Source organism: Fervidicoccus sp., from assembly GCF_049967375.1.
In the GTDB taxonomy this organism is placed as follows: Archaea; Thermoproteota; Thermoprotei_A; order Sulfolobales; family Fervidicoccaceae; genus Fervidicoccus; species Fervidicoccus fontis.
The window spans coordinates 1-43,639 of the sequence record NZ_JBMFSV010000010.1; the positions used below are offsets into that span (position 1 = coordinate 1).

Here is a 43,639-nt window from a genome sequence, read left to right on the forward strand (position 1 = left end):
ATGCTGTTCATAGAAGGAGTGAAAAACGCGAAAAGTGTAACTATATTATTAAGAGGAGCCAATGATATAATTCTTGATGAAGCTGAAAGAAGCATCAATGATGCGTTGCATGTTTTAAGAAACGTTATGAAGGATCCAAAAATTGTTGGCGGAGGAGGAGCTCCTGAGATCGAGCTAGCATTACAACTAAGGAAGTTTGCGACAACGGTAGGAGGAAAGAAGCAGCTAGCAATTGAAGCCTTTGCCGATGCTATGGAAACAGTCCCCATGATCCTAGCTGAGACTAGTGGTATTGATGCGCTTGAAGCCTTAATGAAGCTAAGGCAGCTTCACACAGAAAACAAAATATTTGCAGGAGTTAATGCGCTGACTGAAAAAATCATCGAGAACACTTTTGAAGAAAATATTATAGAACCTATAATTGTTAAGAAGCAGGCAGTTAAGAGTGCATCTGAAGCAACAATCACTATACTAAAAATCGATGACCTTATTGCTGCACAGGCTCCAAAGAAGAAAGAGGAGAAAGGCGAAGGTTCTGAAGGAGGAAGAATGCCTCAAGGAGCAGGAATGCCTGAGTTCTAATTTTTTAATAAAAAAGTTTTAAAATCCTCATTTAACTAGTTTTTTCTTATAAATTTATGTTATCAAGTAGAGTTTTTGAGGTCAATACTTATGTCTATATCACTGCCTAAATCACCAGAAGAGATAATCCCTCCTAAAAAACTGACGAGGTTTGAAAGAGCTAGGATAATTGGAGCTAGAGCTCTTCAACTTTCAATGGGCGCCCCCCCTTTTATTGATGTTTCTAATTTACCAAAAGATCCAATTATTATAGCTGAAAAAGAACTAGAAATGGGGGTTCTTCCATTAACCGTTGTTAGATGGCTTAGAGGAGAGGTTAAGCAACTTATACCGGTAAAGTGGCTAATAGAAGAAGAGAAAAAAGAATACTATCTTATAAAGCAATGAAAACTTTAACATTGTTTTAAATGTTAAATTTATTAAGGTAAACCTAAGTTGAGCCTTTGTAAAGAGGTTATTGAAAAAGGGAATTATACGTTAATAATATCGGAAAAACCTAAAGCTGCAAAAGCTATAGCTGAGGCACTTAGCTATAAGCCCATATCCTGTAAAGATAATAACATAACTTATTATGTAATAAACAATAATGAAAAGACCACTGTTATCGCCAGTACTGCTGGGCATCTTTTTACTCTTTCTACTAATAGCAAAGACTACCCTGTTTTTGACTACGAATGGGTTCCTAGATGGTTGGTAGAAAAAGGCGCCTTTCATTTGAAAAAATATTATTATCTGCTCTCCAAGCTTTCAAAAAGAGCAAGCGAATATGTTAATGCATGTGATTATGATATAGAAGGATCAGTTATAGGATACATGATAATAAAATTGCTAGGCAACGAAACAAAAGGGAAAAGAATGAAGTTTTCAACTTTGACGAAAGAAGAATTGCTTAATTCTTTTAAAAAAATTGGACCGTTTGATTACGACATGATAGAAGCAGGAATATGCAGACATGAATTGGACTGGATATGGGGAATTAATACGAGCAGAGCGTTAATGCATATATACAAACAAGCCAGCGGAAAGAATATTGTCCTTAGTTCTGGAAGGGTTCAAAGTCCAGCTCTTATTGAAGTTTTTGACAGATATATTGAGGAGAGAAGTTTTTTCTCTCCGCCAAAGTTTCAATTGACTGCTGTTTTCTCTAAAGATAGTTACAAATTCAGCAGTTCACATATAAGTTCTCCATTTGAATATAAAAAAGATGCTGAAGAAGCAAAAAAGAGAGCATTAAATGTTAAGAGAGGAAATGTATCCGATATTAAAGAAGAAAAAGAAAGGATTCCTCCTCCGCCTCCTTTTAATTTAAGCGATTTACAATATGAAGCTTCTAGGATATATGGTTTCTCTCCAAGTTACACGCAAAAAATCGCTGAAGACCTATACTTAGATGTATTAATTAGCTATCCAAGAACTAACAGTCAAAAGTTGCCTCCATCCATACCGCATAAAAATATTCTAGAAAATCTTTCTGTGCTTAAAGAATATGAAAAACAGATAGAAGAAGTGAAAAAAAGGAATCCTTCATACATACCTCGACAAGGAAGAAAGGAAGACCCAGCGCATCCAGCCATATATCCCACAGGAAAGATACCTAAGGACTTAAAAGGTGATAAATTAAAGCTTTATGACCTTATAGTTAGAAGATATATTTCTACTTTCATGGATGATTTAGTATTAATAAAAAGAAAGGTTAAAATTAATGTTGGAGAAAGAGATGTCTTTGAAACCAATGGAACTATTATCGAATCTAAAGGATGGCTCAAAGCATACAAGTTCTACACTATAGAAAAAGCGATTCCATCCCTAAAATTAAACGATATTGTTAGTATTGAAAGTATAAAAATTGCTTCTTATTATCCTTCTAAACCCAAACTTCATACTAAAACTTCTTTGCTTAAGTGGATGGAATCGCAAAATATTGGTACTGAGGCGACTAGAGCACAAATTATAGAAACTTTATTCAAAAGAGGATATTTGAAGTCGACTTCAAAAGGTATTATACCGACAAAATTAGGAATTGCGGTTTCCCTGGCTCTTAAAAAATACGTGTCAGAACTTACAGATGTTTCACTTACGAGAAGCTTTGAAGTAAGATTGCAGGAAATAAGGGAAAATAAAAAAAGCAGAAGCGATGTAGTAAAAGAAGCGAGAGAAGTAATGAGTAAAATAATATCTCAAATGAAGGCTCAAAATGAGAAGATCGGTAAAGAGCTAATGCTTTACTCGAATACTCCAAAAGATAAAAGATGCATTCTGTGCGAATTGCCAGGAGAAGTAAATGGGTTATGTATAATTCATTATAGTGCCTTAAAAAAGCTTTCAGAAGGGTTGGAAGAATGGATGAAGAAAACAGGTGAAGATAAAGAAACTAGCATTTCTAAGATAGAAAAAAACAAGAGCCTTGGTCAAGCTGTAAGAGAAGTTGCAAGCGCAATAAAAAATAAAACCATTATATTAATATAAACTTTTATGATCATTTGGTGAAAATTATGGATATCATATTGTGTGGAACTAAGTCGGATTGGTTCTGCGACAACTTATCCAAATCATTAAATATAAAGTCATTGAAAGTTTTCCATAAAGTGTTTCCTGACGGAGAAACATATATAAGAGTACCAGAAGAAGTTAGTGGGAAAAAAGTTATTCTTGCACATTCTCTGTCACCTCCCCAGAATGATTCGATTTGGGAGCTTATTCTTATCCTTGAAGCGCTTAGAGAATTGGATATAAAAGAGATTAATGGATATATACCATATGTTGCGTATTCGAGACAGGATAAAATATTCTTAAATGGAGAACCTATAAGCATTAAAGCGTTGTTACAAATTTTGTCGCAAATGGGAATGAGCTCAATATACACTATAGATATACACAAGCCGAACACGCTTTCATATTTTAATGGGACTTCATATAATATTATACCTTTCAAATCTATGGCAAACATGATAAGGAATATGGCAAAACATCCATTTGTGATATCACCAGATATAGGTGCGCTTGAAAGGGCTAGAAGGTTAGCTAACGAACTTTCGACTGACTTTGACTACATGGAAAAGAAAAGAGATGTGTACACAGGAAAAATTGAGATAAGCTTCCATGAAGTTAATTTAAAAGATAGAGATGTTGTAATTGTCGATGATATTATAAGTACTGGAGGTACTGTAGCTGAAGCTGCTAAAAAAATTTACTCGCTTGGAGCAAAGAAAGTTTTTGTAGCTGTTTCTCACGCATTACTAGCGGGTGATGCAATTAACAAATTGAAAGAAGCAAATGTTTATTCTGTACTTTCAGCCAATACACTTCCACCGAAAAGTGGCGTAATATATTACGATGTAATTCCTGAATTAGCTGAAATACTAAAACAGTGAAGTGTTTTGCCCCTGTTTTATGCTTTATTAAGCGGAAAATACCCCTGCCTTAGTAGATCTGAATTTATTTCTCTTTTAGAATTTTATGAAGGAAATATTGTATTAGAGCTGACAAATACAACAATCTTTGAGGTAGAAGATGAGACCGATGCCATAAACATTCAAGTCAGGTCTTCTACTATCAAAGAAGTTGGGAGAGTTATAGGAATTATTCCCTCAAAAGGAGAACCCTTATTTTTCAAGTATTGCCCCAACGGGAAAATCTACATAAAACCTCATAGAATACAGGGGTTTTTGAAGAGTTTAGATGGAAATGCTTTAGTATCAATTGCCCTTTCGTTTATTAAAAAGAACTGCATAGAAAGCAGAAAAGAAGATAAAAAAACCGTAAGAGTGATAGCAGCTGACGGAGTTTTAATAATTGGTGAGCTTCTATCGGATAGAGGAAAGGGGGATATAATTTCTCAAAATCCTCATAACTTGCCTTTTTATAAGCCTGGGGCTCTCAATTTTTGGTTCGCTAGACTTTTAGTCAATCTTTCTATAAGCAAAGAGGGAAGAGTCTTTTACGATCCTTTTTGTGGGACTGGTAGCCTACCTTTATCTGCATTAAACGATTGGGAGTTTATTTCTATCTGTAGCGATATCAGAAAGGATATGTGCTATGGAGCTAAAAGAAATTTAAAAACGCTTTCGAAAGTTAACGAATTTGAAATAATTAGAGCTGATGCAAGGCATCTTCCAATAAGAGAGAGAAGCATTGGCTTTGTTGCAACAGATCCTCCATATGGAAGATCCGTTAAATCTCTTTTTTCGGACAGTACAAACTTATCACAAGATTCTCTTAAAGAGTTAGCGAACATATTGGATTTTGGAGGAAAAATTGTTTTTTCTCTAGATAGAAACATAGCTGAAAAACTGATAATACCTGAAGGCTTAAAAATAAAGAGTAGATGCCCTATGTATGTTCATAATAGATTAACGAGAATTATTATGGTGATGCAGAAAGTTGAGTGAAGCTTGGATTCTTTTTCTCGGAACAGCAGCTGGAACACCGAGTAAGAAAAGGGGTTTACCGAGCATTTTGCTTCAGTATAGAGGAAAATATATTTTGCTTGATATTGGAGAAGGATCCCAAAGATCATTAATAAAAAACGGAATAGGAGTAAACAGGATAGATCACATTTTAATTTCTCACCTGCACGGCGATCATATATTTGGCTTGCCGGGGATTATCCAGACTATGAGTATGGAAGGGAGGGAAAGAAAGCTAAGTATTATCTCTCCTGAAGGTATAGAAAAAATACTAAATGCTGCTTCTCAAATAACTTCATATCAGCTTGAATTCCCTATAGAAATAATTAAGCCGGAAGGAGAAATTTCGCTTGAACAGTACATCTCTGTTTATCCATTTAAGACTTGTCATACTAATATTGAATCTTTTGGGTATATAATAAAAGCTTTCGGTACTGGCAAAGAAAAAAAGGAAAGATTCTCTTTAGCATATACAGGAGACACCGCTCCATGTGAAGAGCTTATTGAGAAAATTAAGGGCGCAGATGTGCTTATTCATGATTCAACATTTGATTCCTCTATGGTTGAAAAAGCAATTGCTTTTGGACACTCAACAAGCTCTATTGCAGCTAAGGTTGCTAAAATGGCTGGTGTAAAATCTTTAATTCTTTTCCATATAAGCAATAGATATAACGATAAAAGCGAGATGATCCTAGATAATGCTTTAAAAATTTTTAAAAATACCTTTCTAGCCGAAGACGGAATGAAATTCTACATTTGAATAGCATTAAAATATTTGAAAGTTGATAATTTATTTGGTGTCGAAAATTGGGTAACCGAAGATTTAGGTTTGGACCTGCTGGAAAGCCTATAGATTTAAAGGGAGATCTGTTAGAAGCCCCAGTATTTCTAAAGAAGATTGGACTTGATGCTATGGAGTATGAAGCAGTACGAGGGGTTAATATCAGCGAATCTAAGGCTAAAGAGTTTGGAAAAATAGCGGAAGAGAATGATGTGCTTCTCAGCATGCATGCACCCTATTACATAAATCTTTCTGCACAACAGAAAGATACTATTGAAAAAAGCAAGGAAAGGTTACTTGATGCTATAAGGGCTAGTGAATGGATGAAAAGCTATGTAGTTGTGTTTCATCCTGGATACTATCTTGACTGGGGCGTAAAGAAGGCTGTAGAATTAGTAATTGAAGCACTGAAGGATGTGAGGGAGGAAGCTAATAGCAAAGGATGGAAATATGCATGGCTAGGACCGGAAACGACTGGAAAAAAGAAACAGGTAGGTTCTATAGATGATACCATAGAAATCTGCAGAAATGTGGAAAAATGCCGTCCGGTGGTTGATTGGGCACATTTGTATGCTAGAAGCTTAGGAATGTCTATAAAGAGTAAAGATGAAGTTGTAAAAATAATTGATACTATTGAAAAAGAGCTTGGAAATGAAAGTGTTCATCCCCTCCACACGCACTTTTCTAAAATTGAGTATAACAGTGGAGGAGAAAAAGAACATCATACGCTTGATGAAAATGAATTCGGTCCGGAATTTGGAATTGTCTGTGAAGCTTACAAAGAAACCGGTATAGAAGCTGTAATCATAAGTGAAAGCCCTATATTAGAAAGGGATGCTATCAAAATGAAAAATATTTGTAAAGAATGAATTTTAAGATAAGTTATTAAAAAAGAGTACCCACTCTAAAGAACATTTTGTTTTGCCTTTCTTTCTTCCTCAGCCCTGACCTTCACTATACCAAGATGTATAGCACAAGAAACACAGTAGCACTTCTTTACAGGATACCTTGTTATGATTGCGCCCTTCTTTTCAAGTTCTTTAGCAAGTTGTGGTTCTATAGGACTATAGTATCTCTCAACACATATAGCTTTATCCTCAGGTATTAATCTACCACAATTATCACATTGTATTCTTTCTACGTACCCTTTTCCTCCTTTATGTCTACCTCTGCTTTCTCTTTTTTTAGGCATCTATTTTCCCCACACAAATTTCATTTAATCTTTAATACTTAACATAAATATGCATTATGTGCGATGTACAGATGTATTTTTATAAGTTTTTAGAGATTTTAACTTTATCGTTCAAAAAACATAAGAAACAATGTAAAGAAAGGCAGTAGCACTTAGACCGATTAAAGAAAATCTTGCAGCTTCTTTTATCACGCTTTCTTTGCTGATCTTCCCTAAATAAGCTCCTATGAATGCAATCTGAATATTCGACATAACTACTGAAGATATTAAAGAGTGATCTAATAAAATTACTCCTTTTAGACTTAGAATTAGAGGTAGTATCGAAATAAGAGAGAAAAGAGCCCCCATCATACTCCATGTTGCTATATATATTGGTACCAATTTAATGAATACTTCGTAGTATGTGTTTTTTAGTTCAGTGAGGAGATGCTTTTCTATTTCTTTTACCTCATTTATTCTCTCAGCTCTCTCTGTCATATATACACCGATAAAATTACTAAATATGCCAACTGTTATTATCCCTCCAACAATTGCCCATATATAAACAATCGGATCCTTGCTTCCACTTATATGTGTCCCAATTATAACGCCTATTGAAGTTAGAAGACCATCAAAGCTATTCATCACAAAAAGCCTTCTTGCTATGCTCTTAACATCAACATTCTCCATCATTCTAAGCATTTTTTTGGTTTTTTCAATTGACTTTAACAAACCCATACTAAATTCACACTTAAGCACAAAAGTTGAACTAAGTAATTTTTATTTATACTAGTTAAAATAAATATTTAGTTTAGAAGTTTGGTGCAAAGAATGAATAGTGAGTTTGAATTAATTGTTGTACAGCATAAAAGGGAAGATGATTTAGAAAAGAATTTAATGCGTCTAATAAAAAATCTTAGGGCCATAAAAATAGAAAAAAACTCAATAATTGTCCTCCCGGAAGTATGGCTGACAAAAGAAATTTTAGAATATAGCACACTTAAATCATTTCTAACGCAACTTGAAATTTTATCCAATGAACTTGGAGTTTGGATGGTACCAGGAGCGTTTTATGTTAGAGAAAATGGAAAGGCATTAAGCAAGAGTTATATCATTTCACCAAAGGGAGAATCTAAAGCAATTTCTGAAAAGATATTTCCGAGTTATCCAATGAAGGAAAGAAATGAAATATCGCCGGGATCATTTCTCAAGGTTGAAGATTTAGGATTTACTAAAATCGGAGTTATAATTTGCGTTGATGCTATGTATCCTGAGCTATCAAGGCTATTGGCTATAAGAGGTGCCGAACTTATTCTTAATCCTTCCAGCATTCCTGAAAATAGGGTTCAACTTTGGGAAAGCATTTCTGTTACAAGAGCTTCTGAAAACACAGTGTATTGGGCTTCAGTAATATTAACTGGAACAAGCTATCCTGATGGAAGGAAAGTACTTGGAGGGAGTATAGTTGTTGATCCGGGAGGAAGGATTATACTCAAATCAGGAGCTTCTGAGGAGATTGTCAGAGTAACACTAGATAAGAACGTTTTAGAAAACCAAAGAAAACGATGGGTTTATCTTGAAGATGTGAAAAAATCAGCACTTTGGGAAGTATATAAAAGGCTCGATTCTTTTATTGGCTATTGATCTTCTCAATTTTTAGCACTATAACATACTCTTCTATTTCAAATCTTTTTCCTTCACTTATGCTTTCTTTACTTATCTCCACCGCACGAGTTTCGTTCTTAATGTAGTCGATATGTTTTATAATCGCACTTTCCAGCTCTTCAGAATCTGTATAATACTTCACATTAACCTTATCGCTATACTCCAAGTTGTTTTCCTTCCTCATTATCTGTATCCTTCTAATGACCTCTTTTGCAAGACCGAGCTCATAGGTTTCTTTATCAATTTCTTCAATAATGTAAATCTTAGACTTTCCTCCAATTGCTTGAAGCTCTTTTACAAATTTTTCTGGCGGTCTGGCTACAAATTCAACGCTTGTAATATTCGCCATTGTAGAAATTAGTGATATGTATTCTTCTTTTTCTTTAATTTCATTCGACCAGAGAATTACGATCTTTTTTAAGGGCATCCTTCTCTTTATGCCTCTTTCTCCTCTATAACTCACAATAGTATCTATAACCTTCATTGCTTCCTCTACATTCTCAAATGCGGTATTATCTAAATAATCTTTGGGCAATGGCTTTGCGACTTCAAGCATAACAGATTCCTTGGGTTCGATCCCAACCTTGCGCCACACTGTTTGATATATGTATTCAGCAATGAATGGAGTAAAAATGCCTATAAGCGGTATTGAGTGCTTTAGCAAAGTGAATATTGTCGCGTATGCTGCTCTTTTATCCTTAGTATTTTCTTCGGTCCAAACTCTCGGCCTTACTGCAACTATATATCTCCTGCTTACGTCTTCAACCAAGAAATCAAACAATGCTTTAGAAGCGCTATGCAAATCGAAGTTCTCTATGCTTTCATACACGCTTTTCATTACGCTTTCTTCCTTTGTCAGTATCCATTTGTCAACATTTGTTATATTCTTCATATCTTCTTCAATAGCAGACGCATTCCATTTGTCTAACTCTGCATATGATATGAAAAATTTAACAACGTTATAGAATACTCTGAGTTTACTTCCTATTTCTGAAATCTCCTTATCGACATATCTAATATCCTGCCAAGGTGAGTTCCTATAGCACATGAAAAGCCTAAGCTGATCTGCCCCGTGCTTTTTTAAAGCCTCCCTAGCGAACACGACATTCCCTTTGCTTTTGCTCATCTTTTGCCCTTCAGCATCTAGTATTAACCCATGCATACCGAGCATTTTAAATGGCGATGAATCGTTCAGAACAGTACTGGTTATTAAAAGCGTATAGAACCAACCTCTCACCTGTTCAGGAGGTTCCAAAGCAAATGAATATGGGAATATATACTTATGAAGATGTTGTTTATTTAACTGCTTTAATGCAGCTGTATGGGCAACACCGCTATCTGCCCAGACATCCATAACAAATGGCTCTCTTTTCATTTCTTCGCCACATTTTGGACATTTTATATGCAACTGATCTATATATGGCTTATGCGGATCCTTTACATCCACTCCTGCAGCTTTACTAAGCTCTTCTATGCTCCCAAAAACTTCTATATGCCCACACTTCGGACATATCCATATTGGCAGAGGAGTTCCCCAATATCTTTCCCTTGAAATGCACCAGTCTCTACTTGCCTCCACCCAAGCATCCATTCTATTATATCCCCAAGAAGGCCTGAACTTAACATTTTTGAGATACTCCCTCATCCTATTGACAATAGCAGTAGTTTTAATAAACCACTGACTAGTCGGATAGTATATTAGAGGCGTACCGCACCTCCAGCAATGAGGATATTCGTGTTCTATTTCTTCATAATGCAAAACTAGACCTTTTTCCTTAAGAGCTTCAACAACAGCTTTGCTTGCATCTTTGAACCACATACCTGAAAATATCCCTGCATCTTCTCCAAAATACCCATTATCTTTTAATGGAGTCCATACTTCTAATCCATATTTTTTCGCAGTCTCAAAATCTTCAGGACCATGGGCAGGTGCTGTGTGAACTATACCTGTACCTTCAGTCATTGTCACATAATCTGCACTCACAACAGTGCATTCTGGTGGGCTACAATTAGAGTTCTTTGGAACTTCTTCTGAAAGCGGATGAACATATCTTTTTCCAACTAGCTCACTTCCTTTATATTTGGCAGTTATTTTTGCATCCTTTACTTGCAACTTGGACAGCAAGGAGTTGAGTAATGGCTCGGCTATAAGGAGTTTTTCTCCTTTTATTTCTACTAGGACATAATCTGATTGAGGATTAACGGCTAAAGCTCTATTCGCGATTATAGTCCACGGCGTAGTTGTCCAAACAGCAAAGTAAAAATCTCCATCCAGGCTCTTTACCTTAAAGTACAAACTCGGATCTTTTACTATTTCGCTTCCCAAGCTTAATTCATGATTGCTAAGAGCTGTTCCACACCTCGGACATCGCGGCACGACGCTGTAGGATTTGTACAGAAGACCTTCTTCATATGCATTTTTAACGAAAGACCATACGGTCTCTAAATATTTAGGATTCCTTGTTTGGTAAGCATCTTCATAATCAAGCCATACCGCAAGCCTTTCATTATCAGATATCCATTCTGATATATAATGATCAACGCTTTTCTTGCATTCTTCAATAAACTTTTCGACACCTATCTTCTCTTCTATCTCCTTTTTGCTTTTAACCTTAAACTTCTTCTCTACTTCTAACTCAACTGGCAAACCTTGAGTGTCCCATCCCCCTTGAGCCCAAACTCTAAAGCCCTTTATCATATGGTATCTAATCATCACATCTTTGTATATTCTCCCTCTCGCATGTCCTGCATGCATATATCCATTTGTCGTTGGAGGACCTTCTAAAAATGAGAAAATTTCGGATCCTTCTCTAGAATCCCAAACTTCTTTTAGCACCTTTTTCCTTATTCCATTCTCAGTCCAGTATCTTATCACAATTTCTTCTATTTTAAGCGGATCATAATTTGAAATTAGATTCCAGCTCAATATCCTCCCCTCATCTCATCCAAAAACAGTCCTTGCTTCTTCTATTGAACTTAAGGCTATCAAACTTTTAAATCTATACATCGTTTTAAGATCAATGTCTAAAAAATCTTCACCATCTAATCCTCTTACTACTCCACCATTTTCTATTATCATACCAATTCCTGCCGCAGCATCTACAATTCTCAATTTTGACCTTGCATCTATAAAACCGTCAATTTTTCCTATAGAAACGAGTGCAAGTTCAAGTGCAGCGCTTCCAAGGCTTCTAAATGTCGCTATATATCCCCTATTAATAAGCTTTTCCCGTATGTTTTTTACCGTCTCGATAGCATTATCGTTGTCAAAATATACAGCATAGTATTTTTCTTTATCAATGCCTGGCTGCTTTTTTATGTAATATTTTTCGTTATTGACAAAAACTCCCCCTCTTTTATAAAAACTAAATGACTCATTAAAGAATACCGGCTTTACTGTTCCCGCGACAATATCATTAATACCATTTCCTCTTTGTTCTGCGAAAGCTATACTAACAGAACACCACTTAATTCCTCTGGCGTAGTTCTTTGAACCGTCTAAAGGGTCTATTATCGCAATTATATTTTCATTGCCTTCTTTTATAACTTCAGATTCTTCAGTAACTATTGTTCCCCTGATTCCTTCGTTTTTAAGCATTTCGATTATTAAATCTTCTGATAACTTGTCTGCCTTTATTGTTTCTTTTCCTTTGTATAAATGTTCAAAAGATCTTTCATCCTGTGAAATTTTAGCAAGTTCTTTGGAAGCTTCTTCTGCGATCTTTCTGCTTATGTTCATCAATTCTTCGTAATTTAAATCGAAGTTCGACACCTCCAAATTTTTACAAAATAGAGGCTTTTTCCATTTAAGTTAGATGTTGAAAAATATTTGAGTTTTATGAAAATAAATATTTTTCTTATCATTTAAAAAGGAAATTCTAATTCTTTTTCAAAAAGTTATATTGCTAAAAGCTCTTTTATCAATATTATATTCGCTATAGAATAAATCATATAACCAGGAAATTTTAGAAATTCAAACGAAATCTTTAAAAATCATTCTAATGATAAATCTAAGGTTTCCACATTAGAATAGTTCAAAAGGTAATCTAAATTGAGCGAGTTACAACTATATACACATGGAGATTTAGACGGAATAGCTTCTGCCTCTATATACATAAAAATTGCTAAAGAAAAGCTGAGCAATATAAACTATTCTGTTAATTTTGTAGAACCAACCAATTTAGATAAGGCTCTCTCCTCGACTATTTCGCCATATAAAAGCGGTAGCATTATAGCTATTATGGATATCGGAGTAAACAGGAGCAATTTCGAAAAAGTATTAAGCATTCTTAGCGAATTAACTAAAAGATTTACCGTAGAATGGTATGATCATCATATATGGCCAAAAGAATTCAAAGATGCAATTAATAGCATAGGAGTGAAGCTATTTGTCGAGGAGGATACCTGTGCTGCAGGCGTGGTTTCAAGACATGCTTTTGGAGGTCTAAGCCCTGAAGACGATAACACTAGGTTTTTCGTTGACTCGGTATGTTCTGCAGACTTATGGAAGTGGGAAGAATGGTTCTCTCCTTTTCTATATAGGATATTAGGTAGCGGGGATATTGATGTTGGAAGCAACAAATGGAAAAGATTTTTAATCGAGGAGTTTAGCAATGGAAGGTATTGGTCGGACTCTTTTGATGATATTGTGGAAAAGTACATAAACTTAGAGCTTGAAGGCTATAACAAAGCATTAAAGGAAGTTTTTACTGAACAGTGTAAAAGGATTAATGTAGCATACTTATATAAAAAGCCAGGACCTCCAAATGCTAGTCTACTTGGTCACTATCTGCTATCCAAAACTGGAGCAGATATAGTAGTAATATACAGAGAGAGCGGAGTTTTGTCTTTTAGATCTAAGCAGGTTGATGTCAGCAGCATAGCTAGATGTATTGGAGGTGGAGGGCATAAATTAGCTAGCGGAGCTGAAATAAAGCTTCCATTCTACTATTTTCCTTTAAAAATTATCTTAAAACCTCTTTTCGATTATTTGATTAAGAAAAAGGTAATGAAAAAAGTAAATTATTGTATAAGCGAAACGGATATCGCTCCAACATGAGAAACATATTAGCTTCCGATCCTGTCTGTTTAATGTTTCTTGCTGATTCGGAAACATAAAAATTGAGAAATAAAAACCCTTATAATCTAGAAAGCAACATATTATAAACCTGCTCTTTTGTTAAAATAAACTTATCCTTTGGAATTCTAGGCTCAAAAATTCTCCATCCAGCCTCTACAGCGTCTTTTAGCCATTCTTTATCGAAGCCGTAATCCTTAAGAGCATAATTAAAACCGATACTCTTTTGAAATTCGTCCAGAATCTTTCCGGCTTTTTCTGCATCTTCAGGAGTTGGCCTAAGGGATGGATCTAAGACTTTCATAACTTTCCAGGAGTTTTCTGGAAACGCCTTGTACAACAATGGTAGAAACAAGGGACCTATAATAGCTAGACCTGCTCCATGTTCAAGGCTTGGATTTACCCCACTTAATCCATGCTCCATTCCATGAATTATGCTTGTACCTGCCAAGTCAATTGAAATTCCGGCTAACATGCTTGCGTATAGTAGCCAATATCTCGCCTCAATATCCGAAGGATTCTTCATTGCAACTTGAATATACGTTTTTATGTAGTAAGCAGATTTTTCTGAAAGATCTTGAACATATGGGTTTGATGATTCAACTATACTTGATTCAAGAGCATGATAAAATGCATCAATGCTGGTGAAAAGCGTTTGTTGTGGAGACAAAGAAACCATATATCTCGGATTGTCAACAGAAATATTTGGATATGCTATAGACGAGCCTAATTTCTCCTTGGTTTCACTTATAGTTGCAACTGCGTATCTATCAACTTCTGTTCCTGTTCCATGTGTGAGGTTGATTGCAACGAGAAAAGTATGAGAGACCGGTTTTATCTTCCTTTTAATGTAATCTACTGGATTCCCACCTATAGAAAGTATTACACTAGCAAATTTAGCACTATCTATTACGCTTCCTCCTCCAATAGCTATAATCAAATCGGTATCAAAGATTTTGCCTTTTTCTGTAATTTCCTCTATCTTGTCTACCGTAGGATTAGATGTTACAGAGTCATAAATTGTGTATTCAATATCGTTTTCATTAAGTATTTTCAAAATATCATCTAAAGCGCCGCTCTTTTTAGCGGATGTCTTTCCAGTAACTATGAGCGCCCTTCTAAAGCCCTTTATCGATCTAGATATCCTTTCTGTAGAATTTATGCCAAAATAAAGGGTAGTTTCTCTAAAGCTTAAAGAGAAATCCTTTGTGCTACTCAATATCTCTCACCAGATTTTTATAGTATTTTAAGATATCAAAATATTTTTCTTTCGGTTCTACGAAAGAGCTAAAGTCTTGCTCATATTGTTTACCTAGCTTGAGCGAGAATTCTGCCTTTGCAAGCTCATATCCAATGTAAGACGCATGCTCGTTCGAGAATTTTACGCCAGATCTGGTCAACTTCTTGTAAAGATCCTTTCCATTATCTGAAGCATAACATAATTTTTCTTCTCCGTGAACACAGAGATATATAAGCCTTTTTTCATGGTCAACGAAAATCAAAACATAGATACCTTTATCCATAATCGGTTCTCCCTGATTCTCAACAGTTACAATTTTCTTGAATTCTTCTGGAGGCTTCATACTGACAGGCTTCTTTTTAGACTTGAATAGCAACAGATCGGTTCCGATATTAATTGGAGGGGTTTTATTCTTAAAGGCATAAGAAGACATAAGAGAAGAAATCCTTGCTTCGAGCGTTGATCCTCTAGCCTTCCATGATTCCTCAGATACAAGAATTAGAGAAGCTCCCATCTCCGCCGCAATGGTAGATAGAATAGCGTTTATACCTACCGAGTCTGCATCCATTAGTTCAATAACATTTGAAAAACTAAGCATAAATGGATAATTTTTCACTCTTTCAGAGACATCATGTAATAAAATAAGAGAATCGACAAAACCTGTACATGGCGGCTTTATTATAGGATCAACAATTAGTTTTCTGAACCCTAGTTCTTCTGCTTTTTTAATTGTATTTTCTAACTCTAAAACAATATTTTCTCTGCCCATATCCAAAGTCTTTTCGCTTGGAATTACTACAAATGACTTTTCTTTAATCCTCTTTAGTTCTTCGATATTTTTACTGTCCAGCGAAAAATAAACTTCCGCACCATAATCATATGCCTCGAGCATAAGCTTTGTATTTATGGTATCTATTCCCAAAACGCTTTTCCTTATTGATTCTGCAACATTTTTTATTCTTTTTATACTATCCTCAAAGCTTTCTCCAATAGGAATTGCAACATTTATGATATCTGCGCCGCTATCTTCTAGATATCTCACATATTCTCCTACGTCCTGTGGTGAAACTCCTGTAGGTGTTTCAGAAGCGATAAATATAGGCGGTCCTCTAACAGGTATCTTTATGTTTTTTATTTCAAAGGCTACGGGATATTTGTTCTTGTATATCTCTTCTAAAGTTTCTTCAAATCTTTTTAATCTATCTAAGTTCAAAATCTCATCTGCAGAGATCGTCGAAGAGAGCTTTTTTCCTGATGATACAAAATTTATTAGTTCTTTCAATAAAGAGAGATCCCTAGATGCCTTGTAAACGGGTTTTCCAATTAAAATGCTTATTTCTTCTGTGCTACCACTCACTGTGCCTGGTATTAGAATTACATCCATTTCTCTTAATTCATTAACCAAAACTTCATCTTTCTTGAGCATTTCTAAAATTATAGACGTTGTTAACATTGCAGCAACTTCTATTTCTAACTTAAAGATTTTTATTGTAATTGATTCCCCAAAAAAGCTATTATCTATCTTTTGCTTCACCAGATCATATGCTCTTTTACCAGTAATTATGCCGATTTTCATCTTTCGTTCCTTCTTCAGTGAATTTTGGCTTTTTAACATTTAATATTTAATCTTCCTTTTGAATTTAAAATAATAAGATAGTGATTTGGTTAAAATATCAATTACACTGAGATGAGAAAAATGAAAATTCTATGGGCTCCATGGCGCTCCGTTTATATTAAAGAAATTTCTAAGGAAGAAAAGGGAAGCTGTATTTTCTGTAAAGCTATTGCTGAAAAAGATGATAATAAAAACTTAGTAGTTTTCAGAGGAAATAAAACGTTTGTTATAATGAACAAATATCCCTATAACTCGGGGCATTTAATGGTAGTGCCCTATAAACATGTCTCTCGTATAGAGAATCTTGATAATGAAGAGTTACTTGAATTGTCAACGTTGATCGTTAGAAGCGTAAAAGTATTAACTGAACTGTACAGACCCGACGGGTTCAATATAGGTATGAACATCGGCAGAGCAGCTGGCGCGGGGATTGAAGACCACATACATGTTCACATAGTTCCTAGGTGGATAGGCGATACAAACTTTATGCCGGTTATCGGAGAAACTAGAGTTATATCAGAGAACCTAACTGAGGCATATGCAAAGATTAAAGAAGCTTTTCAGAAAATAAAATAATTAGCGATGATTTTGTCCTCGATCTCTGAAAAATGATGAAGGCGTTAATTATGAGCTCTAAAGTTGAAGATAGACTAGAACTTATAAATACTTATGTTATAAATGGAATTAAAAGGTATGTTTTTAGGGACATGAAAACAAAAATATATTTGAATGTTGCAGCAGATACGGAAGAAGAAGCAAAAAGTAAGGCTAAGGATATACTATCTAAAGTTGCAACTTAAATGAATAATCCTCAAACTTGAAATGATGTATTCCGAGGTAATTCTAGAATGAGTAGAACCCCTATAGTTATTAAAATTAGTGGCAGTTTCATTCAGCCTGACAAACCTGATGCCATAAGAAATTTTTCAAATGTATTAATAGAATTATGGGAAAGCGGCTATAGGCCAGCAGTAGTTGTTGGTGGAGGCAATACTGCAAGAGATTACATTAATGCAGCAAGAAAATTAGGCGGAAACGAATCAGTTCTTGATCTTATAGGGATAGAAGTAACTAGGCTTAACGCATATCTTCTTATACTATCGCTAGGCAGTTATGCAGTTCCATATCCTCTAGAAAGTATAAATGATATTTTAAAAGTAAAGGATGACCCTCTTGAGAGAATCATAGTAATGGGTGGTCTGCAACCAGGTCAATCTACAAATGCTGTTTCCGCAATATTAGCTGAAGTCATTGGTGCAAAAAATATAATCAATGTAACAAAAGTTGATGGAATATATGATAAGGATCCTCTTTTAAATAAAGATGCAAAGCTTATAAAGAAAATAACAACTTTGCAACTTAGAGAACTGCTAAAACAACACAGCAGTGAGGCAGGAAAATACGAACTCTTTGATCCTTTAAGCTTATCTATTATTGAGAGAAGCAAATTAATCGTTAAAGTAATCAGTGGAAAAGATCCGGAGAATATTAAAAAAGCATTTACAGAGGAAGTAGGAAGTGTCATACTGCCAAGTGATTTCTGATCTTTTCTAAGCTACAAAAAGCTTTTTCGTGCAAAATTAACTCTTTTTATATTAGTAAAACTTTCATGTTGTAATAATATACTTAAACTTTAAATAATAGAGACTTCTGGTTATAAAAATTAAATAATATTAAAAGTCAATAGACAATCAGCGATGATTTTTTCTTAAATCTGAAACATGATGATGAAGGGCCAAAGCTATGAGCTATTAATAAAAATTTAAAACATATGAAAATAGCTTTATATATAAAATATTAATAATACATTTTAGTACTAGGGGTGAAAAATATTTACGAGAAAATAGTAATAGGTTTCGATGGTAGCGCTTCATCAAGATTAGCTCTTCAGAAGGCTTGCGAGTTAGGGGAAAGATTTGGCTCAGAACTTAACGTAGTTTTGGTAATTGAGCCTTTAGATGTCTATTATGGAGAGCCAATACCTGATGTTGAAATCAGCAAACAAAAAGAAGCTGCAAATATGATTATTGAAAAAGCTAAAAAGATTGCTGCAAATTATAAAATAAAAAACGTGAACTACATGGTAAAGTATGGAGTACCTGCAAATGAAATAATGAAAACCGCAACAGATATAAAGGCAGATTTAATTGTTGTTGGAAGAAAAAGCAAAAAGGGTTTATTAGAAAAAGTATTACTGGGTAGCGTAAGTCAATCTATAGTAAACTTAAGCAAAGACATAGATGTACTCATAACCCCATATATAGAACCAACTGATTAAGTACAATGGGTTTTGCAAATTGTTTAAAAATATACCAAATTATCCGGAGATACCAGTATTAAGAGAGAGCGGTATGATTTATCCGCCGGTAGCATTTATAATTTATATGATAAATCCGTTTGTGTCTCCTGATGTTCTCTTTCTCTATAACATATACTTAAGAGCTAACTTAGAAGCTAACAAAGAGATTTTTGTCGGAAGTTATGGTGAAGATGTAGAGAATTTAATTTCTGTTTCCTCATATCCTACCCCATTGATTTCTAAACTCAGAGAATTTTTAAGCCTAACGAATATTCACTATAGGTACTATACTTCAATAGAAGAAATGATAAAGTCTCTAGAGCTTAATTTCAGGAGTGCTGACCACATATATTACTACATTCCCTATTTGAGCGAAAACGATGAAAAAATGCTTTTTAGGCTTGTTCAGTCCGTAAAAAAAGCAAAACAAAATCCCAATAAAAATTTAACTATAACTTTCTTCATTGATGAGAATGTTATAGGAAACAGAAACTCATACATGCTTTATGACGGCGATATTTTATTTAAAGCATATTTTGACGAAAAAACGTACAGAAGATATATTAAACTAATAAAAATGAGATTTTTTGAACCTAGAAGTATAAATATTGAATATGTAATAGATAATGATATCATTAGATTTAATCTTATTCGATCACTTTAAAAATTTCTAGCAAAACTAGTTGTGTCTCGAGTGTGATTTAAAAAATGGTAATAAAAACTGGGAAAAAAATGCCCGAAAAGCTAGAAACGATATTAAAAGAAAGCGTTAGGCTTGCAGATATTCAATATTACATGAAGAAAAGAGTTAGGCTTGAGGGGGAATGTCTCATTATAAAGAACGAAAAGGAGAATAAAGAATATAAAATAACCATAAAAAACAAAAGAGTTCATCTTATAAGCTTTGGAAAAGCTTCTCAAAAGATGGCTGAGTTTGCTTTAAACCTTCTAGGTAGTAGAATTATAGATGGAATAGTTGTAAAGCTTAAGTTTGCCGAAAAGATCTCTGAATTTCCTCAAAATATAAAGGTAATAGAGGCGAATCATCCGGTTCCCGATAGTGGAAGTATAGAAGCAGCAAAGAGTATTCTCAATTTAATTTCAAATGCTAGCGAAGATGATTTGATGCTTTTTCTAATCTCAGGAGGTGGTTCAGCTATGGTGGAACTTCCTATAGATCCTATAACTTTGGAAGATGCTGAAAAGGCTTTTTCGCTTTTAATAAGAAGTGGCGCAACAATTCACGAAATAAATGCCGTAAGAAAGCATATTTCTCAAATCAAAGGAGGAAAACTTGCTAAAAAAGCCTATCCTGCTGAGGTTGTCTCCTTAATTGCAAGTGATGTCCCTGGCAACTATATTGATGTAATTGCCAGCGGTCCAACAGCTCCAGACACAAGTACTTATAGCGATGCCTATAGAATTCTTGAGCAATATGAAATTCTCGACAAAATACCAAAAAGCGTTTTAGAAGTGATAGAAAAAGGTTTAAGAGGAGAAATTGAGGAAACTCCAAAACCTTTAGATAAAGTTTTTGAAAGAGCGCACAACTTTTTAATCGCCGCACCCTCAGATCTAGCAAAAGAGGTTTCAAGTTATGTTTCAAAAATAGGATACAATTCTTATGTGCTCACATCAATACTTCAGGGAGAAAGTGGAGAGGTAGCTAAGGCTCTCTCATCAATTGCAATTGATACGAAGAAGGGAAATACTTCCTTTGCTCTTCCTACAGCACTGATATTAGCCGGTGAGACAAATGTCAAAGTAAAAGGTAGTGGGAAGGGAGGTAGGGCTATGGAACTTGTAGCTTACTTTTCGAGGGAAATAGCAGGAATTGATGGAATAAGTATTTTTGCTATAGACACGGACGGCATGGATGGTAGTACTACATCAGCAGGTGCATTTGCAGATTGCAACACATGGAGAAAAATATTCAAAAAATATGGCTTAAAAGCTTTTGATGAATTGAGAAATAACAATTCTTATGAATTACTTGACTCGCTTGGGTACACAATCTATACAGGTCCAACTGGCTCAAATCTGAACAATCTCATTTGTATTTTAATCGATTGATCTTATATGAGCTGTTTCTTATACGATCTTAACTTCTCTCTTACAGTTTTACTAAGATTGTAACACCCAGTGCCTCTTTCTAGCAATCCCTTACTTATCAATATTTCTATAACGCTTTCCGGATTTTTTATCCCATAAACTCTTTCTAGCTCTCTAACAGCCAAGATTTCCCCTACAGATAAGTTTGTCAAAAAATAATCCATGACTCTGTACTCTTCTTCGCTTAGTCCTGGGTATAATTTTTTAAATACTGATAAAGAAAGTCTTATTCCTCTATCCAACTTTCCTTCCCTTTTTTGTTAAAATGTGTCGAGATAAGAGATCCAATGGCATATCTTATCGCTTCGCTTCTGCTTTGAAAGATCTTATCTTCTACCAGTCTATCTATTGCACTTGCCATTTCTGGCGGAATCTTACATGTTACCAGCACAAATTTATTTTTTGGCATTAAAAATCACTTCTTTTCCAATATAAGAATTAAAAATGCTTAGGTTTTTAAACTGACCGTTCCCTATGATATAATCTTTCTCTCAACATTTTAGAAGTGCAATTAGGTCTGTATTAATATAGCTTTATCTGATCTCTTTGCCTTCCATGAAGAAGAATGTTCTTTTCAGGGGGTCTGATCTTATTTAGTAGAAGATATGTCTTTCATATAAGAGGAACTTGTAAAAATTAAAAATATATCTATACAGTAAATTTTATATATTTAAAAAAACGATAATTTAGATGGTGAAAAGCCTGAGAAGGTTTTTTCTAATTGTTGTTATTGTTTCGATTCTTGTCATTACTACAATATCTTATGCCCTCTTCCTCTCGCCAAAACCAGGCTTATACTTTTCCCCCTCTCTATACTCATTCGAATCGAACATGACAAATGATATATCTTCTCTTCTTGATAATAAAAACGTTGTATGGCACATACATGTTTCCGCAATAGCTCCATTCCTCTCGAACAATGACTTTGTAGACCTTCTCGACTCCTGCTATTCAGGACAGGGTGCCGCTTACATACCTTACGAATCATTTAAACCAGTTGTAGATTCGTGGCTTACAGTGCTCAAACAAAGGCACCTCGATCCTAATTATTTCACAACATCCCTCATAATTTCTGTAGAGGTCTTCAACAAAACTGATGGAAAAATCCTCTACAGTGCATTCGACACGATGAAGTATAGACCTATAGACTTCTCTTTTCCAAAAGGCGTGCTGGTAAAGTTGAACATAGACGGTAATGGAGTAAGCTTTGATGAGAAGAATTTGTGGATATTAAGCCTTCCCATACTCCTCGCTGAGCCTGAAAATACAAATAGCACATTTAATGGAAGTAAACACACCCAGCCCTTATCCCAGATCGAGACAACAATATCTTATATAGCTCCAGAGAACCTTACGGGCCTTCTTCCTGGAGACTTCTTCAAACAAGAAAACGGAAAGCTTTACATGAAGGTACCTATACTCATCATTGACAACACCCAGTCCAACAATTCAGCCACAATGGGAGGATCGATTGATATAAATATAAACGCAGCAAAAGACTACTCTTTAGGAATATATCCTGCTTTTTCCGCAGGAAACGACATCTTCAATAGCCTAACACAGGGGATATTGCCTAACGTAAATATAAGGCTTGGCTCCGGGCAAACTTGGGGATCCTACTATTTCGGTTATATGATAAATGTCCCTCCGGGAAGTGCGAAGTGGATATACATATGGGCAAGGCCAGTCATAAAGTTCACTATAATCCACTACTACAACCCAATATCCTACGCTGATTATACAGAAGATAGAGTATATGCACTTGTAACGGATGTGCTTTCCTACAACAATGCCATAGAAGGGGGAATTGAAAGTGGGTTACCGCCACAGCCCATTATGAACAATTTATTCGTTGGGACTAACGAGACAAGAGTGGCTGTTCCCACTTTCACGATAGGTGGGATACTTCCAGTGAATGGATCTATTCCTTTCGCAATTTTGTTCAACTACTATGACAAATGTAAAACAAACTTTGAAGTTGGTCTAGCGATAGGATCCTTGCTTGGTAGCTCAGCATGCAGTGTTCTTCCAGGTCTAGAAGGTGTTGCTTGCGGAGTTGCTACAGAATTTGTCTCGACATTTTCCAACTCTCTCTCATCAATGGATCCATTATACATGATAAACGGGGTAGTACAGAATGAGGGGCAACTGTTTGGATACGGATATAACGTTCCAGTAATCCTAGACATGAGGGTGAGTAAGCTCAGCTATATCGTCCCTCCTCCATCTTACTGCTTTTGGTGCTCCAACTGCACTTTCTCCCCGCCCGTTGCACTTTACTTTAAAGCGATACCAGCTGGCTAATCTTTTTGAAAATCAATATGATTTTAACAGAATTTTAAACTAAAACTTCTAACTTTGAAGAAAATCTTTCAACGATATTAAAAGTGTATATGTTCTATAGACAGGAGGAATCTGACCTCCTTCCCGCCTTAAAGGGCGAGGGTTCCCTTTAGGGAATTCATCGGTTCCCCGCATCTATTCGTGAATACATCTTTCATCTGCAGGGCATTCGAGAGGATCTCTGATCCCCCCATATGGAGAATGGATAAAGCCCTCCTCTCAATGTTTAGAATCGCTATGTGGTCTCTATTTCCCTCGAAACCGCATCTGTGGCATTTTAATCTTCTGTAGCCGTTCTCCCTCAGCTTAGATCCGCATACTGGGCACGTCGATGATGTTCTCCTAGGGTCAACAGCTGCAATTTCTAAGTGTTTTTACTTTAAAACCTAAATTAACAATTAATGAACCTTTGGTGTAGTTTATGTGGTTTTTCATAGCGATCCTCTTTTTGTCTTTGCTATCATTCCTCGATTTAGGCATATTTACATATATAGGCTATTCGTTTAACGTATCCCCTTTAGTTTATGGAATAATTGCCGCTACCTGGAGCCTTATCTACATAATTTCTAACAAGCTTTTTGGTAATCTTGCTGATAAAGGTGAGAATAAGCTATTAATGCTGATTTCACTGATTAACATATTTGTAGCAACTTTTCTCTTTTCTAGAGGAAGCCTTGCCTATATCGCAATAGCCTATATGTTTCATGCCATTAGTGTATCTACCGCGAATCTTTCCGTTAGTTCTAGCATTTTTGAGCTTACTGATAGTGAAAGCTGGTGGAAGTATTCAGCCGCACAAAGGCTTTTAGTGTATTTGATTAGAGGAACGACATTATTACTAATCTCTACGGGAATTTTGAGCCTAAGCATTTTCCAAGTTCTGATGATCGCTACTGCTATTGCTGCCATTTCAGCAATAGTTTTGCCTTCGATTGGAGTTAATATTGAAAGAAAATTGCATCTTATCAACAAAAATGTTAGTAACGTTATAGAATATTCAAATATGAAAAGCCTTGCTGCTATAAACTTGGAAAACCCTACAGGATTGCAAGGGGTACTAGAAGGATTTAAGTTAAAAGAGGGGGGCGTTTCTTCGAAAAATATACTTCTCTCCCTATTCTTCGCTATAGCAATGGGAGATTTCATGTTCACTATTATGCCATTATTGATTAAAGGAGATATCTCACTGAATACTTTATGGATATCACATGGAATAACTGGAATAGTAATCGGTATATCTTTAGTGCTTATGTCAAAAATCCTTAAAGGTAGCAAAAAAAGTGCGACCTTTTTTGTTCTGCTCAGAGGATTATGGCTAGCTTTAGGTATTCCGTTATTATTCAAACCTTCAGGCTTAATCTTATATTTGATTATAATGTATTTATCTTCTTCTGCAATAGATACGATATTTTACAATTTATACTCAGAAACAAATAGTGGATACGGAGCAAACAATTATTTCATTGTAAGAGAGATGGGAACGCTGTTTGGCTCTTTAATAGCAGGAATGATAATGACCTTTGGGTTAACGGCAATAATAATATCACTCGCTTTAATGTGCACAATTGCCCTTATCTCAATCGATATTTAATTATTTAAGCGCTTTTTCCACAAAAGAGCACTGAAAATCCCCGCTTCTTTTTCAACTGAAAGTTCCGCCTTTCAGGACGGAGAAGGTCTGATTCTAGCCTAAGAAAACATACCTTTTGCCCTTCTTCTTATCATATACATAAATTAAGTTTCTTTTTTTATCTATTGAAATCCAATACCTATATCCTACATGCTCATTGATATTCTCTTTAAGCATGTTTTTAATTGTTCTTCTCGCATATTTTTCCAGCCATTTCATATTTTCACTCTGCTTGTCTGAGAAACAAAGCTTAGAAATTTTAATCATGTAAAATAAGCCTAATCGTACTACTTTTTATTATAAAAAATTATTGTTTTAAAGTTAATGTATAAAAGGTGATGTTCTAGCTATCATAGAATATCATACTGTCTTAGTATAAAAATATTTTCTGTTTAAAAATTTAAGAGATTTCAAGCAAAGGCTTATCTTTTTGAACAAAATCGCCTTTGCTTACAAATATTTTTTCTACTTTCCCGTCCTTCGGAGATCTTGTTTCTATTATCATTTTCATTGATTCGATCTTAAGTAAAACTTGGTTTTTCTTTACCTCGTCTCCATCCTTTACAAGGATATCAACAATTTTTCCTGGAACCTTACTTGTAACTACTACCATAGCTATCAGCTCTTTCTAAATAAAACTTAAAAGTTTAATAATTTTTGCAAATGCTTATTTACGTTATTTGTTAAAACTTTTTATAAAAATTTTCGACAGAAATACATGAGTTGAAGGTCATGGAAGAACTGAGAGAAGAATTTAAAAAACTTATCGAATTGAGGAATAAAATTTCTAAAGGTGATAGTGAGTACATAAAAAAGCAACATGAAAAAGGTAAGCTAACAGCAAGGGAAAGAATAGATCTCCTAGTTGATCCCGGTTCCTTTGTGGAAATTGGGGCATTTGTGACCCATAGAGCAACGGGATTCGGACTTGAGACAAAAAAACAGCTTGGAGATGGCGTTATAACTGGTTATGGCAAAATTAACGGAAGGACTGTGTTTATTGCTTCACAAGATTTTACTTTTATGGGAGGGAGTCTTGGAGAAGCGCATGCAGAAAAAATTGTAAGAGTGCTAGATTTAGCAATAAAATCTGGTTCACCAATGATTTTTTTGAATGACAGTGGAGGGGCTAGAATCCAGGAAGGAGTAGATAGTCTTAAAGGATATGGAGATATATTTTACTTAAATGTGAAGGCGTCTGGATTTATTCCTCAAATTGCAGCTATATTGGGACCAGCAGCGGGAGGAGCTGTATATAGTCCTGCTCTAATGGATTTTATAATAATGAGTAGAAAGAACAGCTATATGTTTGTAACAGGACCAAAGGTTGTTAAAGCCGCAATAGGAGAAGAAGTAGACGAATATAGTTTGGGAGGGGCAGAAATTCATGAACAGAAAAGCGGAGTTGCAAGCTTAGTAGGCGAAACGGAAGAGGAGGCTTTAAATTTAATAAAGAAGCTTTTAAGCTATCTACCAAGCAATAATAGAGAGGATCCGCCTTATGTGAAAAGTGAGGATCCTGTGGAAAGAGCAGATAAAGAGCTTGACTCTATAATACCAACAGATCCAAACGCTCCATATGATGTTAAGGAAGTAATTACTAGAGTTCTAGATAAGGACACTTTCTTTGAGATACAGCCTAATTGGGCGCAGAATGCAGTCATAGGATTTGGAAGGATCGGAGGAAGAGTTGTCGGAATAATTGCTAATCAACCAATGTACTTGGCAGGGTCTTTGGATATAGACTCTTCAGATAAAATTTCAAGGTTCATAAGATTTCTCGATGCCTTCAACATATCTATAATAACATTTGTAGATGTGCCTGGCTTCTTGCCAGGAACTGTTCAGGAGTATGGCGGGGTTATAAGGCATGGCGCTAAAGTAATATATGCTTATAGTGAAGCGACTTCACCGAAAATTACTGTAATAATGAGGAAAGCATATGGAGGTGCCTATATTGCTATGGGAAGCAAACACCTTGGCGCTGATTATGTTCTAGCATATCCGTTTGCTGAAATTGCTGTTATGGGTCCAAGGGGAGCCGTTGAAATTCTTTACGGAAAAGAATTGGCATCTTTAAAGGATATGTCAGAAAAACAGGAATTTTTAAATAGAGTAGCCAAAGAATATAGAGAGAACATTACCAACCCTTATGTTGCCGCATCTAGAGGTTATATTGACGATGTAATTTTCCCAAGTGAAACGAGGACTTATCTAGCGAGGGCGCTTGAAGCATTTGCGTCAAAAAAGAAGGAAGAAAGGCAAATTAATAAAAAACACGGAATAATGCCAGTTTGAAAATCCTATATATGTCATTTTTATATTGGTTTTTATTCTATTTGACAATTTTCTAAGAGACGTTTATCTAGTAATCCATAGACCTATACTTAATCAAAATTAGATTTTAAAGATGTTATTGAACATAAGCTACCTCACCCTAAAGAGTGAGGCTTTTGTATTCAAATAGAGCTTTACGTTCCAACCTCTCCCGCTTAAGCGAAAAGTTTTCTGAGAATCCATCTTTATAATCCAGATTTAATTTGGTCTTTTATGATTTTCTTCTTCCTAGTATATAGTGGAGAAATATTAGAAGCAGAAACTACAAGACTAGTTTGTAAGCCGTTTGAGTTTCAAGATTATAGTAATAAATATTTAAATTCGTGTCTTCTAATTATAAGTTAACGAAAGGGTGATTATAGTGTATTTTGACCGAAACGTTAAGAATTCTGAAATATATGAAAAAGCTCTTCATGGAACAACAACTGTGGGTCTAATAGCAAAGGATGCTGTTATACTTGCAGCTGATAGGAGAGCAACTGCGGGGACCTTCATTGCTCATAGAAAAACAAGAAAAATATTAAAAATTACCGATAAAATGGCGCTTACAACAGCGGGTTTAGTTGCTGATGCACAAGTTCTTGCTGACTGGCTTAACACACAAATGAATTATCTAACAATAACAAAGAAGCAACCTGTCACAGTAAGAGAGGCAGCCCATCTTCTTTCCCTCTTGCTATACAGATACAAACTATTTCCATTTTACGTTCAGCTTATACTAGGAGGATACGATACTGCTCCAAGACTATTCTCCTTAGATTTATATGGAAGCTTGGTTGAAGAGAAATATACCTCTACTGGAAGCGGATCTCCAATTGCAATAGGGGTGCTCGAAGATGGATATAGGGAAAATATGAGCCCTGAAGAGGCAAGGAAGCTTGCAGTCAAGGCTGTACAGATGGCATTAAAGAGAGATTCTGCAACCGGAGATGGAGTTGATAGTGTTATAATTACTAGTGAAGGGATAAAGGAGTTCAGTGATCCTGTACAACCCTGACATACTTTCTTCCCTTCAGAAATAAGTTCCTTTTGAGCGATTTATAAGTTTCCCGCATCCGTTTGTTTTTCCGTTTCTCTTATGAAAAATAGTCGGGAGTGGTCAGAGATCCCCTATCTGGAACTTTATCTGGGTTGGCTATCCATCTTTGAGTCCTGAAACAATCCCTCATTCAATACATACACTGCTTTAATAGCATCATCAATGAAAATTAAAGCTTAGAAAAGCTTATAGAACTTTATCCCCGCATTGAAAGGCAAAGCTTTCGGTTGTAAGAAACAAATAAAGCTCTTAGTAAAAAAATAGCAAAAAATTTAATTGACGCATATGCTTATACTTAAAAATCGTGCAAAGTTCTAGCCAAAAAATAATTAAAATAAGTAAACATTTTTAGCACGCAATCAAACATTAAAATCGTTGAGTGATCAAAAATGCTTGTTGCAGATGTCAATGTTTGGAAAAATAAAAAAACGATGTTCATCAAAAGGATCGAAAGTGATAGAGAGATAGGATATTTAGATCCTGGGATAGATGAGACTCTATCCCTAATTAACAAAAGAGAGAAGAGCTATACTACAAGCTCCTGCTCAGGACGGATATCGATTGTTGATACAGATTATTTATGGAAAAGGAATGAGCTTCCTTTAATATTTAAAAAACATTCTGAGGTTAGCTCTGAAGAATTAATTTCAATATTTAAAAAAGAACCTATGAATACATTTTGGCTTATCGTAAGCGGTCCAATACTTCATGTGAGAACTTTAGACATTGAAGAAGCGCTTTTTATTTTAAATGCGGGTAGGGAGGCAGGATTTAAGCATTCAGGAATAATGAGCTATTCTGAAGATGGCTACCTTGTAGAACTTATAAGCGGAACTCAGTTTAATTTCCCAATAAAAAACAAAAATGGCTATTTGATAAACATAGAAAAAATAGATTATATAGCTAAGCTTGCAAATAGCGCTCTAGTTGATGGAAGGAGAAAGCTAGAGAAACTTAATCAGTTTTTAAAGGAGAAGGAAAATGAGATCCGATAAACTTTCAAGCGTTGGAGAAATAAAAGCTATAGAGCGACTTTTAAAGCAATACAAAGCATTTTATAGGAAGGATTTTTGCTTTCCTATAGACGATGACGTTCAAGCTTTCTATAACTGCAAGATCTCTATAAAAATTGACGGATATTGCGAGAAATATAGTAGGTACCCATGGGAAAGATGGAGCAATTGGGGGTGGAGAGCTATTACTGGAACTGTAAGCGATCTTTATGCAAAGGGATATACTCCTTTCGGAGTAGTTTACAGTTTAGGGCTTCCGAAAAACTTTCCCTTGAGCAAACTTGAAGATATATCAATTGGCATAAAAAAAGCTATGAGAGAATATGATTTGAGCTTTTTAGGAGGAGATCTTAATGTAAGTTACAAATATGCATGGATAGATGTAGCAGCTTTAGGGACGCATAGCACCTCTTATATATTTCCAAGATCTGGAGCAAAAGCGGGCGACCTCGTGTTCACTACTTTAGTAAATGGATATGGGACTTCTTCTTTGCTATTTTTTGCTTACAAAAACAGACTGTGGAACAAGCTTCCTAGAGAGTTTTTGAATTACACGCCGAGGGCGGTAAAGGAATTTCCATTAGTTTCTAAAGCAATTAAAGTGAATTCTTCTATAGATTCAAGCGATGGTTTAGCAAAGAGTTTATGGATTTTAGCAAAATCAAGCAATGTTGTAATTCATATTGACAATATTCCGATTCATGGAAAAGTGATCAGTTATCTTAAAAACTTCAACTTAAATATTGAAGAGTTTGCTCTTTATGGCGGAGAAGAGTACGAGGTAATTTTTACTACCAGTGAAAAAGAAGATAGAGTTATACGAGTTTGCAAGAGTGCTGGAATAGAATGTATAAAGATAGGAAAAGTAATAGAAAAGAGTGACAAACCGAAAATCATTTTTAACAATAGAGAAATAAAACCAGAGGGCTGGGATCAGTTTTTAAGCACTTAATTGGGTGACCACATTGAATAAAATTATAACCATCGACGGTAGCCTGGGGGAAGGAGGAGGGCAAATTTTAAGAACTTCTTTGGCTCTTTCAGCTATACTCGGCATGCCATTGAAGGTAATAAACATAAGAGCAAAAAGGGAGAACCCGGGACTACAGCATCAACACATAACTGCAGTAAAAGTGGTCTCTGCCTTAAGTAATGCAAAAACTGAGGGTCTTTATCTAGGAAGTAAAGAGCTACTTTTTTACCCAAATAAGCTCTCTGGTGGGAATTTTGAATTTGATGTAGGAACTGCTGGAAGTGTAATGCTTGTACTTCAGGCAATTCTTCCTATTTTACCTTTCCTTGAAACCAGCACCAAAATTGTATTAAAAGGAGGAACAGATGTTCCTGGTGCTCCTACCTTTGATTACTTTAAAAACGTAACATTGGAGCTTTTAAAGCGTATTGGAATCGACATGAAGGCGAATATTAAAAGAAGGGGATATTACCCAAAGGGAGGAGGAATTGTTGATATATTTATAGAGAGCCCAAAAGGAAGGTTAAAAAACATAGAATTAGTAAAGCGGGGAGAATTGAAAAAAATAAAAATATTTAGTGTTGCTCACAAATTACCATCACATATAGCAAAAAGGCAGGCGTTATCTGCTCAAAGTTTTTTAGAAGAAAGACTTCAGGGTATCCTGTACGAGACAGAAATTGAAGACGATGAAAAGAATCATGAACTCGCATCATTTAGTCCTGGGACTTCTATTTCTATAATAGCTGAGGCAAAAGAAAGTATCCTCGGAGGAGACTCTCTTGGAAAGAAAGGAAAACCTGCGGAAAAGGTAGGAGAAGATGCCGCAAAAGTCTTAATTGAAGATATCTCTACTCAAATGGCGCTTGACAGATTTATGAGCGATATGATAATACCATTTTTAGCTTTAGCAAAAGGTAAAAGCAAAGTGGGCGGCTCTAGGCTGACGCTACACGCTATTACAAATATTCTTGTAATTGAAAAAATACTAAATATAAAAGCAAAAGTATTAGGCAAGCAAGAAGAACCTTTTATAATTGAAGTTGATGGAATTGATCCTTTCAGTTTGTATGTTAAATGAGTAAATAAGTGGTTTTTCTAAGAGAATATATTTATTAGATGTACATAAAAAGATAAAATATTTGTTAAGGTGATATTAAATGAGCACTGGTAAAAAAGTTACATTGAGCATTATAAAAGCAGATGTAGGCGGTCTTGCTGGACACCATGTAGTGCATCCCGACCTAATAGCAACAGCCACTAGAATGCTTTCAGAAGCAAAAGAGAGCGGAATAATAGAAGATTTCTATGTCACTAATGTTGGTGATGATCTGCAACTCATAATGACACACTACAGAGGCGTGGATAGCAAAGATGTTCACTCGTTAGCGTGGGATACTTTCAAAGAAGCGACAAAAGTTGCACAAAAGCTAGGTCTTTATGGAGCTGGTCAGGATTTGTTGAGTGATGCATTTTCCGGAAATGTAAGAGGCATGGGTCCAGGCGTAGCGGAAATGGAATTTATCGAAAGAACTAGTGAACCTGTCGTTGCTTTTATGGCAGATAAAACTGAACCTGGTGCATTTAACCTTCCATTTTACAAGATCTATGCTGATCCATTTAATACAGCTGGGCTTGTCATAGATCCTAAGTTACACAGTGGTTTCAAATTTGAAATTTGGGATCTAATTGAACATAAACAGTATTTCTTGAATGCTCCAGAAGATTCTTATGACATATTGGCGCTTATCGGAACAACCGGTAGATTTACTATAAAAAGAGTTTACAGAAAAGATAATAATGAGATTGCAGCTGCAGTAAGTAGCGAAAGACTTAACCTAATTGCAGGAAAATATGTAGGAAAGGACGACCCTGTTGCTATAGCGAGAGCTCAGTCGGGATTTCCAGCTTTAGGAGAAATACTAGAGCCATTTTCATTTCCACATCTAGTAGCCGGATGGATGAGAGGTAGCCATAATGGACCTTTAATGCCAGTCTCTCAAAAAGATGCCAGATGTACTAGATTTGATGGTCCTCCGAGAATAATAGCATTAGGTTTCAATATAAAAGATGGAAAGCTTATAGGTCCAACTGACCTATTTGATGATCCTGCGTTTGATGAAACCAGAAGAACAGCCCAGATAATAGCCGATTATATGAGAAGGCATGGACCTTTCATGCCACATAGATTAGGGCCAGAAGAAATGGAATATACCACTCTTCCTCAAGTTTTGAAAAAGTTAGAAGAAAAGAAAATCTAAATTTTTTATTTTTTATTATGATTTGATATTTCTTTGTTTAATATCAGGAAGTTTTTAAATAAAAATTCATTCACTAAAAAATAATAAGAATTGAAAAATATGAATAAAAATATTAGGAAAGTAAAAGACCAATTATATTATACCCCGCTGTTTTAAGAGAGCTCCCATAAGACCCGAGATAAACGGGACAATGAATGGGGGTGTTGGCAGCGGGGGAAAATCGGTTTTTGGTTTCTGCAAAAATATTTATGAACTTTGAATTCTATTGTGTCGATAATGCTCAATGTTCCTCGGATTTTGAGCTTTATATAGAAGAAAGTTGTGTATCTTTTATTTGTCGATTGAAACGTATAGCAAATATCTCAAAAACAATGGTCTCCAATCTTCATAAATGACGAAGCATTTATCATAAGCAAAAAATAGAAATCTGTAAATATTATTCTGCTTCCTTCCGTATGTTTTCGTGTACACATTCTTTCAATTGAAATACATAAGAATGGTCAAAGAACCTCTCCAGATCTTTTCTCTAAGCCGTCAGTCTTTCATCTTTTCCATAGGTTCAATCATCAATAAAGCGCATGCGTATGAAATTTGGAAATTGTGCCACCTAGGAAGTGAAAAAGAAGCTTTTTAGGGTAAGAGCACCCTTAAGGCTACAACAATACCTATAAAAGCTATTGAAATTATGATTATAGTTGTAGGGGTTATTGTAATTTTTGCACTAGTATCTTCATAAAAGCTTATTAGCCCAGCAGCAGACATTAACCCGCTTGGTTTTTTCTTCTTTTCTTTAGATTTTGATGACATCGTTTTTTCCTCTGCGATGCTTGATATTTATATTTATGTTAAGAAATTAAAATATTTTTTGCCAACATACTCATGAAGATTCCAAACTCAACCTGCGGCGGCAACTCTTTTTCTATGCCAGATATTTTTAAATATGTGGCATTTGGAAGAAGCTCATTTTTTCCGAAGCCTACGTCATTACCAGAAAATATAAGTAATATTCTATCATTATCCTTAAGTCCAAGCTGTTCTAAAGATTTAAACTCAACTCCATAAGCTTGAGTAAACTGAAATATTTTATATCCTTGAAAAAATTGTAGAAAATCCCCGATATCTTGCAAAATTAAAAAATTGACGTTACTTTTAAATAACGCTTTGCTTATTTCAGCGATCCCATACTGCGCTGCAGCTCCTGTAACCCTTGAAATCGCAAAAGTATTTATGAATTTTTTATACGCTTGCACAGTCTTAAAGAAATCCGAAAGCCTATATGTGCTACTAATATCGTGCAATCCAACTACTATTTCTACCATTACTCTTCATCTCACCATATGGCTTAATCGAAATTAATTTTCTATCCCTAAAAAACTTTTGATAGATTATTAAATAAAAACGGAAACGATTTCTATTCTTCATAGAAGGTTGCAATTATTTCTTGTATGGAACGATGGAATACTGTATCTGCATCACTCCATGTAGCCCGCTTAGAGATTGATACAGCCTTTTTATTCTGCTGACCTCACCCTTTATAGCAATTATAAGCAAACATTCTTCCTTACTAACATGAACGTGCAAAGCTGAAACAATGACATCCATATATTCGTGCTGAATATCAGTTATCTTTTCCTCCAACCTACCAGTTTCATGGTTATAAAGCATAATTATAGCTCCTGCTACTGATCCTTTACTGAGTAACCACCTGTTTCTCGCAACAAACTCGCTTGCAGCATTTTGCAAAGCCTTGGATCTAGAATTTATTCCCAGCTCTTTTGAAACTTCCTCTAATTCTTTATATAACTCATATGGAAATGAAACACCGAATTTTACAACCAAAAGCCTCGCCATTTATGGTAAAGATGACAAATTTATATAATTCTTAAGGCATCATTTCTTATTTAAGTTTAATGTTAAGAGTTTCAGGACTGGTGGAGTTTTTATCTTTGATTGCTTATATGGAGGATTAGTTCCGAATTAAAAACAAGTGATCTTTAAAAATGTAATGATTTTATTGCCCATATTGTTATTTAATTTTAAATGCTATCGCTCATATTTTATTTTCTCCGTTATTCGGATTTGCGCTCTCTAGAAACTCTCTGATGTCATTTAATGCCGTTCTTACGCAGAGCTTTATGTTTTCTCTTGCAACTCCTTCTGGACATTTCTCTATAATTAAATTGATATTGTCATTTTTAAGCAACTCCTCAAGCTCTATAGGTTTCATTCTTGCCATGTTTTCCAGCTGAAGGCATCTTGGTCCAACGAACTTCCAAAGATCTGGATGAATGCTTTTTACTATGTAATAAATGTTCCAAGCTAGTGCCCTAATTTCCCACTGTGCTTTCATACACATCCTCAAACCAAAAAAATTAAGAAGCTCTCTTGCATTCATAGTCACTACGATCTTTGTTTTTACTGCTTGCGGTAGAACATATCTCGCATCTTCTGGAGGCATTCCCATATTTATTAATTCTTGATACTCTTCGAAGCTTTTCTTTATAGAATTTATATATTTCTCTAAAGCTTTGTCTCCCTTCTTCAGAATGCTTTTTGGTATCACGTAATAATTTTCAATTTCTTTAATTCTCTTATATCTTTGACTTAGCTGACTATAGCTCGCAAGCCTGTGTCTAACAAGCTGATGCGTAAGAACTCTTGATACGTCTTCAATAAGAAAGGTATATGTGCAGTGCTCCCAAGGGCTTGTATGTCCTCTTGACATCGTCTCCTTTAGCCACTCTTTTTTCTCATCTTCCTTCATCTCATTCCAGCTTTCCGAGAATTCCTTTTGAGTTATTGTCTGCTTGGCAGCTACGGCGATAAGCTTCTCGCATTCTTTAGTATAGCTTATCAGCGTAACTTTCATTTTTCTTACCTACTATTCAATTTTAACACTGATTCTAATTATCAGTTCTAGCAATTTATCTATTTCTATGAGGAAGTTCAAAAAGCTCTTAATAGGAACGACGGGGACTGAGTTTAGCAACCCATAGTTTTTAGAAACTAAAGTAACTAAAACTGGAACCAATTTAACTTCACACGGCCTTCTTATGCATGCTTTATTGCCAAGCAATAACAAGAATTCCTCATTTTCTAGCAAAAGCTTTGTCCTTTCCACTTGCTTATTTGCTGCAAATTCTATCCTTCCTCTTGAGGCAGATCTTGGGGACCAATGCTTGCAGTCAACTATTAAAGCTAAACCTGTTTTAATTGCAACTATGTCGATTTCAGCCCGAGAAGGCTTTCTAATTCTGTAGTTTCTAAGGACTTCATACCCATATTGTTCTAATATTTCACTTAGCTCTTTTTCAAAGTCTTTCCAAGATAAGTATCTGGAAACCACATAAGGTGAAATACCTTTATGTATCGCAGATATAGCAAGTTCTAGTCTATTTTCTACACTGACAATGCCATCTTCTATATTGATCCCTCTTAGATCTTCTATTAGCTTTTTAACTAGAAATTCGTTTGTTAACGATATTTCCGCAAGATAAGAGATCGTCGCCTTATTCTCTTTTAGAAGATAATTTACAATGCTTTCCAAATCGATTTACCTTTGTTAAATCATTACTATCCTTGCAAATGGTGTGGCAGGTTTAAACGGTATTCCTGTTCCACTGTAAAATTTAGTGAACCATTCGTAATAGTGCAACCTCATTGTGTGAGCAAACACTACGATTCCTTCCAAAGCAGCTGCAAGAAGGTTCCCAAAAATATATATTGTTATCCCTGCAATTGCGCCGATGGTACCCTTCCAGACGAGAAGAGCCATAATAGTAAATGCGTACATAACTCCAATATGTGCAACGCTGAGACCCAAAATTCTTAAAAAGCTCGCTGTATTGCCTATGAGCATTATGCCTGTTTCAAAAGTTTCAATGAACGATGTCGTCAATGCTGAGATCCCTGCCTTTACTCGTTTCTTTGAGACATAAAATAAAGGCTCAAACAAAAGAAGCATAAAAAGAGAGGCTAAAACACCGAATCTTATTAGCATTACCTCAAAGCCTGGACCTCCGAAGACTGCTTCTTTTATCAATCCTCCTGCCACGCTTGGAGAGTAAATGAGGAAGGGATACAAAGCTAGCGAGAATGCGAGAAATTTTGGCAATTTTATTGCTACCGCATCAAAATATTCTCTTGCCATCAAAGAGTTTATAAGTCCAAATAGTGTGCCCGAAATTAGTAGAATGGAGCCTATCTTAAGAGAGATATTTATGAGGAAGTATATGGATAGCGAGCCTTCTTCAAATGGGGACGGAATTAGTGGGTGTCCGTTCCAAAGTAACTGTGAAAGATTAGTCAGGCTTCCAAAAAATTCTCCTGATAAAATTCCGGTCACCATGCCTGCTATGCCTAAATATATTGCCAAGAGACCTGTATTGTACCAACCTTCTCTCCCTTTCGATGCTTTTATCATATATATACCAAAGAGCAAAACGAGTAGCCCGTGTCCTAGATCAGGAAACATTATGCCGAAAATTATGGGAAACGTGATAGCCATAAAATATATGGGGACAATTTCATGCGGCAAAGGATACCCATAATTCTCTACAAGCATACTGAAAGGTTTCAGCAATTTATTAACCTTAATTTCTGTGGGAAGTTTTTCTTCTTTAACAGCTTTAAGTGTAATTTCTTCCCATATTACCAATATTCTATTGTCAAGAGCTTTCTTTATAAAAGAAATGATTTTTTCTGCTTCGTAAGCAGGAATGTAGCCTCTAACATAAGAAAAGTAATCGGTATTTTTGATCTGTGAATAAATTCTCAATGCTTCTTTAACTGTATACATTCTAGAATACAAATCCTTTAGATATACTTCTTTTGCCTTAATTTTCTCCTCTAACTCTTCTATTTTCTTATCAAACTCACTTATCTTTTTCTTAAGCTCTTCATATGCAAGATGGAAATTTGAGGGAAGATCTTTTGGTATTACAACTTCAGAAAACCCTGATTCTGCAAGTATTTTTTCTATCTCCTTTTCATCTTCTTTTTTGTATAAAATTACAGCAACATTGCTCTCTTCTCCTTTTTCAACAAATATATAACAGTTGAATTTTCTCATTTTTTCAAGAAATGAAGGTATCATCTCGATATCTATATAACCAACTTTAAATCCCAAATAGCCATATTTTTTCTCTTCATTTAAGTCAAAATCAAGATCTTTCAATGGTTCAATCTCTTTTAAAAACGCATCAATTTTTTCTCTATCACTCTTTGAGCTTTTAAGCTCTGATATGATAGGTTCGATTTCCTTCTCAAGCATATCATATTCTGCAGAGATACTCTTAGCAGTCTCTATCCATTTTGATACTTTTATTTCTCCTCCGTTTCGAATTCCATATATATTTATATCACTTAAAATACTTGAAAATTTATTTACCTTACCTTCGATTTCTTGCGAATATCTTAAAATTTCATTATTATATGACCCTGGATAGGCTATAGACAGCTCTGCAGGATGAAACTTTTCTGTAAGCATCAAAGATGTTACAAGCTTGTCACTGTAATCTTTAGGAACAATTAACGTAATGCCTGTAACGCTATTCGGAATAAACATCTTGATTTACCTTGAAAGATTTCTAATCAAACAGAAAGCAAACTTTAATTAAATTTTAATTATATCTATTAATGTCAATATTTTTATAGTTTTTTTAATTAATTACTATAATAAGTTTAAGTGGATACACATGAGTGCTCAGATCAATAATGGCAAAGTATTAGTAATCGGAGGAAAGAACTTAGTTCTGATGTACAAGATGATAGGTTGCGAAGGAATAGAAGAGAGAAACCCAGACAATATTGCACAGATTATAGAAACTTATGCTAAAAGGCAAGATATCAGCGTTATTTTGGTTGAAAAAGAATTAGGAGAGCTTATATCGTCAGATATCGAAAACATTAGAAAAAAGACTGGAAAGATTATTTTTTACTTGCCTTCACCCTCAAGTGCTATGGAGCCTACGGACATCAGAAAAATGGTCATGAGAGCTTTAGGGTTATAAATAATAATTGACTTTGGTGGTTTGCCTTGGAAGAAGGTAATATTGAGTCCTTGCTTGAATATGTTATCAACAAGGTAATAAATGAATTCAAGGATACCGTTGAAGAATTGCGTAAAGATGCACATGAATTGCTCGACGATGCATATAAAAATACGAAGAATTCTCTAGTTAAGGAGCTTAGCGACCTTTATGAGAATTACGTTGAAAGCGTGAATAACTTAAGGTCATTAAGGCAGTATGAAATAAAAATAAAAACTCAAGAAAAAAAAGCGGAAATCGTTGACCTTGCGCTTAAAGAAGTTGAGAAGAAGATCTTTTATGAGCTTGATAAAGAGGAAAAGAAAATTATTTACGAAGCAATACTTTCAAAACTAAAGGAGTCTATAAAGTTGACAAACGGAGAGATCCACATTGAAAAGGAAGACAAAGATCTTGTTTCTAAGATTATAAAGAAAAAATTAGAAGATAGTAAAGAAAAGATTAAAATTATTGACGATCTTCCCTCCGGCACTGGAGGAATTAAATTTGTCTCTCAAGACGGTTCAACTGTTTATGATTTTACCTTGAAAAAGATATTTGAACTTTCTAAGTTTGAACTAGCCTCAATTGTTTATAATGTTTTATTCGGGGGTGAAGAAAAATAGCAATAACAGGTAAGATCAAGAGGATTTCAGGATCGCTTATCGTAGCTGAAGGGATGAAGGGAGTAAAGATGTACGAAGTTGTAGAAGTTGGTAGCGATGGAATCATAGGAGAGGTCACGAGGATCGTAGGCGATGACGCATATATACAGGTATATGAATCAACTTCAGGTATTAAGCCAGGAGATATAGTTGTATCCTCGGGTTCTCCCCTCTCTGTTGAGCTCGGACCAGGACTGTTGACACAGATATACGACGGAATACAAAGACCTTTAGAAGTAATTAAAGAAAAAAGTGGTTCAATTTTTATTAGAAGAGGTATTAAGAGCCCTGCACTTCCAAGGAATAAAAAATGGCACTTTATGCCAAATAAAGAGCTCAAAACAGGAGATGAAGTAAGTAGCGGCACAGTGCTAGGTAGCGTTAAGGAGACAGAACTTATTGAGCACAGAATACTCGTCCCGCCTAATATTAGTGGGAAATTGACTTTTTTGGCTAAAGAAGATGATTATAGTGTTGAAGATGTAATAGCAAAAGTTACTAAGGAAAATGAAGAAAGAGAATTAAAGTTATATCATAATTGGCCGGTGAGAATTCCAAGACCTTTTAAAGAAAAACTCGAGCCTACAGAACCACTTATCACTGGCTTAAGAATAATAGATACATTCTTTCCAATAGCAAAAGGAGGAACAGCCGCTATTCCTGGAGGCTTCGGTACAGGAAAAACAGTCACTCTTCATGGTATTGCTCAGTGGAGTGAAGCAAAAGTGGTCATTTACATCGGGTGCGGTGAAAGAGGAAATGAAATGACGGAAGTTCTTGAAAAGTTTCCTCATTACAAAGATCCATGGACAGGAAGACCGCTGATGGAAAGAACTATACTTATTGCAAATACGAGCAATATGCCTGTTGCTGCAAGAGAAGCTAGCATTTATGTCGGAGTGACACTTGCAGAGTATTACAGAGATCAAGGATATGATGTTTTGCTTGTAGCCGACTCAACCAGCAGGTGGGCTGAAGCACTTAGAGAAATTGGAGGCAGGCTTGAAGAGATGCCTGCTGAAGAGGGATACCCAAGCTATTTAGCATCAAGACTTGCTGAATTTTATGAAAGAGCTGGTAGAGTTATAGCACTTGGCGATCCAAAGAGGATAGGATCAGTTACTCTTGGCGGTGCAGTATCGCCCCCAGGTGGGGACTTTACAGAGCCAGTAACCAGCCATACAAGAAGGTTTGTGAGAGTATTCTGGGCACTAGACACGACATTAGCTTATTCCAGGCATTATCCTGCTATTAACTGGCTGACCAGCTATAGCGCATATGCAGAGACTGTTGCTGAATGGTGGAAAAAGAATGTCAGTCCTAGCTGGGCCGAGGACAGACAGAAGGCCTTAAATATTTTGTATAGAGAGAATGAGATTAAGGAGATTGTAAGGCTTGTTGGAACAGAGGGTTTAAGCGAGAGCGATAAGCTCATTTTGTTTATAGCAAACGTTCTTAAGGATGGATTTCTTAAGCAAAATGCATTCGATCCTATAGATGCCTTTAGTGAGCCAAAGAGACAATACAAGATGCTAAAATCGATTCTTGAGGTATATGAAAAGCTTAATGCCATAATTTCAAGTGGAAAGGCAAACATGTCAGAATTAGAGGAATTGATAAAGGACGATATATCGTCGCTTGTAAGAGGAAGATATTCTATTCCTCATAATAAGCTTGAAATGTTCGATAACATAATAAGAGGCATATTTGAAAAGGTCAAGAAGTACGAAAACTTTTGAGGTGATAATATTGGAGAGCACAAGAAGAATTCATGGAGTAATGGAGTCAAAAGAAATAGAAATGATAAGAGGCCCCCTTCTGTTTGTAAAGGTTTCTTCAGGAGTCGCTTTTGATGAAGTTGTTGAAGTTGAGTTGCAAGATGGTGAGAAAAGGAGGGGAAGAGTGCTCGATGTTAGTAAGAATTTAGCCGTAATACAAATATTTGAGGGGACGACTGGGATAGGATCTCTAGGAACAACTGTAAGATTTCTAGGAGAGACTTTTGAAGTTGGAGTCTCCGAAGATATGCTCGGCAGGATTTTTGATGGGCTCGGAAACCCGATTGATGGTGGTCCCATGGTAATTGCCACCGAAAAGAGAGATATAAACGGTGATCCGCTAAATCCTGCATCTAGAGCTTATCCCAAAGACTTTATACAGACTGGAGTAAGTGCTATAGATGTAATGAATACTCTTGTTAGAGGGCAAAAGTTACCAATTTTCAGCGGTGGAGGCTTACCGCACAATATGTTAGCTGCACAAATCGCGAGGCAAGCAGTAGTTAGGGGTGAAGGAGAAGAATTCGCTGTAGTGTTTGCAGCAGTAGGCATAAAGTACGATGACTTCCTGTTCTTCAAGAGATTCTTTGAGGAAAGCGGAGCAAAAAACAAAGTAGCAATGTTTGTTAACTTGGCGAATGAGCCTGCAATGATAAGGCTGATTACTCCAAGGGTTGCTCTGACATTAGCTGAATATTTGGCATATGAAAAAGACATGCACATACTTGCAATTATAACTGATATGACAAATTATGCTGAAGCATTAAGAGAAATTAGTGCTGCTAGAGAAGAAATACCTGGCAGACAGGGATACCCTGGATACATGTACAGCGACTTCGCCTCAATTTATGAGAGGGCAGGAAGGGCTATCGGAAAGAAGGGGAGCATTACACAGATGCCCATTTTGTCAATGCCTAACGATGATATAACGCATCCAATCCCAGACTTAACTGGCTATATTACTGAGGGACAGATCGTTTTAGACAGAGGCCTATTCAATAAAGGTATTTATCCCCCAATAAACGTCTTAATGAGCCTATCAAGGCTTATGAAAGAAGGAATAGGTCCAGATAAAACTAGGGAAGATCACGGCGATGTTTATAACCAATTATATGCAGCATATAGCAGAGCACAAGAGCTTAGAAGTTTAGCAACGATCATTGGGGAAGAAAGCCTTAGTTCTACTGATAAACTGTATTTAAGATTCGCTGAATCGTTTGAGAGAACGTTCATAAATCAGTCTCCTACAGAAAATAGGTCAATAGAGCAGAGCTTAGACTTAGCCTGGTCTATATTATCTATTTTGCCAGAATCTGAGCTCACAAACATTAGGACAGAGCTCATCAATAAGTACTATAAGAAAGGCATGGAAGCTGAACCGAAATGAGCTTTGATAAAAGAAGCACATTGCCAACAAAAATCAATCTAATCAAATTGAAGAGAGACCTTACACTTATAAGAAGAGTTAGAGAGGTTTTAGAAGAGAAGAGATCAGCGCTACTTTTATATCTTAATACAATGATTAAAGAATATGAAAAGCTTTATAATGAGACTTCTTCAGAATTAAAGAAGGCATACGATACCTTGCAAGCAAGCCTTCTAACTATAGGCTATAACAGATCCAAGGAAATATCTGATATTGTCCCTTCTACTCTAAGAGTAAATGTTAAGATAAGAGCGCTTTTTGCAGTTAAAGTTCCTTACATCTCTATAGCTGAGAATTCTTTTCCAAAAATGGACTTCCCCTCTGATGTCCCTCCTTCATTGATAGAATCGAGAGAGAAGCTAAAGGAAGTTTTTGAGAAGCTCCTACGATTAATTGAAGTTGAAAATACACTGTTTACTATAATAAACGAACTGAAAACTACACAGAGACTGATAAACTCTATAGATTATTCGATTATTCCTAACTACGAGAAAACGATAAGGTATATTTCACTTGTACTGGACGAAAGAGAAAGAGAGGAATTCTCTAGACTAAAAATGATAAAGAAGATTCATGAAGAAGCTTAAACTTTCTTCATCCCCGCCTTAAAAGGCAAGGCTTTCAGTTGTAATCGTAAGAGAGGAAATCTTTAAAAACTAAATCCATAGTTTTCACCAAAAAACAATTTCGAAATAGATTATGATAATACGAGCTTTCCCTCATTTTCAAGGGCTTCTAAAATCCACAATGCAACTACAGTCGCTACTTCTTTTCTTGCAGAAAAAGGATCTGTTTTTATTCCATATACTGATTCATATGCCTTTAAGGCTATTCCGCTATCAATTCTGTTAATTATTTTTGCAACGAGCTCATCTATTATCTCTGAAACTTTTAATCTTGTCTTTTTTTCTCTGATCAGCTTTTCCGCATAATCTAAATCATCAGTACTGAGTACAACATCCTTCTCTTTTTCTGGGCTTTCTCTTTTTGCAATTTCCCAGTATTTAAATATAAGCTCATAGTTGGCACCAAGTTTTCCTGAAGCAAGCAATGGAAGCTTTTTTTCTACCAAACTTATTTGCCTCGACAAACTGTTTTGAGTTTCATAAAAGTTTATATTTTGATGTTAATGTTATTTCTTCGCTATTTATAAATCTCTCCGCATTTGATTTCTAGAGTTGAGCTGCTCTGTGAAGG

46 protein-coding genes are annotated in these 43,639 nt (G+C 35.5%); 28 read left to right on the forward strand and 18 right to left on the reverse strand.

Going from position 1 to position 43,639, the window contains the following annotated elements; translation table 11 throughout:
* The 7 genes from ACP5SL_RS02825 to ACP5SL_RS02855 all read left to right on the forward strand — a co-directional run.
* The coding region (locus ACP5SL_RS02825; protein ID WP_428228160.1) for a TCP-1/cpn60 chaperonin family protein at window positions 1–582 on the forward strand (582 nt) is incomplete at its 5' end.
* A gap of 90 nt (window positions 583–672) precedes the next feature.
* Complete coding sequence (locus tag ACP5SL_RS02830; protein WP_272985387.1) at window positions 673–969, forward strand: DNA-directed RNA polymerase subunit K; 297 nt, start codon at window positions 673–675, stop codon at window positions 967–969.
* 48 nt (window positions 970–1,017) lie between these two features.
* The gene (locus ACP5SL_RS02835; protein WP_428228161.1) at window positions 1,018–3,048 is read left to right on the forward strand and encodes a DNA topoisomerase I; all 2,031 of its coding nucleotides are present in this window, start codon (window positions 1,018–1,020) and stop codon (window positions 3,046–3,048) included.
* Window positions 3,049–3,074: 26 nt separating this feature from the next.
* Complete coding sequence (gene prs / locus ACP5SL_RS02840; RefSeq protein ID WP_014558128.1) at window positions 3,075–3,953, forward strand: ribose-phosphate diphosphokinase; 879 nt, start codon at window positions 3,075–3,077, stop codon at window positions 3,951–3,953.
* Between the two features lie 6 nt (window positions 3,954–3,959).
* On the forward strand, window positions 3,960–4,970 hold the full coding sequence (locus ACP5SL_RS02845) for a TRM11 family SAM-dependent methyltransferase (RefSeq protein WP_014558127.1): 1,011 nt from the start codon (window positions 3,960–3,962) through the stop codon (window positions 4,968–4,970).
* Entirely contained in the window at window positions 4,963–5,748 is a 786-nt protein-coding gene (locus tag ACP5SL_RS02850) for a ribonuclease Z (RefSeq protein ID WP_014558126.1), read from the forward strand. Before ACP5SL_RS02845 ends, ACP5SL_RS02850 begins: the two co-directional genes overlap by 8 nt.
* Window positions 5,749–5,795: 47 nt before the next feature.
* Entirely contained in the window at window positions 5,796–6,638 is an 843-nt protein-coding gene (locus ACP5SL_RS02855) for a TIM barrel protein (RefSeq protein ID WP_193803860.1), read from the forward strand.
* A 35-nt stretch (window positions 6,639–6,673) separates the two neighbouring features.
* Here the strand turns inward: ACP5SL_RS02855 and ACP5SL_RS02860 are convergent, their stop codons facing one another.
* A complete protein-coding gene (locus tag ACP5SL_RS02860) occupies window positions 6,674–6,961 on the reverse strand; it encodes a 30S ribosomal protein S26e (RefSeq protein WP_014558124.1) in 288 nt (95 codons plus the stop codon).
* Between the two features lie 111 nt (window positions 6,962–7,072).
* The gene (locus ACP5SL_RS02865; protein ID WP_428228162.1) at window positions 7,073–7,678 is read right to left on the reverse strand and encodes a hypothetical protein; all 606 of its coding nucleotides are present in this window, start codon (window positions 7,676–7,678) and stop codon (window positions 7,073–7,075) included.
* Window positions 7,679–7,771: 93 nt separating this feature from the next.
* On the opposite strand from ACP5SL_RS02865, the gene ACP5SL_RS02870 reads away from it, so the two are divergent.
* A complete protein-coding gene (locus ACP5SL_RS02870) occupies window positions 7,772–8,584 on the forward strand; it encodes a carbon-nitrogen hydrolase family protein (RefSeq protein ID WP_014558122.1) in 813 nt (270 codons plus the stop codon).
* On the opposite strand, the gene ileS is transcribed toward ACP5SL_RS02870, so the two are convergent.
* Together ileS and ACP5SL_RS02880 are read right to left on the reverse strand one after the other, a co-directional pair.
* Window positions 8,571–11,531 (reverse strand): isoleucine--tRNA ligase, encoded by a 2,961-nt coding sequence (gene ileS, locus ACP5SL_RS02875; protein ID WP_014558121.1) that lies wholly within the window; start codon window positions 11,529–11,531, stop codon window positions 8,571–8,573. The two genes, ACP5SL_RS02870 and ileS, sit on opposite strands and share 14 nt — an antisense overlap.
* A 15-nt stretch (window positions 11,532–11,546) precedes the next feature.
* On the reverse strand, window positions 11,547–12,377 hold the full coding sequence (locus tag ACP5SL_RS02880) for an inositol monophosphatase family protein (protein ID WP_428228163.1): 831 nt from the start codon (window positions 12,375–12,377) through the stop codon (window positions 11,547–11,549).
* Window positions 12,378–12,656: 279 nt separating this feature from the next.
* Between ACP5SL_RS02880 and ACP5SL_RS02885 the strand changes: the two genes are divergently transcribed.
* Complete coding sequence (locus tag ACP5SL_RS02885; RefSeq protein ID WP_193803864.1) at window positions 12,657–13,664, forward strand: DHH family phosphoesterase; 1,008 nt, start codon at window positions 12,657–12,659, stop codon at window positions 13,662–13,664.
* Window positions 13,665–13,743: 79 nt separating this feature from the next.
* Here ACP5SL_RS02885 and ACP5SL_RS02890 read toward each other — a convergent pair whose 3' ends face one another.
* Together ACP5SL_RS02890 and ACP5SL_RS02895 are read right to left on the reverse strand one after the other, a co-directional pair.
* A complete protein-coding gene (locus ACP5SL_RS02890; protein ID WP_014558118.1) occupies window positions 13,744–14,901 on the reverse strand; it encodes an iron-containing alcohol dehydrogenase in 1,158 nt (385 codons plus the stop codon).
* A complete protein-coding gene (locus ACP5SL_RS02895) occupies window positions 14,894–16,498 on the reverse strand; it encodes a dihydropteroate synthase-like protein (RefSeq protein ID WP_158308320.1) in 1,605 nt (534 codons plus the stop codon). Before ACP5SL_RS02895 ends, ACP5SL_RS02890 begins: the two co-directional genes overlap by 8 nt.
* A 120-nt stretch (window positions 16,499–16,618) precedes the next feature.
* On the opposite strand from ACP5SL_RS02895, the gene ACP5SL_RS02900 reads away from it, so the two are divergent.
* From ACP5SL_RS02900 to ACP5SL_RS02925, 6 genes are all read left to right on the forward strand, one after another.
* The gene (locus tag ACP5SL_RS02900) at window positions 16,619–17,113 is read left to right on the forward strand and encodes an HIT family protein (RefSeq protein WP_193803866.1); all 495 of its coding nucleotides are present in this window, start codon (window positions 16,619–16,621) and stop codon (window positions 17,111–17,113) included.
* Window positions 17,114–17,163: 50 nt separating this feature from the next.
* Window positions 17,164–17,337 (forward strand): hypothetical protein, encoded by a 174-nt coding sequence (locus ACP5SL_RS02905; protein ID WP_158308319.1) that lies wholly within the window; start codon window positions 17,164–17,166, stop codon window positions 17,335–17,337.
* Between the two features lie 48 nt (window positions 17,338–17,385).
* Window positions 17,386–18,081: a UMP kinase gene (pyrH, locus tag ACP5SL_RS02910; RefSeq protein WP_014558114.1), complete on the forward strand. Its 696-nt coding sequence runs from the start codon at window positions 17,386–17,388 to the stop codon at window positions 18,079–18,081.
* A 278-nt stretch (window positions 18,082–18,359) separates the two neighbouring features.
* On the forward strand, window positions 18,360–18,815 hold the full coding sequence (locus ACP5SL_RS02915; protein ID WP_014558113.1) for a universal stress protein: 456 nt from the start codon (window positions 18,360–18,362) through the stop codon (window positions 18,813–18,815).
* A gap of 19 nt (window positions 18,816–18,834) precedes the next feature.
* On the forward strand, window positions 18,835–19,500 hold the full coding sequence (locus tag ACP5SL_RS02920) for a hypothetical protein (RefSeq protein ID WP_428228164.1): 666 nt from the start codon (window positions 18,835–18,837) through the stop codon (window positions 19,498–19,500).
* A 44-nt stretch (window positions 19,501–19,544) separates the two neighbouring features.
* Window positions 19,545–20,909 carry a glycerate kinase type-2 family protein gene (locus tag ACP5SL_RS02925; protein ID WP_193803873.1) on the forward strand — a complete coding sequence of 455 codons (1,365 nt, stop codon included), beginning with the start codon at window positions 19,545–19,547 and terminating at the stop codon, window positions 20,907–20,909.
* 2 nt (window positions 20,910–20,911) lie between these two features.
* Here ACP5SL_RS02925 and ACP5SL_RS02930 read toward each other — a convergent pair whose 3' ends face one another.
* Window positions 20,912–21,190 (reverse strand): PolB1-binding protein PBP2 family protein, encoded by a 279-nt coding sequence (locus ACP5SL_RS02930; protein ID WP_014558110.1) that lies wholly within the window; start codon window positions 21,188–21,190, stop codon window positions 20,912–20,914.
* Complete coding sequence (locus tag ACP5SL_RS02935) at window positions 21,175–21,357, reverse strand: ribbon-helix-helix domain-containing protein (protein WP_148683665.1); 183 nt, start codon at window positions 21,355–21,357, stop codon at window positions 21,175–21,177. The genes ACP5SL_RS02930 and ACP5SL_RS02935 overlap by 16 nt, the downstream gene beginning before the upstream one ends.
* Window positions 21,358–21,638: 281 nt before the next feature.
* Between ACP5SL_RS02935 and ACP5SL_RS02940 the strand changes: the two genes are divergently transcribed.
* Window positions 21,639–23,252, forward strand: a complete 1,614-nt coding sequence (locus ACP5SL_RS02940; protein WP_428228165.1) for a hypothetical protein — start codon at window positions 21,639–21,641, stop codon at window positions 23,250–23,252.
* A gap of 128 nt (window positions 23,253–23,380) precedes the next feature.
* On the opposite strand, the gene ACP5SL_RS02945 is transcribed toward ACP5SL_RS02940, so the two are convergent.
* Window positions 23,381–23,653: a zinc ribbon domain-containing protein gene (locus ACP5SL_RS02945; RefSeq protein WP_428228167.1), complete on the reverse strand. Its 273-nt coding sequence runs from the start codon at window positions 23,651–23,653 to the stop codon at window positions 23,381–23,383.
* Window positions 23,654–23,712: 59 nt separating this feature from the next.
* On the opposite strand from ACP5SL_RS02945, the gene ACP5SL_RS02950 reads away from it, so the two are divergent.
* Window positions 23,713–24,882 carry an MFS transporter gene (locus ACP5SL_RS02950; RefSeq protein ID WP_014558106.1) on the forward strand — a complete coding sequence of 390 codons (1,170 nt, stop codon included), beginning with the start codon at window positions 23,713–23,715 and terminating at the stop codon, window positions 24,880–24,882.
* Between the two features lie 93 nt (window positions 24,883–24,975).
* Here ACP5SL_RS02950 and ACP5SL_RS02955 read toward each other — a convergent pair whose 3' ends face one another.
* Both ACP5SL_RS02955 and ACP5SL_RS02960 read right to left on the reverse strand, forming a co-directional pair.
* A complete protein-coding gene (locus tag ACP5SL_RS02955; RefSeq protein WP_014558105.1) occupies window positions 24,976–25,140 on the reverse strand; it encodes a hypothetical protein in 165 nt (54 codons plus the stop codon).
* A gap of 181 nt (window positions 25,141–25,321) precedes the next feature.
* Window positions 25,322–25,534, reverse strand: a complete 213-nt coding sequence (locus tag ACP5SL_RS02960) for a biotin/lipoyl-containing protein (RefSeq protein WP_014558104.1) — start codon at window positions 25,532–25,534, stop codon at window positions 25,322–25,324.
* Window positions 25,535–25,653: 119 nt separating this feature from the next.
* Here ACP5SL_RS02960 and ACP5SL_RS02965 point away from each other — a divergent pair, with 119 nt between their 5' ends.
* The 6 genes from ACP5SL_RS02965 to fbp all read left to right on the forward strand — a co-directional run bounded on the left by ACP5SL_RS02965 (window position 25,654) and on the right by fbp (window position 32,544).
* Window positions 25,654–27,219: an acyl-CoA carboxylase subunit beta gene (locus tag ACP5SL_RS02965; protein ID WP_014558103.1), complete on the forward strand. Its 1,566-nt coding sequence runs from the start codon at window positions 25,654–25,656 to the stop codon at window positions 27,217–27,219.
* Window positions 27,220–27,619: 400 nt separating this feature from the next.
* Entirely contained in the window at window positions 27,620–28,255 is a 636-nt protein-coding gene (gene psmB / locus ACP5SL_RS02970) for an archaeal proteasome endopeptidase complex subunit beta (protein WP_014558102.1), read from the forward strand.
* 431 nt (window positions 28,256–28,686) lie between these two features.
* Window positions 28,687–29,292: a tRNA(Phe) 7-((3-amino-3-carboxypropyl)-4-demethylwyosine(37)-N(4))-methyltransferase gene (locus ACP5SL_RS02975; RefSeq protein ID WP_014558101.1), complete on the forward strand. Its 606-nt coding sequence runs from the start codon at window positions 28,687–28,689 to the stop codon at window positions 29,290–29,292.
* Entirely contained in the window at window positions 29,279–30,262 is a 984-nt protein-coding gene (locus ACP5SL_RS02980; protein WP_014558100.1) for a thiamine-phosphate kinase, read from the forward strand. The genes ACP5SL_RS02975 and ACP5SL_RS02980 overlap by 14 nt, the downstream gene beginning before the upstream one ends.
* Window positions 30,263–30,266: 4 nt before the next feature.
* Window positions 30,267–31,364 carry an RNA 3'-terminal phosphate cyclase gene (gene rtcA, locus ACP5SL_RS02985; RefSeq protein WP_428228166.1) on the forward strand — a complete coding sequence of 366 codons (1,098 nt, stop codon included), beginning with the start codon at window positions 30,267–30,269 and terminating at the stop codon, window positions 31,362–31,364.
* Window positions 31,365–31,443: 79 nt separating this feature from the next.
* Window positions 31,444–32,544 carry a fructose-1,6-bisphosphate aldolase/phosphatase gene (fbp, locus tag ACP5SL_RS02990; RefSeq protein ID WP_014558098.1) on the forward strand — a complete coding sequence of 367 codons (1,101 nt, stop codon included), beginning with the start codon at window positions 31,444–31,446 and terminating at the stop codon, window positions 32,542–32,544.
* Between the two features lie 630 nt (window positions 32,545–33,174).
* Here fbp and ACP5SL_RS02995 read toward each other — a convergent pair.
* From ACP5SL_RS02995 to ACP5SL_RS03020, 6 genes are all read right to left on the reverse strand, one after another.
* Window positions 33,175–33,351, reverse strand: coding sequence for a preprotein translocase subunit Sec61beta (locus ACP5SL_RS02995; RefSeq protein WP_014558097.1), 177 nt, complete (start codon window positions 33,349–33,351; stop codon window positions 33,175–33,177).
* A gap of 38 nt (window positions 33,352–33,389) precedes the next feature.
* A complete protein-coding gene (locus ACP5SL_RS03000; protein ID WP_014558096.1) occupies window positions 33,390–33,863 on the reverse strand; it encodes a RecB-family nuclease in 474 nt (157 codons plus the stop codon).
* Window positions 33,864–33,978: 115 nt separating this feature from the next.
* Window positions 33,979–34,383: a CopG family ribbon-helix-helix protein gene (locus ACP5SL_RS03005; protein WP_158308317.1), complete on the reverse strand. Its 405-nt coding sequence runs from the start codon at window positions 34,381–34,383 to the stop codon at window positions 33,979–33,981.
* 211 nt (window positions 34,384–34,594) lie between these two features.
* Window positions 34,595–35,413: an FAD-dependent thymidylate synthase gene (thyX, locus tag ACP5SL_RS03010; RefSeq protein ID WP_014558094.1), complete on the reverse strand. Its 819-nt coding sequence runs from the start codon at window positions 35,411–35,413 to the stop codon at window positions 34,595–34,597.
* A gap of 12 nt (window positions 35,414–35,425) precedes the next feature.
* On the reverse strand, window positions 35,426–36,091 hold the full coding sequence (locus tag ACP5SL_RS03015; RefSeq protein WP_014558093.1) for an NERD domain-containing protein: 666 nt from the start codon (window positions 36,089–36,091) through the stop codon (window positions 35,426–35,428).
* Between the two features lie 15 nt (window positions 36,092–36,106).
* Window positions 36,107–38,110, reverse strand: coding sequence for a V-type ATP synthase subunit I (locus ACP5SL_RS03020; protein ID WP_193803881.1), 2,004 nt, complete (start codon window positions 38,108–38,110; stop codon window positions 36,107–36,109).
* A 130-nt stretch (window positions 38,111–38,240) separates the two neighbouring features.
* Between ACP5SL_RS03020 and ACP5SL_RS03025 the strand changes: the two genes are divergently transcribed.
* Genes ACP5SL_RS03025 through ACP5SL_RS03045 form a run of 5 tightly spaced genes read left to right on the forward strand, consistent with a single transcriptional unit; the run spans window position 38,241 to window position 43,029 of the window.
* On the forward strand, window positions 38,241–38,555 hold the full coding sequence (locus ACP5SL_RS03025) for a V-type ATP synthase subunit F (protein WP_148683663.1): 315 nt from the start codon (window positions 38,241–38,243) through the stop codon (window positions 38,553–38,555).
* A gap of 26 nt (window positions 38,556–38,581) precedes the next feature.
* On the forward strand, window positions 38,582–39,199 hold the full coding sequence (locus tag ACP5SL_RS03030; RefSeq protein WP_014558090.1) for a V-type ATP synthase subunit E: 618 nt from the start codon (window positions 38,582–38,584) through the stop codon (window positions 39,197–39,199).
* The gene (locus tag ACP5SL_RS03035) at window positions 39,196–40,977 is read left to right on the forward strand and encodes a V-type ATP synthase subunit A (protein ID WP_428228168.1); all 1,782 of its coding nucleotides are present in this window, start codon (window positions 39,196–39,198) and stop codon (window positions 40,975–40,977) included. Before ACP5SL_RS03030 ends, ACP5SL_RS03035 begins: the two co-directional genes overlap by 4 nt.
* Window positions 40,978–41,017: 40 nt before the next feature.
* On the forward strand, window positions 41,018–42,403 hold the full coding sequence (locus ACP5SL_RS03040; RefSeq protein WP_428228169.1) for a V-type ATP synthase subunit B: 1,386 nt from the start codon (window positions 41,018–41,020) through the stop codon (window positions 42,401–42,403).
* Window positions 42,400–43,029, forward strand: a complete 630-nt coding sequence (locus ACP5SL_RS03045; protein ID WP_014558087.1) for a V-type ATP synthase subunit D — start codon at window positions 42,400–42,402, stop codon at window positions 43,027–43,029. The genes ACP5SL_RS03040 and ACP5SL_RS03045 overlap by 4 nt, the downstream gene beginning before the upstream one ends.
* 110 nt (window positions 43,030–43,139) lie before the next feature.
* On the opposite strand, the gene ACP5SL_RS03050 is transcribed toward ACP5SL_RS03045, so the two are convergent.
* A complete protein-coding gene (locus ACP5SL_RS03050; RefSeq protein WP_014558086.1) occupies window positions 43,140–43,514 on the reverse strand; it encodes a hypothetical protein in 375 nt (124 codons plus the stop codon).
* Window positions 43,515–43,639 lie beyond the last annotated feature (125 nt).

What these genes read in the sequence shown, in the direction of transcription:
- ACP5SL_RS03020 (WP_193803881.1), bottom strand. Translation starts at nt 38,110, where the DNA reads ATGTTTATTCCGAATAGCGTTACAGGCATTACGTTAATTGTTCCTAAA.
- ACP5SL_RS02950 (WP_014558106.1), top strand. Translation starts at nt 23,713, where the DNA reads ATGTGGTTTTTCATAGCGATCCTCTTTTTGTCTTTGCTATCATTCCTC.
- ACP5SL_RS03025 (WP_148683663.1), top strand. Translation starts at nt 38,241, where the DNA reads ATGAGTGCTCAGATCAATAATGGCAAAGTATTAGTAATCGGAGGAAAG.
- ACP5SL_RS02925 (WP_193803873.1), top strand. Translation starts at nt 19,545, where the DNA reads ATGGTAATAAAAACTGGGAAAAAAATGCCCGAAAAGCTAGAAACGATA.
- ACP5SL_RS02980 (WP_014558100.1), top strand. Translation starts at nt 29,279, where the DNA reads ATGAGATCCGATAAACTTTCAAGCGTTGGAGAAATAAAAGCTATAGAG.
- ACP5SL_RS03045 (WP_014558087.1), top strand. Translation starts at nt 42,400, where the DNA reads ATGAGCTTTGATAAAAGAAGCACATTGCCAACAAAAATCAATCTAATC.
- ACP5SL_RS02900 (WP_193803866.1), top strand. Translation starts at nt 16,619, where the DNA reads ATGAAAATTCTATGGGCTCCATGGCGCTCCGTTTATATTAAAGAAATT.
- ACP5SL_RS02965 (WP_014558103.1), top strand. Translation starts at nt 25,654, where the DNA reads ATGGAAGAACTGAGAGAAGAATTTAAAAAACTTATCGAATTGAGGAAT.
- prs (WP_014558128.1), top strand. Translation starts at nt 3,075, where the DNA reads ATGGATATCATATTGTGTGGAACTAAGTCGGATTGGTTCTGCGACAAC.
- ACP5SL_RS02960 (WP_014558104.1), bottom strand. Translation starts at nt 25,534, where the DNA reads ATGGTAGTAGTTACAAGTAAGGTTCCAGGAAAAATTGTTGATATCCTT.
- ACP5SL_RS02870 (WP_014558122.1), top strand. Translation starts at nt 7,772, where the DNA reads ATGAATAGTGAGTTTGAATTAATTGTTGTACAGCATAAAAGGGAAGAT.
- ACP5SL_RS02860 (WP_014558124.1), bottom strand. Translation starts at nt 6,961, where the DNA reads ATGCCTAAAAAAAGAGAAAGCAGAGGTAGACATAAAGGAGGAAAAGGG.
- ACP5SL_RS03040 (WP_428228169.1), top strand. Translation starts at nt 41,018, where the DNA reads ATGGAGTCAAAAGAAATAGAAATGATAAGAGGCCCCCTTCTGTTTGTA.
- ACP5SL_RS02975 (WP_014558101.1), top strand. Translation starts at nt 28,687, where the DNA reads ATGCTTGTTGCAGATGTCAATGTTTGGAAAAATAAAAAAACGATGTTC.
- ACP5SL_RS02905 (WP_158308319.1), top strand. Translation starts at nt 17,164, where the DNA reads ATGAGCTCTAAAGTTGAAGATAGACTAGAACTTATAAATACTTATGTT.
- fbp (WP_014558098.1), top strand. Translation starts at nt 31,444, where the DNA reads ATGAGCACTGGTAAAAAAGTTACATTGAGCATTATAAAAGCAGATGTA.
- ACP5SL_RS02955 (WP_014558105.1), bottom strand. Translation starts at nt 25,140, where the DNA reads ATGAAATGGCTGGAAAAATATGCGAGAAGAACAATTAAAAACATGCTT.
- pyrH (WP_014558114.1), top strand. Translation starts at nt 17,386, where the DNA reads ATGAGTAGAACCCCTATAGTTATTAAAATTAGTGGCAGTTTCATTCAG.
- ACP5SL_RS02895 (WP_158308320.1), bottom strand. Translation starts at nt 16,498, where the DNA reads ATGAAAATCGGCATAATTACTGGTAAAAGAGCATATGATCTGGTGAAG.
- ACP5SL_RS02865 (WP_428228162.1), bottom strand. Translation starts at nt 7,678, where the DNA reads ATGGGTTTGTTAAAGTCAATTGAAAAAACCAAAAAAATGCTTAGAATG.
- ACP5SL_RS03000 (WP_014558096.1), bottom strand. Translation starts at nt 33,863, where the DNA reads ATGGTAGAAATAGTAGTTGGATTGCACGATATTAGTAGCACATATAGG.
- ACP5SL_RS02940 (WP_428228165.1), top strand. Translation starts at nt 21,639, where the DNA reads ATGGTGAAAAGCCTGAGAAGGTTTTTTCTAATTGTTGTTATTGTTTCG.
- ACP5SL_RS02935 (WP_148683665.1), bottom strand. Translation starts at nt 21,357, where the DNA reads ATGCCAAAAAATAAATTTGTGCTGGTAACATGTAAGATTCCGCCAGAA.
- thyX (WP_014558094.1), bottom strand. Translation starts at nt 35,413, where the DNA reads ATGAAAGTTACGCTGATAAGCTATACTAAAGAATGCGAGAAGCTTATC.
- ACP5SL_RS02830 (WP_272985387.1), top strand. Translation starts at nt 673, where the DNA reads ATGTCTATATCACTGCCTAAATCACCAGAAGAGATAATCCCTCCTAAA.
- ACP5SL_RS02995 (WP_014558097.1), bottom strand. Translation starts at nt 33,351, where the DNA reads ATGTCATCAAAATCTAAAGAAAAGAAGAAAAAACCAAGCGGGTTAATG.